This is a genomic window from Vreelandella sedimenti (assembly GCF_013416325.1).
Lineage (GTDB): Bacteria > Pseudomonadota > Gammaproteobacteria > Pseudomonadales > Halomonadaceae > Vreelandella > Vreelandella sedimenti.
The window spans coordinates 1-56,511 of the sequence record NZ_JACCGK010000004.1 but is presented as its reverse complement, the minus strand read 5'-3'; the positions used below and the strand labels follow the sequence as shown (position 1 = coordinate 56,511).

General features: G+C 53.4%; 53 protein-coding genes and 1 other RNA gene (1 of these 54 only partly in view). 25 read left to right on the top strand and 29 right to left on the bottom strand.

The window, feature by feature from the left end:
* The 4 genes in view from HZU72_RS05170 to HZU72_RS05155 are tightly spaced (at most 51 nt apart) and all read right to left on the bottom strand, a layout consistent with a single transcriptional unit that may run on beyond the window.
* Positions 1 to 221, bottom strand: partial view of a CsgG/HfaB family protein gene (locus HZU72_RS05170; protein WP_180090851.1) — the 5' end (the start) only. The gene continues 610 nt to the left of window position 1, outside the view; 221 of the gene's 831 nt are visible here — the first part of the coding sequence; it begins with the start codon at positions 219 to 221; its stop codon lies off the left edge, out of view.
* Positions 222 to 272: 51 nt separating this feature from the next.
* Entirely contained in the window at positions 273 to 689 is a 417-nt protein-coding gene (locus HZU72_RS05165; protein WP_180090850.1) for a curli assembly protein CsgF, read from the bottom strand.
* A complete protein-coding gene (locus HZU72_RS05160) occupies positions 689 to 1,201 on the bottom strand; it encodes a CsgE family curli-type amyloid fiber assembly protein (protein ID WP_180090849.1) in 513 nt (170 codons plus the stop codon). Before HZU72_RS05160 ends, HZU72_RS05165 begins: the two co-directional genes overlap by 1 nt.
* A gap of 25 nt (positions 1,202 to 1,226) precedes the next feature.
* Complete coding sequence (locus tag HZU72_RS05155) at positions 1,227 to 1,919, bottom strand: response regulator transcription factor (RefSeq protein WP_180090848.1); 693 nt, start codon at positions 1,917 to 1,919, stop codon at positions 1,227 to 1,229.
* Positions 1,920 to 2,202: 283 nt separating this feature from the next.
* Here HZU72_RS05155 and rdgB point away from each other — a divergent pair, with 283 nt between their 5' ends.
* From rdgB to HZU72_RS05135, 4 genes are all read left to right on the top strand, one after another.
* Positions 2,203 to 2,811 (top strand): RdgB/HAM1 family non-canonical purine NTP pyrophosphatase, encoded by a 609-nt coding sequence (rdgB, locus tag HZU72_RS05150; RefSeq protein WP_180090847.1) that lies wholly within the window; start codon positions 2,203 to 2,205, stop codon positions 2,809 to 2,811.
* A complete protein-coding gene (gene hemW / locus HZU72_RS05145; RefSeq protein WP_180090846.1) occupies positions 2,804 to 3,988 on the top strand; it encodes a radical SAM family heme chaperone HemW in 1,185 nt (394 codons plus the stop codon). Before rdgB ends, hemW begins: the two co-directional genes overlap by 8 nt.
* A gap of 78 nt (positions 3,989 to 4,066) precedes the next feature.
* Positions 4,067 to 4,741, top strand: coding sequence for a YiaD family glycine zipper/OmpA-like lipoprotein (locus tag HZU72_RS05140; RefSeq protein WP_180090845.1), 675 nt, complete (start codon positions 4,067 to 4,069; stop codon positions 4,739 to 4,741).
* Between the two features lie 94 nt (positions 4,742 to 4,835).
* On the top strand, positions 4,836 to 5,681 hold the full coding sequence (locus HZU72_RS05135; protein ID WP_180090844.1) for a 23S rRNA (adenine(2030)-N(6))-methyltransferase RlmJ: 846 nt from the start codon (positions 4,836 to 4,838) through the stop codon (positions 5,679 to 5,681).
* Between the two features lie 15 nt (positions 5,682 to 5,696).
* Here HZU72_RS05135 and mnmE read toward each other — a convergent pair whose 3' ends face one another.
* The 4 genes from mnmE to rpmH all read right to left on the bottom strand — a co-directional run bounded on the left by mnmE (position 5,697) and on the right by rpmH (position 9,538).
* Positions 5,697 to 7,067, bottom strand: coding sequence for a tRNA uridine-5-carboxymethylaminomethyl(34) synthesis GTPase MnmE (gene mnmE / locus HZU72_RS05130; protein WP_180090843.1), 1,371 nt, complete (start codon positions 7,065 to 7,067; stop codon positions 5,697 to 5,699).
* A 120-nt stretch (positions 7,068 to 7,187) separates the two neighbouring features.
* Positions 7,188 to 8,876 (bottom strand): membrane protein insertase YidC, encoded by a 1,689-nt coding sequence (yidC, locus tag HZU72_RS05125; protein WP_180090842.1) that lies wholly within the window; start codon positions 8,874 to 8,876, stop codon positions 7,188 to 7,190.
* A gap of 121 nt (positions 8,877 to 8,997) precedes the next feature.
* A complete protein-coding gene (gene rnpA, locus HZU72_RS05120; RefSeq protein ID WP_180090841.1) occupies positions 8,998 to 9,396 on the bottom strand; it encodes a ribonuclease P protein component in 399 nt (132 codons plus the stop codon).
* A gap of 7 nt (positions 9,397 to 9,403) precedes the next feature.
* Positions 9,404 to 9,538 (bottom strand): 50S ribosomal protein L34, encoded by a 135-nt coding sequence (gene rpmH / locus HZU72_RS05115; RefSeq protein ID WP_008959105.1) that lies wholly within the window; start codon positions 9,536 to 9,538, stop codon positions 9,404 to 9,406.
* A gap of 533 nt (positions 9,539 to 10,071) precedes the next feature.
* On the opposite strand from rpmH, the gene dnaA reads away from it, so the two are divergent.
* From dnaA to gyrB, 4 genes are all read left to right on the top strand, one after another.
* Positions 10,072 to 11,538 carry a chromosomal replication initiator protein DnaA gene (gene dnaA / locus HZU72_RS05110; RefSeq protein WP_035582418.1) on the top strand — a complete coding sequence of 489 codons (1,467 nt, stop codon included), beginning with the start codon at positions 10,072 to 10,074 and terminating at the stop codon, positions 11,536 to 11,538.
* Between the two features lie 60 nt (positions 11,539 to 11,598).
* The gene (dnaN, locus tag HZU72_RS05105; RefSeq protein ID WP_180090840.1) at positions 11,599 to 12,702 is read left to right on the top strand and encodes a DNA polymerase III subunit beta; all 1,104 of its coding nucleotides are present in this window, start codon (positions 11,599 to 11,601) and stop codon (positions 12,700 to 12,702) included.
* Positions 12,703 to 12,827: 125 nt separating this feature from the next.
* Positions 12,828 to 13,931, top strand: a complete 1,104-nt coding sequence (recF, locus tag HZU72_RS05100; protein ID WP_180090839.1) for a DNA replication/repair protein RecF — start codon at positions 12,828 to 12,830, stop codon at positions 13,929 to 13,931.
* Positions 13,932 to 13,988: 57 nt separating this feature from the next.
* On the top strand, positions 13,989 to 16,409 hold the full coding sequence (gene gyrB, locus HZU72_RS05095; RefSeq protein WP_180090838.1) for a DNA topoisomerase (ATP-hydrolyzing) subunit B: 2,421 nt from the start codon (positions 13,989 to 13,991) through the stop codon (positions 16,407 to 16,409).
* A 225-nt stretch (positions 16,410 to 16,634) separates the two neighbouring features.
* Here gyrB and gmhB read toward each other — a convergent pair whose 3' ends face one another.
* The 3 genes from gmhB to glyQ form a co-directional block, all read right to left on the bottom strand.
* On the bottom strand, positions 16,635 to 17,183 hold the full coding sequence (gene gmhB, locus HZU72_RS05090; protein WP_180090837.1) for a D-glycero-beta-D-manno-heptose 1,7-bisphosphate 7-phosphatase: 549 nt from the start codon (positions 17,181 to 17,183) through the stop codon (positions 16,635 to 16,637).
* Between the two features lie 164 nt (positions 17,184 to 17,347).
* Complete coding sequence (gene glyS, locus HZU72_RS05085; RefSeq protein WP_180090836.1) at positions 17,348 to 19,414, bottom strand: glycine--tRNA ligase subunit beta; 2,067 nt, start codon at positions 19,412 to 19,414, stop codon at positions 17,348 to 17,350.
* Entirely contained in the window at positions 19,414 to 20,373 is a 960-nt protein-coding gene (gene glyQ, locus HZU72_RS05080; RefSeq protein ID WP_161463635.1) for a glycine--tRNA ligase subunit alpha, read from the bottom strand. Before glyQ ends, glyS begins: the two co-directional genes overlap by 1 nt.
* A 109-nt stretch (positions 20,374 to 20,482) precedes the next feature.
* On the opposite strand from glyQ, the gene rfaD reads away from it, so the two are divergent.
* Both rfaD and waaF read left to right on the top strand, forming a co-directional pair.
* Positions 20,483 to 21,439, top strand: coding sequence for an ADP-glyceromanno-heptose 6-epimerase (gene rfaD, locus HZU72_RS05075; RefSeq protein ID WP_180090835.1), 957 nt, complete (start codon positions 20,483 to 20,485; stop codon positions 21,437 to 21,439).
* A complete protein-coding gene (waaF, locus tag HZU72_RS05070; protein WP_180090834.1) occupies positions 21,432 to 22,475 on the top strand; it encodes a lipopolysaccharide heptosyltransferase II in 1,044 nt (347 codons plus the stop codon). Before rfaD ends, waaF begins: the two co-directional genes overlap by 8 nt.
* On the opposite strand, the gene HZU72_RS05065 is transcribed toward waaF, so the two are convergent.
* The 8 genes from HZU72_RS05065 to HZU72_RS05030 all read right to left on the bottom strand — a co-directional run bounded on the left by HZU72_RS05065 (position 22,465) and on the right by HZU72_RS05030 (position 31,311).
* Entirely contained in the window at positions 22,465 to 24,045 is a 1,581-nt protein-coding gene (locus HZU72_RS05065) for a sulfatase-like hydrolase/transferase (protein ID WP_235975993.1), read from the bottom strand. The genes waaF and HZU72_RS05065 overlap by 11 nt on opposite strands.
* Positions 24,046 to 24,211: 166 nt before the next feature.
* A complete protein-coding gene (locus HZU72_RS05060) occupies positions 24,212 to 25,192 on the bottom strand; it encodes a glycosyl transferase family 90 (RefSeq protein ID WP_180090832.1) in 981 nt (326 codons plus the stop codon).
* Complete coding sequence (locus HZU72_RS05055) at positions 25,192 to 26,244, bottom strand: glycosyltransferase family 4 protein (RefSeq protein WP_180090831.1); 1,053 nt, start codon at positions 26,242 to 26,244, stop codon at positions 25,192 to 25,194. The genes HZU72_RS05060 and HZU72_RS05055 overlap by 1 nt, the downstream gene beginning before the upstream one ends.
* Positions 26,245 to 26,247: 3 nt before the next feature.
* Positions 26,248 to 27,030 (bottom strand): glycosyltransferase family 2 protein, encoded by a 783-nt coding sequence (locus HZU72_RS05050; protein WP_180090830.1) that lies wholly within the window; start codon positions 27,028 to 27,030, stop codon positions 26,248 to 26,250.
* Positions 27,027 to 28,181, bottom strand: coding sequence for a glycosyltransferase (locus tag HZU72_RS05045; protein ID WP_180090829.1), 1,155 nt, complete (start codon positions 28,179 to 28,181; stop codon positions 27,027 to 27,029). The genes HZU72_RS05050 and HZU72_RS05045 overlap by 4 nt, the downstream gene beginning before the upstream one ends.
* Positions 28,178 to 29,122: a glycosyltransferase family 8 protein gene (locus HZU72_RS05040; protein ID WP_180090828.1), complete on the bottom strand. Its 945-nt coding sequence runs from the start codon at positions 29,120 to 29,122 to the stop codon at positions 28,178 to 28,180. The genes HZU72_RS05045 and HZU72_RS05040 overlap by 4 nt, the downstream gene beginning before the upstream one ends.
* Positions 29,119 to 30,492: an O-antigen ligase family protein gene (locus HZU72_RS05035; RefSeq protein ID WP_180090827.1), complete on the bottom strand. Its 1,374-nt coding sequence runs from the start codon at positions 30,490 to 30,492 to the stop codon at positions 29,119 to 29,121. Before HZU72_RS05035 ends, HZU72_RS05040 begins: the two co-directional genes overlap by 4 nt.
* A 99-nt stretch (positions 30,493 to 30,591) precedes the next feature.
* Positions 30,592 to 31,311 (bottom strand): 3-deoxy-D-manno-octulosonic acid kinase, encoded by a 720-nt coding sequence (locus HZU72_RS05030; RefSeq protein WP_180090826.1) that lies wholly within the window; start codon positions 31,309 to 31,311, stop codon positions 30,592 to 30,594.
* On the opposite strand from HZU72_RS05030, the gene HZU72_RS05025 reads away from it, so the two are divergent.
* The 3 genes from HZU72_RS05025 to waaA are packed head-to-tail and all read left to right on the top strand — an operon-like array spanning position 31,310 to position 35,119.
* A complete protein-coding gene (locus HZU72_RS05025) occupies positions 31,310 to 32,407 on the top strand; it encodes a glycosyltransferase family 9 protein (RefSeq protein WP_180090825.1) in 1,098 nt (365 codons plus the stop codon). The two genes, HZU72_RS05030 and HZU72_RS05025, sit on opposite strands and share 2 nt — an antisense overlap.
* Positions 32,397 to 33,827 carry a bifunctional D-glycero-beta-D-manno-heptose-7-phosphate kinase/D-glycero-beta-D-manno-heptose 1-phosphate adenylyltransferase HldE gene (gene hldE, locus HZU72_RS05020; protein WP_180090824.1) on the top strand — a complete coding sequence of 477 codons (1,431 nt, stop codon included), beginning with the start codon at positions 32,397 to 32,399 and terminating at the stop codon, positions 33,825 to 33,827. The genes HZU72_RS05025 and hldE overlap by 11 nt, the downstream gene beginning before the upstream one ends.
* Positions 33,827 to 35,119, top strand: coding sequence for a lipid IV(A) 3-deoxy-D-manno-octulosonic acid transferase (waaA, locus tag HZU72_RS05015; RefSeq protein WP_180090823.1), 1,293 nt, complete (start codon positions 33,827 to 33,829; stop codon positions 35,117 to 35,119). The genes hldE and waaA overlap by 1 nt, the downstream gene beginning before the upstream one ends.
* A 23-nt stretch (positions 35,120 to 35,142) precedes the next feature.
* On the opposite strand, the gene rpiA is transcribed toward waaA, so the two are convergent.
* Positions 35,143 to 35,817: a ribose-5-phosphate isomerase RpiA gene (gene rpiA, locus HZU72_RS05010; RefSeq protein WP_180090822.1), complete on the bottom strand. Its 675-nt coding sequence runs from the start codon at positions 35,815 to 35,817 to the stop codon at positions 35,143 to 35,145.
* Positions 35,818 to 35,992: 175 nt separating this feature from the next.
* On the opposite strand from rpiA, the gene ilvA reads away from it, so the two are divergent.
* Positions 35,993 to 37,507: a threonine ammonia-lyase, biosynthetic gene (gene ilvA / locus HZU72_RS05005; protein ID WP_180090821.1), complete on the top strand. Its 1,515-nt coding sequence runs from the start codon at positions 35,993 to 35,995 to the stop codon at positions 37,505 to 37,507.
* A gap of 429 nt (positions 37,508 to 37,936) precedes the next feature.
* Here ilvA and HZU72_RS05000 read toward each other — a convergent pair whose 3' ends face one another.
* From HZU72_RS05000 to HZU72_RS04990, 3 genes are all read right to left on the bottom strand, one after another.
* Positions 37,937 to 38,551, bottom strand: coding sequence for a 5-formyltetrahydrofolate cyclo-ligase (locus HZU72_RS05000; protein WP_180090820.1), 615 nt, complete (start codon positions 38,549 to 38,551; stop codon positions 37,937 to 37,939).
* A gap of 47 nt (positions 38,552 to 38,598) precedes the next feature.
* Positions 38,599 to 38,781, bottom strand: a non-coding RNA gene (gene ssrS / locus HZU72_RS04995) — 6S RNA.
* A 92-nt stretch (positions 38,782 to 38,873) separates the two neighbouring features.
* Entirely contained in the window at positions 38,874 to 39,173 is a 300-nt protein-coding gene (locus HZU72_RS04990; RefSeq protein ID WP_180090819.1) for a cell division protein ZapA, read from the bottom strand.
* 181 nt (positions 39,174 to 39,354) lie between these two features.
* On the opposite strand from HZU72_RS04990, the gene HZU72_RS04985 reads away from it, so the two are divergent.
* The 4 genes from HZU72_RS04985 (at position 39,355) to HZU72_RS04970 (ending at position 43,954) form a co-directional block, all read left to right on the top strand.
* Positions 39,355 to 39,933 carry a UPF0149 family protein gene (locus HZU72_RS04985; RefSeq protein ID WP_180090818.1) on the top strand — a complete coding sequence of 193 codons (579 nt, stop codon included), beginning with the start codon at positions 39,355 to 39,357 and terminating at the stop codon, positions 39,931 to 39,933.
* Between the two features lie 40 nt (positions 39,934 to 39,973).
* Entirely contained in the window at positions 39,974 to 41,314 is a 1,341-nt protein-coding gene (gene pepP, locus HZU72_RS04980) for a Xaa-Pro aminopeptidase (protein ID WP_180091024.1), read from the top strand.
* Positions 41,315 to 41,408: 94 nt separating this feature from the next.
* Positions 41,409 to 42,638, top strand: a complete 1,230-nt coding sequence (gene ubiH, locus HZU72_RS04975; RefSeq protein ID WP_180090817.1) for a 2-octaprenyl-6-methoxyphenyl hydroxylase — start codon at positions 41,409 to 41,411, stop codon at positions 42,636 to 42,638.
* A 35-nt stretch (positions 42,639 to 42,673) separates the two neighbouring features.
* Positions 42,674 to 43,954 carry a UbiH/UbiF/VisC/COQ6 family ubiquinone biosynthesis hydroxylase gene (locus HZU72_RS04970; protein ID WP_180090816.1) on the top strand — a complete coding sequence of 427 codons (1,281 nt, stop codon included), beginning with the start codon at positions 42,674 to 42,676 and terminating at the stop codon, positions 43,952 to 43,954.
* A gap of 12 nt (positions 43,955 to 43,966) precedes the next feature.
* On the opposite strand, the gene HZU72_RS04965 is transcribed toward HZU72_RS04970, so the two are convergent.
* The 3 genes from HZU72_RS04965 to gpmI all read right to left on the bottom strand — a co-directional run bounded on the left by HZU72_RS04965 (position 43,967) and on the right by gpmI (position 48,110).
* Complete coding sequence (locus tag HZU72_RS04965; protein ID WP_180090815.1) at positions 43,967 to 45,283, bottom strand: S41 family peptidase; 1,317 nt, start codon at positions 45,281 to 45,283, stop codon at positions 43,967 to 43,969.
* 107 nt (positions 45,284 to 45,390) lie between these two features.
* On the bottom strand, positions 45,391 to 46,509 hold the full coding sequence (locus HZU72_RS04960) for a murein hydrolase activator EnvC family protein (protein ID WP_235975992.1): 1,119 nt from the start codon (positions 46,507 to 46,509) through the stop codon (positions 45,391 to 45,393).
* A 23-nt stretch (positions 46,510 to 46,532) separates the two neighbouring features.
* Positions 46,533 to 48,110 (bottom strand): 2,3-bisphosphoglycerate-independent phosphoglycerate mutase, encoded by a 1,578-nt coding sequence (gpmI, locus tag HZU72_RS04955; RefSeq protein ID WP_180090813.1) that lies wholly within the window; start codon positions 48,108 to 48,110, stop codon positions 46,533 to 46,535.
* Between the two features lie 280 nt (positions 48,111 to 48,390).
* On the opposite strand from gpmI, the gene HZU72_RS04950 reads away from it, so the two are divergent.
* The 3 genes from HZU72_RS04950 to HZU72_RS04940 are packed head-to-tail and all read left to right on the top strand — an operon-like array spanning position 48,391 to position 50,135.
* Positions 48,391 to 48,813, top strand: a complete 423-nt coding sequence (locus HZU72_RS04950; RefSeq protein ID WP_180090812.1) for a rhodanese-like domain-containing protein — start codon at positions 48,391 to 48,393, stop codon at positions 48,811 to 48,813.
* Between the two features lie 41 nt (positions 48,814 to 48,854).
* Entirely contained in the window at positions 48,855 to 49,355 is a 501-nt protein-coding gene (gene secB, locus HZU72_RS04945) for a protein-export chaperone SecB (protein ID WP_027958471.1), read from the top strand.
* Positions 49,356 to 49,370: 15 nt separating this feature from the next.
* A complete protein-coding gene (locus tag HZU72_RS04940) occupies positions 49,371 to 50,135 on the top strand; it encodes a 16S rRNA (uracil(1498)-N(3))-methyltransferase (RefSeq protein WP_371829535.1) in 765 nt (254 codons plus the stop codon).
* Between the two features lie 25 nt (positions 50,136 to 50,160).
* Here the strand turns inward: HZU72_RS04940 and HZU72_RS04935 are convergent, their stop codons facing one another.
* Both HZU72_RS04935 and HZU72_RS04930 read right to left on the bottom strand, forming a co-directional pair.
* The gene (locus tag HZU72_RS04935) at positions 50,161 to 50,709 is read right to left on the bottom strand and encodes a hypothetical protein (RefSeq protein WP_180090810.1); all 549 of its coding nucleotides are present in this window, start codon (positions 50,707 to 50,709) and stop codon (positions 50,161 to 50,163) included.
* Entirely contained in the window at positions 50,702 to 52,330 is a 1,629-nt protein-coding gene (locus HZU72_RS04930) for a sodium:solute symporter family protein (protein WP_180090809.1), read from the bottom strand. Before HZU72_RS04930 ends, HZU72_RS04935 begins: the two co-directional genes overlap by 8 nt.
* A gap of 171 nt (positions 52,331 to 52,501) precedes the next feature.
* Between HZU72_RS04930 and HZU72_RS04925 the strand changes: the two genes are divergently transcribed.
* The 4 genes from HZU72_RS04925 to ruvX all read left to right on the top strand — a co-directional run bounded on the left by HZU72_RS04925 (position 52,502) and on the right by ruvX (position 55,312).
* A complete protein-coding gene (locus tag HZU72_RS04925; protein ID WP_180090808.1) occupies positions 52,502 to 53,194 on the top strand; it encodes a CvfB family protein in 693 nt (230 codons plus the stop codon).
* Between the two features lie 77 nt (positions 53,195 to 53,271).
* Complete coding sequence (gene gshB, locus HZU72_RS04920; protein ID WP_180090807.1) at positions 53,272 to 54,228, top strand: glutathione synthase; 957 nt, start codon at positions 53,272 to 53,274, stop codon at positions 54,226 to 54,228.
* 71 nt (positions 54,229 to 54,299) lie between these two features.
* Entirely contained in the window at positions 54,300 to 54,857 is a 558-nt protein-coding gene (locus HZU72_RS04915; protein ID WP_180090806.1) for a YqgE/AlgH family protein, read from the top strand.
* Complete coding sequence (gene ruvX, locus HZU72_RS04910; protein ID WP_180090805.1) at positions 54,857 to 55,312, top strand: Holliday junction resolvase RuvX; 456 nt, start codon at positions 54,857 to 54,859, stop codon at positions 55,310 to 55,312. Before HZU72_RS04915 ends, ruvX begins: the two co-directional genes overlap by 1 nt.
* A gap of 38 nt (positions 55,313 to 55,350) precedes the next feature.
* Here the strand turns inward: ruvX and pyrB are convergent, their stop codons facing one another.
* On the bottom strand, positions 55,351 to 56,376 hold the full coding sequence (gene pyrB / locus HZU72_RS04905) for an aspartate carbamoyltransferase (RefSeq protein ID WP_180090804.1): 1,026 nt from the start codon (positions 56,374 to 56,376) through the stop codon (positions 55,351 to 55,353).
* Between the last annotated feature and the right edge of the window lie 135 nt (positions 56,377 to 56,511).

Sequence of the window (56,511 nt, the reverse complement as noted above, 5' to 3'; positions counted from 1 at the left end):
GTACTGGCAGGTGCTGGTCGATATTGGCCTGTTTGGTCGCGAAAGTCATAGACAGACACAAATATTTGCCCGGCGGTGGGAGGGAGCGAAATTAAATCTTGGTAGGTTGCCCCGCGGGGAGTTAGCGTTGCGTTTGCACCTTCTAAATTTTCCGATGTGGCGACCATACCGGCACAACCACTCAGTAAACTGGCGACAATTAGTGTTGCGATAATTTTCATGGTGTTCCCCTGAGATGACGAATAATTTTTTGTGGTGAGTTATTTTTTGTTTTAAGGATTGAACAGCCCACCCACGCTTATTTCGGTCACGTCACCCGTCACTTTATCGACTACTCTTACAACTAATTGGCCGCCATTGTCGCTAACTACCACACCGAACTCATCGCTATCGAAACTTCCTTCGCCAACATCCCCCGAACTGACATCTGCTATTAATTGAGAAATGAGTCGGCTCTCTAAACTTTGCAGTAATCTTTCGGTAGCGGAAGTGGGTGTCGCTCTACTAGCACTGGAATCGGTATTAGTATCCTGCGCTTGGGCTTTGCCTAATAGATAGCTACCTACGAAGGGATCACCACCAAAAGATGGGTTAAGTGGCTTGTAAATCAAATCCCCAGCCTGAGCTGTGGCGGATAGTACTAAGGCCAAACCCATTCCGGTTAAGCCATATCTTTTTATGGTCTTCATTAGAAAATCTCCTCTTTACCCAGGTCTTTGTCGGACGATAATGCTGCGGATACTTGTCGTTCTATTAGAGCTCTTTCGACGGTTTCAACAGCTTCCCCAGCGGCACGATCGGCTTCATTTATCCTGGGGGAGAGCTGTGTACGGAAATACATACGGTTGCCCTCCATCACCCATATTTGGCTGCCCCAGCGGGCATCGGGGCGCTCTTTAATGGTGATGGTTGTATTGCCGATAATCAGGTTATCCATCGCCCGCTGACTAAAGGCACGATAAAAGGTTTTACCTGCCATGGTGATTGTGCGGTCTACCATGACACCGGTTAGCTCACTTCCTCCGTTAGTGCTGCCTTTCACTTCAGGTCCATCAGGGCTTGAGAGCTGATTAATAGCGTCAATCGCTTCTTGTTCATTAGCGGGTAACGCATCGGTGGGTTCGTTGGCCCATACTGAAGATGACAAGACAGACATCGCCACGGCTAAAGCGCCGATGGTTAAACGGTTTATTAATGACATGCCAATCACCCTTGCACTTGAAGCGTTACCTATGCCGCTGAAGGCTGCGTGCGGTCTCAATATTGGGCAGAATCGGGCCCAGGTTCTGATGAATCCAGTTGAGCGCTTGAATGCGGTTGTGAACGTTAATTTTGCGAAAAATGTTGTAAAGGTGTGATTTAACGGTGTGTTCGCTAACAAACAGCTTTTCGGCAATTTGTTGATTGGAAGAGCCACCGCTAAGTAGCGAAATAATTTCCATTTCCCGGTTAGTGAGTCCGCAGGCTGGGCGGAAGGCATTACTCTGGTATTTGCGATAGAACAAAATCAAACGCGCCATCAAATCCCGCGACATCCACAGCTCTCCTTCAAGTAGCGCGTGTATGCCTTTACAGATGACCTCAAGACTTTCATTACGATAAAACACGCCTTTTAGCTGTGCGCATGAGAGCGCTTCAAGGGCGTGATCCATATCATGAATGTTGAAGGCGGCTAGAGGTGTTTTAGTGAGCGCATCGGGTAGTTTGTCTTGCCACTCAGGCATTGCATCTATGCCGATATGATCACTATCGATAAGTATCAACATGTTGCCCAATGCAGAAGTTGGTAACGCTGCGTGGGGGGAGTGGATACTAATTTGACAACCGGTGTGTTTATTCAAGTACTCAGCGAACAGCTGGACTTGGGGACTTTTTTCGGTAACGACATACACCGTTCCGGTAGACTTTTCCTGCGACATTTGGGTAGCCCTCGTGGAGAGAAAGAGTGAGCAGGTCACATATTTAGTGTTGTCTATAAGATACGTTATGTAAAGTTTTGTTATTAATAAAGTGGTAAAAGTAATGCACACAACCTGATGAATTTTTCATTAGAATTTTTTAACTCTTTAAAAACAATGAGTAATGGTTTAATTAGAAATAGGTTTAATAGAATTTATTTATATACGTTTAGTAACATTTTGCTGGCTTTTGATACGTTCCATGAGCGCGTAAACTGACGCTCTACTGTTAGGAGTACATGCCATGGTCGTCGTCAATACCCTTGTACTTGCCAGTGGCAATGCAGGAAAATTAAGAGAATTCAATCAGTTAATTTCGCCTTTGGGATTCGATGTTCGCCCCCAGGCGGATTTTGGTGTCACGGATGTTGAAGAGACGGGGCTAACCTTCGTCGAAAATGCACTGTTAAAAGCGCGTGAAGCGAGCCTCATCAGTGGATTACCTGCATTAGCTGACGATTCTGGGCTTGAAGTAGATGCACTCAATGGGGCGCCCGGTATCTATTCCGCTCGGTATGGCGGTGAACCGAGAAGCGATGAGAAAAATAACCAAACGTTGTTAGCCGCATTAAGTGACTGTGCGGAAGGACAGAGAAGTGGACGTTACTGGTGTGTGCTGGTTTATTTGCGCCATCCGAAGGATCCGGTGCCGGTCATAGTGCAGCGGAGTTGGGAAGGCGAGATTCTTGCTCATCCCAGAGGGAAGGAGGGATTTGGCTATGATCCGCTTTTCTGGTTACCCGATCAGGGTATGAGCGTTGCCGAGCTGCCTAGTGAAAGCAAAAATCGCCTTAGCCATCGTGGTCGCGCGTTGCAGGGGTTAGTGGAGCTACTGAAGGTGGCGCATGGCTGATACATTGCCGCCACTCTCTCTCTATATCCACACGCCCTGGTGTGTACGTAAATGTCCATACTGTGATTTCAATTCTCATGAGCCGGGTACTCACGGTTTTACACCGCGGGATTTACCTGAAGCCGCCTATCTAGATGCGCTTTTACAAGATCTGGATAGTGATCTTGGTCTGGCGGCTGGTCGGGAAATTAAAACCATCTTTATTGGCGGTGGGACTCCCAGCCTGCTGTCGCCCGCGTTTTATGAACGGTTACTAAAAGAGGTTCAGATCCGTTTACCCTTCTCTAAAGAGATAGAAATTACCTTAGAGGCAAATCCAGGTACCACGGAGCAAGAACGTTTCATTGGTTACCGGAAAGCAGGCATTAACCGTCTTTCGCTGGGTATTCAAAGCTTTCAGCCTGATCAGTTGCATGCACTGGGGCGAATCCATAGCGGTGACGAAGCGATTGCTGCGGTGACGCAGGCGCGCGAAGCCGGCTTTGCCAATATTAATATTGACCTTATGCACGGTTTGCCCAATCAAACGCCTCAATTGGCGATGGATGATATTGCCCAAGCGCTGGCATTAGCACCTGAACATCTCTCTTGGTACCAGTTGACCCTTGAGCCGAATACCGCCTTTCACTCCCACCCCCCGGTACTGCCAGAGGAAGAGGCGCTTTGGGATATTCAGGATAAAGGGCATCAGCTCCTGGAGCAGGCGGGCTTCAAGCGCTACGAGATCTCGGCTTACGCTAGTGCTGGTCACCAGAGTCGCCATAACCTTAATTACTGGCAGTTTGGTGACTACCTTGGGATTGGCGCTGGTGCCCATGGCAAGCTTAGTCGTATTGACTCAAATGGGGAGTGGCACATTGAACGGCGCTGGAAAACCCGCCAGCCGGACGCTTATTTAAAGCGCGTAGAGGATCTACGTGGCTTTATAGCAGGTAAACAGCTTATAAAAACGGATGGGCTACCGTTGGAGTTTGCCATGAACGCTTTACGGCTCACTGACGGGGTGTCGCTTGAGACATGGAGAGCCAACACTGGGCAAGCGTCTGCAATGTTACTCACGCGTTTACAATCTGCCGAGAAAAAAGGACTTTTGATGCAAATGCCTGAAAAACTGCGTGCATCGCCTCAAGGTCTATTATTCTTGAATGAGTTGCTAGCTTTGATCAGCGATGATTGACCAGCAATCTACAGAATTCTTTTTTTCTGAAATAACAGACTTGAATCATCAAGCTTGACGACTTACAAGGAGTGAGTGATGCGTATTTCTCGACTACTGACACCGTTGGCGGCTGCTATTCTACTGGCCGGTTGCGCTACATCGGATCCTTACGGTGGCCAAACGCAGCGCTCTAGCACCGCTATGGGCACCGGGATTGGTGCCGCCGTGGGGGCCGCTGCAGGCGCTCTGTCTGGCGATGGCAGCACCAGCCGTCGTGACCGCGCACTAATTGGTGCTGCCGTGGGCGCAGCAGCGGGCGCTGGTATTGGTGTCTATATGGATCGCCAAGAGCAGCAGCTACGTGAAAACCTACAGGGGTCACGCATTGAAATCGATCGCCGTGGCGACGATATCGTGCTCAATATGCCTAGCGGCGTTACCTTTGGCTTTGACTCTGCTGATCTTACCAGCGAGGCGCGCGGCTCTCTTAATGAAGTCGCTAATGTTCTCACTCAGTACCAAGACACCCGTGTTAGTATCGCCGGCCACACCGATAGCACCGGCGATGCTAGCTACAATCAGCGTCTCTCCGAGCGCCGCGCTCAAGCCGTATCGAGCTACCTTACTCAGAACGGCGTTTCGTCTACGCGTCTTAATACCTCGGGCTATGGTGCTACCCAGCCAGTTGCCAGTAATGACAATGAACAGGGTCGTGCTCAAAACCGGCGGGTAGAAATTACTTTAACTCCCACGGGCGATGGTCAAGGTTAAGTCTCACGCTTGATGAACTAATCTGGCTATTGCCGCCCCAAGCCCGCTATGCTCACATAGCGGGCTTTTTTCATTCACTTGCCGATGAGCTTCCATGCTGTCTTATCAACATGCCTATCATGCCGGTAATTTTGCGGACGTACATAAACATCTAACGCTTTATGCGGTGATTGATTATTTATTACGTAAAAAATCTTCCATTACATATATCGATACTCATGCGGGGCGAGGACTCTATCCCCTCAATGCTCAAGAGACGCAACGCTTGCAAGAGTATCGAGAGGGGATATGGCCAGTGTGGCAAGCTCGCGCTGAGCTTAGCAATGAGCTGGTAAGCGCATGGCGAGCAGCGCTAGTAAGCGCTCAACCCATGCCAGAGGCATTTACTCACTACCCAGGCTCACCCTGGTGGCTGAGCCATTCATTGCGTGAGCAGGATCAACTGCGGCTGTTTGAGCTACACCCTGGCGAGCATGAGCAGCTTAATGCCCAGGAATTATCGCCCCATGCACAGCGAGTGTTTGGCGATGGGTTGGCAGGGCTGTCAGCCATGCTGCCGGCGGTAACGCCACGGCTATGCGTTGTGATTGATCCGAGTTATGAGATTAAAGCCGAGTATCAGGACGTCGCCGAGACGGTGGTTTATACCTTAGAGAAAGCGCGCCATGGCGTGGTATTGATTTGGTACCCGCTGCTGCCAGCAGGCCATCATCGCACGCTATTAAGCAGCCTCAAGGAGAGCGGAATACGCAAGATATGGCGCAGCGAGCTGCTGCTGCGCAAACCTGGCGAGCAGGATCACGGTATGTTCGGTAGCGGTATGCTGGTGATTAATCCGCCCTGGGGGTTGGATAAACGCCTATCAGCAGCGATGGCAGAAATTACCCCGCTGCTCGGTGCTGATAGCCACTACCAGGCGGATTGGTGGGTGGGAGAGTAGTTGTTGAAAACAGCTCTATTTGCCGATACAAAAACTGCCAAAAATTTCGCCCAACAAATCATCGGCGCTGAATTCTCCGGTGATCTCGCCTAAGGCCTGTTGGGCTTCACGCAAATCTTCCGCCAGCAGTTCCCCTGCGCCATAGCCATCCAACTGAGCACGGCCGGTATCAAGGGCTGCCATGGCGCGATCTAGGGCGTCCAAGTGCCGTCGGCGGGCGGAGAAGCGACCCTCGGTGGTGGCGGCAAACCCCATCACATCCTTCAGATGCGTTTTCAAGTTATCCACACCCGTACCGGTTTTCGCCGATAGGCGCACAATGGGCGTGGTTGTGGATAAATCAATGCCCGCCGGTTCGGCACTGGTATCGATTTTATTACGCACCAGGGTTAAGCGGCTCTGGTCGGGCAGGCGAGCGACAAACTCGGGCCAGATGGCCATGGGGTCGGTTGAAGTAGTGGTGCTGGCATCGACAAGTAGTAGCACTCGGTCGGCTTTCTCTATTTCGGCCCAGGCACGTGCGACACCAATTTTCTCCACCGCATCAGGCGTATCGCGCAATCCAGCGGTGTCGATGATATGTAGGGGCATACCATCGATATGGATATGCTCACGGAGCACGTCCCGGGTCGTGCCCGCGATATCCGTTACAATGGCGGTATCTTGTTCGGTCAGCGCATTTAGCAGGCTCGACTTACCCGCATTGGGTCGCCCGGCAATGACCACGCTCATCCCTTCGCGCAGCAGTGCGCCTTGGCCTGCCGCTTGGCGTACGTCGCTCAGCGCTTGCTGGACGCTGCTTAAGTGCTGGGCAACGTGACCGTCGGCAAGAAAGTCGATCTCTTCTTCGGGGAAGTCGATCGCCGCTTCAACGTAAACGCGCAGTTCGATCAAGCGTTCCACCAGCGCAGAAACGCGCTTCGAGAACTCACCCTGGAGCGAGCGTACGGCGTTCTCTGCCGCCGAGCGTGAGGTGGCATCGATGAGATCGGCAATCGCTTCCGCCTGGGCCAGGTCGAGCTTGTCGTTTAAAAACGCCCGCTCTGAAAACTCTCCTGGCCGCGCCAAACGAGCACCCAAGGCGACACAACGCTCCAGCAGCATATCCATAATAATTGGGCCGCCGTGTCCCTGGAGTTCCAGTACGTCTTCACCGGTAAACGAATGGGGGCCGTTGAAGAACACAGCGATGCCTTCATCAATACTGCCTTCTGCGCCTTGGAAGGGGCCGTAGTGAGCGTATCGTGGGGCAGGGCAATGTCCAACCATGGCCTGAGCGATTTCGCGGCAGGCAGGCCCTGAGACACGGATAATACCCACGCCGCCACGTCCAGGAGGTGTTGCCAGTGCCGCAATGGTGTCAGGCGTGTAGAGGCGTTCGGCCATGGTGAATCTCTTAGTCAATTGGCAGAAATAGCATTTGATCGGTCTAGTCTGGATTTGTCGACCTTAAAACGCCAGACCCCCGCTCGAGGCGGGGGTCTGAAGGGCGATGACAAAGGCAGTCTATTTGGTTTTCATGCCTTTGCCGATACTCGGATCATTTTCGATTTTGCGCGTAATGTAGTACTGCTGCGCCACCGAAATGATGTTGTTGACTACCCAGTAGATAACCAGACCGGCCGGGAACCACAGGAAGAAGAAAGTAAAGATGATGGGTAGCATCTTCATGATCTTCGCTTGCATAGGATCTGGAGGTGTCGGGTTCAACATCTGCTGAACGAACATCGAAATGCCCATCAGAATCGGCAGAATGAAGTACGGATCCTTCACCGATAGATCCTGAATCCAGAAGATAAACGGCGCATGTCGTAATTCAACCGACTCAAGCAACATCCAGTAGAGAGCGATGAAGACAGGCATCTGAATCACAATAGGTAGACAGCCCCCCAGCGGATTGATCTTCTCCTTCTGGTAGAACTTCATCATCTCTTGCGACATTTTCTGTCGGTCGTCGCCATACATCTCTTTCAGGCGCTGCATTTCCGGGCCCAGTTTACGCATCCGGCCCATGGATTTGTAAGCTTTTGCGGAAAGCGGGAACAGCACCGTTTTAACCAGCACTGTTAACAGGACAATCGACCAACCCCAGTTGCCGACCACATCGTGGATCTTGTCCAGCAGCCAAAAGAGAGGGTTAGCAATAAACCATAACCATCCATAATCCACGGTTAATTGCAGGTTGGGCGCGACTTGTTCCAGATAGTCCTGCACTTTTGGCCCGACGTACAGAGTGGCGCCTAGAGTGGTTTCACTATCGGCGGCCACAGTGCTGGTGGGGCCAGCAAAGGCTACGACGTTACGATTACTGGAGTCGGTGGTGACATAGAAAAGGTTTTGCTGATCCTGCTGAGGCGCCCATGCCGACACAAAGTAGTGCTGAATAATGGCTATCCAGCCGCCCTGTGCTTCACGGTTTTCAAAGTTATGGCTTTGAATATCCTCAAAGTCGATCTTCTCGTAGCGCGCATCAGGTGTTGAGTAAGCCGCCCCCAAATAGGAGTTCATACCCATAGAGACACCGCTTGACGGGTCAGGGCTATTGTCGCGCGCCAACTGACCAATAAAGCGCGCACTAACCGGTGCATCGGTGTTATTGGCCAGGTAGTAATTGACGTTGACCGCATAGCTGCCGCGCTCAAAGGTAAGCCGCTTAATGACCTCAACGCCGTTAACATCAGCGGTTAGATCAACGCTTAGCTCGTCATCGTTATCGCCTAAACGATACTCAGAGTTTTCAGGGGTGAACGCGATACGGCTGGCTTGGCCATCGAGCTGAAGACCTGAGCGAGCCACGTAGCTACGGTTGCTGTTATCGGATAACAGCACATAGTTACGGTCTGAATCCAGAGAGAGTTTGTGCTGCGGTAACGCGGCATAAACAATATCGCCACCGTGTGGATCAATACGCACATCAAGAACATCTGTGGTCACGGCAATGAAGTCGCGGCTTGATGTCTCTCTTTCGGTATCAGGAATACCTTCACCTACCGTACTTTGCTGTGAAGACGCGCTCGGCACCGATAAGCCGCTTTCTCCATCTTCAGCATTGCTAGGAGACGTGGAATTGCTGCGTTGCGTCGTTTCAGGCACTGAATCGTAATTCGGCTGCCCGTAATCCTGATTCCACTGGACGACTAGCAAGTAAGCGAGTACGGCTAGTGGAATCAGTAATAAAAGTCGTTTTACGTCCATGAGGGTTCTGCCCGCTGGGTGGTGAACATGCTAATGGCGCAGTGTCATTTACTCGACTCTTGACACACGAAAGCCTGCCAGTTGGCAGGCCGAGGTCGAGCGGCGAGGGGTGCACCAAAGGTCACGTGTCACGCTTAGGCGTTGGTGCTGCGATCACCGCCTGTGCGTCACGCTGTAGTCGTTTCCACATGCCGTGTAACTGGCGATGCAAGGTGTCGTTATCGATATCCTGAACGCCACGTCGCGCAAGTACCACTATATCCACAGAGGGTAGGTAATCTTGACGAAGACGAACGGATTCTCGAACCAGACGCTTGAAACGGTTGCGATCTACGGCGCGTTTAACATTTTTTTTGCTGACCACCAGTCCAAGGCGGGGGTGTCCCCGAGTACTTAAGCGAACTAACGCCATCATACCTTTGCCATGCACTTTTAGGTCGGCTTGCTCAAACACGTGACTAAAGTCCCCAGCATTTAGTAACCGTAATTGCCGGGGAAAGCCTTGCTGCGGTACACGCAATCTGAGATCAGGCGCTCAGACGCTTGCGGCCCTTGGCACGGCGACGTGCGAGGACGGCGCGACCGTTTTTGGTTGCCATACGAGCACGGAAGCCATGCGCGCGCTTGCGCTTGAGAACGCTAGGTTGAAAAGTGCGTTTCATAACTCGTTATTCCCACGTGGTTTAGGACGGAAAGTGAATTCCAAAAAGCCCGGTCCAGTGAGGAACTAGCCGGGGAGATTCAATTCAAGACCGGAAATTGTAGAGACTTCCTCTGCTGGGTGCAATTTTTCCTTGCATAAAAGCGTTATCACAGCTCAACCAGCGTGCTTGATACGGTAAGAGTAGCCATTGATAAAGTCACTATTATTACTAATAGGTAGTTCTAAACCTGTTGTTATTAATAGTGGGGATACTATTTGTGGATAAGTAGTTTTAAGCTATGTTTTTCAATTGCCTATAACAATAAAAAATCTGTGTGTAAGTCCCGTATAAGCCGTCTACAAGGTGTTGGCGAGATGTGATTAACCCGTGTGTAAGACGCATATTTAACAATTATCCCCGTCCCTCCACAAGGTTTTCCCATGGGCTCATCGTTAGTTGTCCACAGGGCAATATTGAGGCCTAAACCCGTGTGGATAACCGAGGCTTTGGGCGCTACAATGGTCGGCCGTTTTCAACCGATGGTGAGATGAGTGTCACTGACGCTTTGGCAACAGTGCCTGGACAACCTGCAGGATGAGCTGAATTCACAACAGTTCAATACCTGGATACGCCCGCTGCAGGCAGAAGAAGGAGAGTCCAACGAGCTGCGCTTATTGGCGCCGAATCGTTTTGTGCGCGATTGGGTGAGCGATAAGTATGCCAAGCGGATTAGTGAGCTGATGCGTGAACTCGCACCGGCCAAACCGCCAAAGGTCAGCCTGACGGTGGGTAGTCGCCGTTTGGCAACCCAGGCCCCTCAGCATCGTGATTTAGGTAATCCTGTATCGGCTTCGCCGTCGCGGCCAGCGTCGCCAGCGGTACATACGCCGCCACGCGGCGATATTGCTGATGAGCGCGAGATCGATAGGCTACGCGATGAAGCGCCGAGTCGGCGTAATAATGAACGTCAGGTACAGGTAGAAGGCAGTCTGAAACATGGCAGCGGGCTCAATCCGAATTTTACTTTCGATACGTTCGTGGAAGGTAAGTCTAACCAGTTGGCTCGTGCTGCCTCCCGCCAGGTGTCTGAAAACCCCGGTGGCGCTTATAACCCTTTGTTTTTATACGGCGGCGTAGGCTTGGGTAAAACCCACTTAATGCATGCAGTGGGGAACGCATTGGCAACCCGGCGTGAAAACGCCCGGGTGGTATACCTGCACTCAGAGCGGTTCGTCGCCGATATGGTTAAAGCGCTCCAGCTTAATGCGATTAATGATTTTAAGCGTTTTTATCGCAGTGTTGATGCGTTACTTATTGATGACATTCAGTTTTTTGCTGGAAAAGAACGCTCTCAAGAAGAGTTTTTTCATACCTTCAATGCGTTATTAGAAGGTGGTCAGCAAATGATCCTGACCTCTGACCGCTATCCTAAAGAGATCAGTGGTGTAGAGGAACGCCTTAAATCACGCTTTGGTTGGGGGCTTACGGTCGCGATAGAGCCGCCAGAGCTTGAAACCCGTGTGGCCATCTTGATGAAAAAGGCCGACCAAGCTAAGGTCGATTTGCCTCACGATGCGGCTTTCTTCATTGCGCAAAAAATTCGTTCCAACGTGCGCGAATTGGAAGGTGCGTTGAAAAAAGTCATTGCTGATTCGCACTTTATGGGTAAAACGATTACCCAAGATTTTATTCGTGAGTCTCTGAAAGATCTGTTAGCGCTTCAGGATAAGCAGGTAGGGGTAGATAATATTCAGCGTACGGTCGCCGAATATTACAAGATTAAGGTGGCGGATCTGCTTTCGAAGCGCCGTTCACGCTCAGTTGCCCGCCCTCGTCAGGTGGCGATGGCGCTTGCTAAAGAGCTCACCAATCACAGCTTACCTGAGATTGGCGATGCCTTTGGCGGGCGTGACCACACAACGGTGTTGCACGCTTGCCGAAAAGTGAAATCATTGCAGGAAGAGAGCGCGGATATTCGCGAGGATTACAAGAATTTACTGCGCCTGTTGACCAGTTAATCATTCCATGGGATGGGCCTGTTATACGCAGGTCTTTCAGGATATAGAACCGGAGTATTGATGAAATTTTCGATTTCCCGAGAGGCGCTGCTACGTCCGCTGACTCTGGTCGCTGGTGTTGTTGAGCGCCGTCAAACGCTGCCAGTACTGTCTAATGTGTTGATTCAGGTAGAGGGTGACCAGGTGTCGCTCACCGGTACTGACTTAGAAGTCGAGCTCGTGGGCCGCACGGTGGCAAGCCAGGTTGATCAGGCGGGTTCCGCGACAGTGCCAGCGCGTAAGCTGATGGATATCTGTAAATCATTGCCCGATCAGTCCGACATTCAGCTCGCCGTTGAAGAGGGCCGTGCGGTACTACGCAGTGGTCGTTCACGGTTTACGTTGTCGACGCTCCCGGTCGCTGAATTTCCCAATATCGAAGATGCGGACGGTAGCCAGGAGATTAGCGTCCCTCGCGGTACCCTAAAGCACCTGATAGAAGCGACCTCGTTTGCCATGGCGCAGCAGGATGTGCGTTATTACCTAAACGGTATGCTGCTGGAAATTCAAAGCAATTTACTTCGCACGGTCGCTACTGACGGACACCGTTTGGCAATGTGCTCGCGGCCAATCGAAGTCACTGTTAGCCAGTCTCAAAAGTTGATTGTACCCCGGAAGGGGATTTTAGAGCTGTCGCGTTTGCTAGACGATAGCGATGAGCCCGTCAGCTTGACGCTTGGCTCTAGCCATGTGCGTGCTCATACTGGCGACTTTACCTTCACCTCCAAGTTAATCGACGGTAAATTTCCTGACTACGAGCGTGTCGTGCCCCGCAATGGCGATAAAGTATTGATTGCCGAGCGTGCGGAGCTTCGCCAAGTACTTTCGCGTACTGCTATCCTCTCTAATGAGAAGTACCGTGGTGTGCGCCTTTATCTTGAGGAGAACAACCTTAAAGTAATGGCCAACAACCCCGAGCAGGAAGAGGCGGAGGAGAATATCGCCGTTGAGTATAATGGCGGGGCAATGGAAGTTGGTTTTAACGTCGGCTATTTAGTTGATGTGCTGACAGTGTTAAATGAAGATCGCGTGCAGATTACCCTGGCCGACCCCAACAGTAGCGCGCTGTTGGAAGAGCCCGGCGGCGGTGATGCGCTTTATGTCGTTATGCCGATGCGCCTGTAAACGCTTTGGGCGCGTAACAGCAATACGTAAGCAAGCTACGTTAGCGGCGCTTCTGGTAGCAGAAGCGCCGCTAACGCGTTCGAATACTCCCTTTTTCCGAGGATCTTTTAAGTGGTGATAATAGGATGAGCCTGACACTGCTTAATTTCCACGCCTTGCGCAATCTCAAACCGGTTGAGATGACGCCCTCTTCGCATATCAACGTTATTAGCGGTGCTAATGGCAGCGGCAAAACAAGTCTGTTGGAGGGGGTGCATATTCTTGGTATGGGGCGCTCTTTTCGTACTCGCCAATTAAAAAACGCGATCCAAACAGATGAGCCTTATATGACGCTGTACGGACGTTTAAGTGGTGAGCCTGAGGTTACCCTTGGCGTGCGTCGTTTAAGAGCTCAGCGGGAGCTGGAGCTTCGTTTAAAGGGAGATAAGAACGCTCGGTTGGCGGAATTGGTAGAGGCTATGCCGCTTCAATTAATTAACCCAGATGCTTTCCGATTGCTTGAAGGTTCACCAGCCGGACGTCGTGAGTTTCTCGACTGGGGTGTGTTTCACGTGAAACATGACTTTTTAGCAATCTGGAAGCGCACCCGGCGTGCGTTGAAACATCGGAATGCACTGCTCAGGCGTGGTAGAATACTAACTCAAGAAATGGCGGTGTGGGAGCATGAGCTAGCCCTTTGGGGTGAACAGATGGACTCGTTACGACGTGCTTGGTTTAGTGACTTTTTGCCCGTCTTTGAAGAGACGCTTAAGGTGTTGCTTCCCTTGCCGGGATTGTCGCTTCACTACGCCAGAGGTTGGGATAAAGAGCGAACTCTTGCGGCTGTGTTACACGATAGTCGGCCAACTGATCAGCAGATGGGGTTTACACAGCAAGGCCCGCAGCGCGCTGACTTACGTATTAGGATAAACAAGCAGCCTGCTGTAGAAGTGCTTTCCAGAGGCCAGCAAAAGTTAGTGGTGAGTGCATTAAAACTTGCCCAAGGGCGGTTTCTGGAAAGAACAGCACAGCGGCACTGTATTTATCTTATCGATGATTTGCCCGCAGAGCTTGACGAGCAAAATCGATATCAGTTTTGTGGTTTACTCGAAGATATGCAGTGCCAAGCATTTATTACCAGTGTCGAACCTTCCGCATTGAAGAATGCCTGGCGAACTGATACCCCCGTAAATATGTTTCACGTGAAACATAGCAAGGAGGGGGGGAGTGGTTTAGAGAGAGTCAGCTAGCGCAGGAAGAAGGGTAGGACGATACAGGATGAGACAGACTTCACAACGGAGTGGTCAATGAGCGAGCAGGCTTACGATTCATCAAGCATCAAGGTGCTCAAGGGGCTGGACGCGGTACGTAAGCGGCCAGGTATGTATATTGGTGACACCGACGACGGTACTGGGCTCCACCACATGGTCTTCGAATTGGTGGATAACTCCATCGACGAGGCGTTGGCTGGGCATTGCAGTGAAATTCGCGTTGTCATCCACCCGGATGAGTCGGTCACCGTGAGTGATAACGGCCGTGGCGTACCTACTGAGCTTCATGAAGGGGAAGGTGTTTCCGCTGCAGAAGTTATTATGACGGTTCTGCACGCAGGCGGTAAATTCGATGATAACTCCTACAAGGTTTCCGGTGGTTTGCACGGTGTCGGTGTTTCTGTTGTCAATGCGCTTTCCGCTGAGCTGCGCTTAACGATTTGGCGTCAGGGTGAAGTGTTCGAACAAATGTACCGTCACGGTGTTCCTCAAGCGCCTTTGGGCGTTGTAGGCAAAACCGAAAAAAGCGGTACCCGGGTTCACTTCCGCCCATCGCCAGAAACCTTTGGCAATATCGAGTTCCATTTTGATATTTTAGCCAAACGACTTCGCGAACTATCCTTCTTGAACTCTGGTGTGGCTATCCGTTTATTGGATGAGCGCAGCGGTAAAGAGGAGCTGTTCCACTACGAAGGTGGCTTGAAAGCCTTTGTTGATCACCTCAATACCAATAAGAGTGTGATTAATCCGGTATTCCATTTTAACGCTATTCGTGATGATGGCGTTGAAGTAGAGGTAGCCATGCAGTGGAGCGAAGCCTTCACTGAAAATATTTTCTGCTACACCAATAATATTCCGCAGCGAGACGGCGGGGCGCACTTAGCGGGGTTCCGGGCAGGTCTTACCCGTACACTCAATAACTATATTGAAGCTGAAAACCTGCTGAGAAAAGCCAAGGTGAATACCACGGGCGATGATGCTCGTGAGGGGCTAACGGCTATTATTTCAGTTAAAGTCCCGGATCCTAAGTTTTCGTCTCAAACAAAAGATAAGTTGGTCTCCAGCGAAGTGAAGACAGCGGTTGAGCAGGAAATGAGCCGTCTCTTTTCCGAGTATCTTGTTGAAAAGCCTAACGAAGCTAAGGCGATCGTCAATAAGATGCTGGATGCCGCGCGTGCACGTGAAGCGGCACGCAAAGCGCGGGATATGACCCGCCGCAAAGGCGCGTTGGATATTGCCGGTTTACCGGGCAAGTTGGCGGATTGCCAAGAAAAAGACCCCAGTCAGTCAGAGCTTTACTTGGTGGAGGGTGACTCGGCAGGTGGAAGTGCCAAACAGGGCCGCGACCGCCGCACCCAGGCTATTTTGCCGCTCAAAGGTAAAATCCTGAACGTGGAAAAAGCACGTTTCGATAAAATGCTCTCCTCTGCAGAAGTGGGTACGCTTATCACTGCCCTGGGTTGTGGCATTGGCCGTGAAGAGTTTAACCCCGATAAGTTGCGTTACCACTCGGTTATTATCATGACCGATGCTGATGTCGATGGATCACACATTCGTACGCTGCTGTTGACGTTCTTCTTCCGTCAGATGCCAGAATTGATTGAGCGTGGCCATATCTTCATTGCTCAACCACCGCTGTATAAAATTAAGCGTGGCAAGCAAGAGCTTTACCTGAAAGATGAGCAGGCGATGGTGGATTATTTAACCACCACGGCCTTGGACGGTGCAGGCCTGCATGTTAACGCTAATGCACCGGGTATTTCCGGTTCGCAGCTTGAAGCGCTAGTGAACCAGTACCGCAACGTGATGAAGCGGATTGATCGCTTGTCACGGGTTTATCCCAATGAAGTGCTTAAGCAAATCGTTCACGCTTCGGCACTGAAAGGTGAAGAGAGCTTGAAAGACCGTGTGACCATGCAGAACTGGATTGATGAACTCCAGAAGATAATGGATGACATGGTTGCCTATGAAGGCGGGCCTCGTTACCACTTCCATCTTCAAGAAGATTCTGAGCGCGGGCTTTTCCTACCCACAGTATCGCTGGTTGCTCACGGTGTGACGACTGAGTATAGGTGGGGGCTCGACTTCTTTGAAAGCGCCGACTATCGCGGTATCGCTGAGCTAGGCGAAACCCTGGATGGCTTTCTGGAAGAGGGCGCCTTTATTGCCCGTGGTGAGCGTCAGAAGCCTGTATCGCACTTTTCAGAAGTGCTGGCATGGCTAATGCAAGAGGGTCAGCGTGGGCTGTCTGTGCAGCGTTATAAGGGCTTGGGTGAAATGAACCCGGATCAGCTCTGGGATACCACCATGGATCCCGATAGCCGCCGCATGCTGCGGGTGACGATCGAAGATGCCGTGGGTGCGGATATGATGTTCAACACCCTGATGGGTGATGACGTTGAACCGCGCCGTGACTTTATTGAGACTAACGCACTGGTGGCAAATTTAGACGTGTAAGATATGAATGTGCTCGCAAGTGTTTCACGTGAAACACTACGTTAACGAGCCTCGCCTTAACATGATTTAATGTCACTAGGAAAAGCGCCGCTATGTTATTCATAGCGGCGCTTTTATTGGTAGATAAATGGGCAGGATGCGTTTAGCAGGTGAGGGTATTCGTTTCAGTCAAAGTTTCGCAGGCAACGCAAAGCGGTTATGACTCTCCAACTCGGTGTCGCTTAGCTATTTAATGAGCCACTCAACAAATTGCGCTAAATCATCGAAGATACTGGCCTTTTCAAGGCCAGTGCCTGCTTGCTCAGTTTTGCTTCCCTTTCCAGTTCTGACCAGCACTGTTTCGCAACCTACGGCTTCGCCCGCCTGAAGATCGCGAAGGCTATCACCGACCATCCAGCTTCCTGTTAAACTTTCTAGCCCCAGGATCTGCTGGATCTGTATTAGCATTCCTGGCAATGGTTTACGGCATTGGCAATTATCATTTGGCCCATGGGGGCAGTAAACAATATGAGCAATATGCCCGCCTTCCGCTTCTACTAACGAAATTAAGTGTTCATGCATCGCATGGAGGATTGTTTCATCATAATAGCCTCGGGCAACCCCGGATTGATTCGTTGCGACGGCAACGGTGTATCCCGCGCGTGTGAGGCGGGCAATGGCAGTGATTGAAGAGGGGTAGGGCACCCACTCGTCGAGAGATTTGATGTAGTTATCAGAGTCATGGTTGATGACGCCGTCTCGATCCAGGATGACAAGTTTATCGGTACTTAGCATAGTGATCCTATTGATACGGTTGCCGCGATACTTTCTGCCCGCGAGAATTAAGACTATTTTACCCCGATCTAACAAAGTTGTTTCACGTGAAACACGTACTCCCAAACAATAAAAAAACCCAGCCGTTAGGGCTGGGCTTGGATTTGCGATCCATTAGTCGACGACTACTGAGGGAGCAGCGAAATATCGGCGACTTCTAAAAACAGCGCTTGAAGGCTTGCAAGAAGCGCTAACCGATTACGCTGAATAGCCGGGTCGTCCGCCATCACCATTACTTGGTCAAAGAAGGCATCTACTGGCTCTCGCAGTGTGGCAAGTGCGTCGAGTGCACGCTGGTAGTCACCCATAGCAAATAGCGGTGCCACCTGCGCCTGGCTACCTGTCACCGCGTCGAACAGTGCCCGCTCGGCATCTTCCTGCAGCAAGTGTTGATCGACCTGTGTGCTGCCGTCATGCTCCTGCTTGCTTAGAATATTCGAAACACGCTTGTTAGCCGCCGCCAGCGCTGTGGCTTCGTCACGCTGGGCAAAGGCCTTCACCGCGCGCAGGCGGCGAGCGAAGTCGAGAGGGTTTGTGACAGGGCGTGCACGAACGGCAAGGTACATTTCTGGGCTGATGCCTTCATCCTGGCCCCAGGCGCGGAAGCGATCCAACATGTACGTCAGCACGTCCTCAACCAGCCCATCAGCTTTGGGGAGGCCCTGGTGCTGCTCAGAGGCAACCGTAAGCAGCTCGCGCAGATCCAGATCCAGATCGCCTTTGACCAGAATGTTAATCACGCCAATCGAAGCACGACGTAGCGCGAAAGGATCTTTCGCACCGGTTGGGCGTTGGCCAATCCCAAAGATGCCTACTAGGGTATCGAGGCGATCCGCCAGGGCTAATGCCTTGCCCGTAGCACTTTGGGGAATCGCATCAGTAGCAAAGCGCGGCAAGTATTGCTCTTCCAGGGCTTGGGCAACCTCCGTGGGTTCGCCATCTTGCTGAGCATAGTAGCGCCCCATAATGCCCTGAAGTTCGGGGAATTCGAGCACCATCTCCGTCACAAGGTCGCACTTCGCGAGTGCCACGGCACGCTGGGCGTGAGCCACATCGCCATTGATACGTTCGGCAATAAATGTCGCAATAACCGAACTGCGGCGAGCTTTATCCGCCAGGGTGCCTAGCTGCTGCTGGAATACCACGCTTTCTAACTGTGGGATGCGCGACGCTAATGTGTACTTGCGATCGGTGTCGTAGAAAAACGCTGCATCGGCTAAGCGAGGACGAATGACTTTCTCGTTACCGGCAATGACCTGATCGGGGTCAGCGCTGTCGATATTGGCAATGGTGATAAATAGCGGTTTCAGCTTGCCAGCGTCGTCCAACAGGTGAAAATATTTCTGGTTAGCCTTCATCGAGGAGATCAAACACTCGGCGGGCACTTCCAGAAAGCGCTCATCAAAGCTACCGGTAAGGGCGACTGGCCATTCCACCAAGCCGCTTACTTCTACCAAGAGCTCTTCGTCGATAACCGCATTGGCCTCCTGCACTTCGGCCTCTGCTAATACCTGTTCGCGGATACGCTCGCGGCGTTGCTCACGATCCACCAGTACATAGGCATTTTCCAGCGTAGCCACATACTCATCGGCGTGTGGCAGCTGAATAGCGTCAGGAGCATGAAAGCGGTGACCGTAGGTCGTGCAGCTAGCCTCTAGGCCAAGTGCCTCGGCGGCCACTACGTCATTACCGTAAATGGCTACCAGCCAATGCACGGGACGGGAAAACTCAACCCGTGAAGCTCCCCAGCGCATGTTTTTAGGCACGGGGAGGGTGCTAATTGATTTGCGGATAATCTCAGGCAACAGCGCTTGAATAGATTCTCCCGGTTGCTGCTCACGAAAACCTAACCAAGTACCTTTATCGGTTTCTAAATGAATCAGCTCGTCGACGCTTACACCGCAAGAGCGGGCAAAGCCTTCCGCGGCTTTAGTGGCAACGCCATCCTTAAAGGCAGCCGCCAGTGCAGGGCCACGGCGCTCAACGTCACGATCAGGCTGTTTGTCGGCCAGTTCATGCACCTGTACCGCTAAACGCCGTGGCGTTGCAAAAGCGGTAACGCTGGCGAAGGGAACATCGGCTTCTTGTAGACCTTTCTCGATGCTCGCGGCGAACGCATCGGAAAGAGCATCCAGAGCCATGGGCGGCAGCTCTTCTGCACCGAGTTCTAGTAAAAGCGTATTTACAGCCATTAGTCCTCTCCCTGATCGGCGAGTAGTTCGCGGCGAAGTATTTCTGGCGCCATGGGGAAACCTTCGGCCTTACGCGACTCAAAGTAAGCAGTGGCGACATCCCGGGCCATAGTGCGAACGCGCAGGATAAAGCGCTGACGCTCAGTGACCGAGATAGCGTGACGGGCATCTAATAGGTTGAACGTGTGTGATGCCTTCAGGACCTGTTCGTAGGCCGGCAGCGGCAGGCTGGCGGCGAGCAGCTTGCTGCACTCTTTTTCCTGATGGTCAAAGTTAGCAAATAGCTGATCGACATCGGCATGTTCGAAATTGTAGGCGGACTGTTCGCGTTCGTTTTGCAGATAGACATCGCCATAAGTCACTTTGCTGCCATCGGGGGCAATGGCCCAAACGAGGTCATACACACTGTCGACGTCCTGCAAGTACATGGCGATGCGCTCAAGCCCATAGGTCAGTTCGCCGGTGACCGGGTAGCATTCGATGCCACCGGCCTGCTGAAAGTAGGTAAACTGGGTGACTTCCATGCCGTTTAACCAGATTTCCCAGCCCAGGCCCCAGGCGCCCAAAGTAGGGGATTCCCAGTTATCTTCGACAAAGCGCACATCGTGCACCAGCGGATCAAGACCAAGGCGTTTGAGTGAACCCAGATAGAGATCCTGCAAGTTGCTTGGCGATGGCTTCATCACCACCTGGAATTGGTAGTAGTGCTGAAGGCGGTTAGGGTTCTCGCCATAGCGGCCGTCAGTAGGTCGGCGGGAAGGCTGTACATAGGCAGCATTCCAGGTTTCGGGACCAATCGCCCGCAGGAAGGTAGCGGGGTGGAAGGTGCCCGCGCCGACTTCCATATCGAGCGGCTGAAGGATGACGCAACCCTGTTCTGCCCAGTACTGCTGCAGAGCAAGGATCAAGCCTTGAAAGGTCGACACATCGGGTGTCGATTGGTTTGTCGAGACACTCATCGCGGAAAGCACCGTTGGCCATGAATTCATAAGGCGTCAAGTATACAATCCTAGGCAGATGGGTTATAGGCACGTATGCCAACAAGCCGCTTTAGGTAAGGAGAACAGTATGATTGTGGTAACAGGCGGTGCCGGTTTTATCGGGGCCAACATAGTTAAAGCATTGAACGCCCGCGGTCGAAACGATGTGATGGTCGTTGACGATCTACGCGATGGCACAAAATTCGTCAATTTAGCCGACTGCACGCTGGCCGATTATCTCGATAAAGATGATTTCCTCGCCAGGGTAAAAGCTGCCCTGCGTGGTGAAAGCGTCGAGCTACCTAAGATCGATGCTATTTTCCATGAAGGCGCCTGCTCGGACACTACCGAATGGGATGGCCACTACATGATGGCGAATAACTTCGAGTACTCCAAAGTGCTGCTTAATTACTGCGAGCAGCAGAGTATTGCTTTTTTATACGCCTCGTCAGCCGCTACCTATGGCGGCAGCGAGGTATTTAAAGAGGTACCCGAGTGCGAAAAGCCGCTTAACGTTTACGGCTATTCCAAGCTGCTGTTTGATCAGCACGTGCGCTCGCGCTGGAGCGAGTTAACCACTCAAGTCGTGGGCTTTCGTTACTTTAATGTCTACGGCCCCCGTGAACAGCATAAGGGCAAAATGGCCAGTGTGGCCTATCACAACCACTTGCAAATTCGTAATGGTGAAACGCTCAAGCTGTTTGGCGGCTATGACGGCTACGAGGCAGGCATGCAGAGTCGTGACTTTGTTTATGTGGGCGATGTGGTCGATGTGAATCTTTGGTTTTTGGATCATCCTGACAAGTCAGGAATCTTTAATCTTGGCACTGGTCGGGCTGAACCTTTTAAAGCCATTGGCGAGGCGGTTATCGACTTTTACGGTAAAGGTGAGATTGACTACATTGCCTTCCCCGAAGAACTCAAAGGACGCTATCAGAGCTATACCCGAGCTGACATTGGTCAGCTACGTGAGAGCGGCTGCGATGTTGAGTTTAAAACCGTTGCTCAAGGGGTGAAGGCCTACTTGGGGTGGTTAAATGGCTAATTCAGCTCAGCGCTTACTGGTGATTGGCCCTTCGTGGGTCGGTGACATGGTCATGGCACAAAGCCTGTTTATGACCTTAAAAGCCCGCCAGCCAGGCGCGACGATAGGGGTGGTTGCACCAAAGTGGTCACAGCCTATTTTAGAGCGTATGCCCGAAGTGGATGAAGTGCTGCCGCTGACAGTGGGGCACGGTGAATTTGGCTTGGCCAGTCGCCGTGAACTCGCCAACCGCCTGCGTGGACGTTTTGATCGTGCCATTGTACTACCACGCTCGTGGAAGGCAGCTTTGGTACCCTTCATGGCACGCATTCCTGAGCGTATAGGTTTTTTAGGCGAACATCGCTATGGGCTTCTCAAAGAGCGCCGTAAACTCGACAAGCAGGTGCTGGATCAAACGGTAAAGCGCTTTGTTTCCTTGGGGCTACCCCTGGAAGAAGCCGCTAGCGGTGATTTCGTGCTACCCAAGCCACGCCTGCAGATTGACCGCGATAATCTGGTCAATTTACGCCTGAACCACTCGCTTTCTTCCCGCACGGCGATTGGCATGATGCCGGGCGCTGAGTACGGCCCCGCCAAGCAGTGGCCGGTCAGCTACTTCCACAAGTTAGCCAAACGGCTGGTGGAAGAGGGGTTTGAAGTCCGCGTACTCGGGGGGGCAAAGGATCACCTGGCGGGCGAGGAGATCACACAGGGGCTTTCCCATGCCCATAATCTGTGTGGTAAGACGCAGCTGGCTGATGCGGTTGATCTGTTGGCGGATTGTCGGCAGGTAGTCACCAACGACTCGGGGTTAATGCATGTGGCTGCAGCGGTAGGTGTTCGTGTCCATGCGCTGTACGGCTCCTCATCGCCCGCCTACACGCCGCCGCTGACGGATAACGCCGTCATTCACTACCTAGCGCTCTCCTGCTCTCCATGCTTTCAGCGTACCTGCCCATTGGGGCATACCAATTGCCTGAATCTGCTTAGCGTTGAGCAAGTCTATCAACAGATTCATGCGGCTCATCAGTGGGAGAGTGTGATCGTTAATGGATGAGCTCCACTTCATCTGCCTCGTCAGCAGGCGTCTCTAGGGTCTGCTCTTGAGTGACTGCTTGAGAAGGCTCGTCGGACTCGCGCCGCTGAGGGGAAATACCCTCCCAAAGGCGGTGCTGAAGCGCCGTCTCTTCCCGTAAACGCTCATTAAGCACTTCGATACCGTGGGCTTCTACCAGCGTGCGATTATTGCTGAAAAGCGAAGTGCCCAATCCAGCGCGGTCGCGCTCCAAATTAAAGCCCAGCGCATCGAGTATCGTGGGAAAAACATCCAACATGGTAGCGTCTCGCCGAATCCGCTGTGGCTCGATATCGTTGCCCAGCATTATCAGCGTGTTGTCGCGGTCTAGCGCGGTCAATTGATCCCACACAGAAACGCGCATCGTCAGATGATCGCTAAGTATGACCACCAAGGTATTATCGAGAAGCCCCTCCGATTCCAAACGTTCAATCAAATTCCGAGCAAGCCACGTCGCGCATTCCACTGAATAAAGAATATCCTGGCCGTCAAACTCTCCTTGACGTTCCACGCACGACTGGGAGGGATAACCATTGGGCGCATGGCCTGCCAGATTGAGGCTAACTACGCCCCAGGGACCGCTATTCTGGCTATCTAAACGCCTGATCTCATCGGCGGTGATGTCATACAGCGTGTCGTCATACAGGCCCCAGCTATTCACATACTCAGGATTCTCTAGCAGGGGCTCTAAATCTTCACGCCCTTTCACCGTATTGAATTGGTGGCCGCGATAGAACAGTCCTTTACCCGCGAATTGTGTGCTAGCACCGCCTAGATAGCTTAGTTGGTAGCCCTGTGCAGCAAGGATGTCGCCGAGACAATCGACCCCGGGAACAACCTTGGAAAGAGGCTCGAACTGGCTGTCGTGAAGGAGTCCAGCAGGCATCAATGGCACGCCGCACTGGCTGGCAATCATGCCGGCCATTGTCCAGCCCGTATTATCCATCTGGCGCACGCCCTCAAAAACGGCACCTCGTTCCCCTAGGGCGTTGAGACTGGCGTAGGCATCCCCAAATATGTCATTGGAGTAGGTGCGCTCTATGCTTTCCAAATACAGAATGAGTAAGTTAGGGGCGTCCCTAAGTTCCTCGGTGGGGGGCGGCTTGTAGCGTCGATCCAGCCAGGCACCGTCATCAGTGACAATGGCCGCGCTGCGTTGACCTAGGCCATAAAGTAGCGGGTTGCTAGCCAATAATATAATAGCGAAAAAGCGCTCGGCTAACCGCCAGCGCTGGTCGTGGCGTGATAGCCACGTCACGGCTGCCAGTACGCCAATCATTATTAACGTATAGAGCACCGCGGAAATCATTTTGCCTGCGCCACCATGCTCGGCCATGCCTGCCTGGAGGTGAAAAAACACCGCACCCAAATCGACAATGCCAAAGCTGTCCGCCAAGTAAACGTAAACACCCCAAAGACTTAACGGAACAAGCGACCAGGGCCACATTTTACGATAGCGGGCATTGGCAGGCTGGCCCCAGCGCAGCTTAAGCCCCACACCAATCCATGCGGCCGCTACAAAAAATAGCGTCCACCAGGGCAGTCGGGTCATTACCGTGACCGTGTAACCCAGGCTGAGGCCAATTAGCGTCAATGCAATGGTGGCTAGCCTAGCGGTTCCCCATGCAATGAAAGAGCGATAACGTATGATGACATTTACCTAATATAAACAGTGAAAAAGGGACACTACAGAAAGTTGATAACTCTGATAATAACGGCTAATACGGGAGAAGTTGATGGGTGCGCTCGAAATATTTCTGCATAACCAAAAGACCTATCAAGCGTTCTTTATCAGTATTCATAAATTGAGCGAAGTAGCGGTTAGCATTACCGATAATTTTTTTTGCCGCCGCGGGGTTTTCAAGGTAATAGGTGACTTTCTCCTCAAGGTCGGAGTAATCATCTTTGAGCTGCACATAGTGATAGTCAGGTAACAAAGTGCCTTCCATAAACCATGTTTCAAAGCGCGGCTGTCGCATAAAACAGAGTGAATTAGAGGCCATTATCCATTTGAGATTCGTTGCCACATCTTTGCCTTCTATACTGAGTACGAACTTATATTTCAGTTGCTCCAGTACCGACATAAATTGGCTATGCCAGGGCTGACCTTGCGCATTTTTGTGAATATCACCCACATTACATAGCGGGTGATCATAAAAGTCTCGAATGAATTGACGCCGATGTTCTTGATGACAAGAACCACGCCATACTACAAGGTCAAGCTTGTCATCATAGCGGTGAGGATCTTTCACCGTGTAGTAATGACGAACACGGTTTAACTTAAGTAAAACTGAGTTTTGATTGTGGTCATTAATGGGCCGGCTTTTCACTAAGGTAGGCGCGTCTGGCACGGTGGTTACATCACCAAAGCGATGGCAGAAGCGTAGTTCAGGCGGAAAATAGCGCAACACACTGAGCAAATCCAAGTAATAAGTGCCGCTTTTCTCGCGTTTGAAACTAGATAAGCTTATAGCCTCCTCAGGCAGTTCAACGTTTTTCTCCAGTTGATTACAGTAATTAACTCGGAGAAGTAGCTGCTGCTGCTCCTCTTTTGACAATCGCTTTAATGAGCGAAGTAAAGTTAATCTTTGCCGTTGCAGAAACGTACTGGGAATTAGGCGGTGAACGGTATGTTGCGCATAAAAGCCTAGCTTATGAAGGTTTTTATGCGCTTTTGCAGAAGCCGCAAGCATAATCATTAACTCACTATTGTTTGATAGAGGTGCCAGTACGCTGCAGTCATTGACTGAGGGCTATAATGATCTAAACGTTCAGTGGCTCCTTGGGCCAATCGTTGTCGAAGAGCGGCGTCCTGTCTTAATCGCATAATGTCGTTAGCCAGCGCACCGGCATCACCGGGCGGTATCAGTAACCCCGTTTGTTCGTGCTTGACGATATCGGGTATGCCGCCAACCTTGGTAGCAATGACAGGAACGCCTAGCTGCATGACATCCAGCAGCACGGAGCCCAAGCCTTCATTGCGTGAAGGAAATGCAAACACATCCAGGCCAGCTAGATAGTCGGCAATATTGCTTTTAAATCCCAGCCAGGAAACATTGCTAAGTGACGACGATTCTGCTTTTAGCGTTTCTGCATCTTCGCCGTCGCCTAGAAAAATAAACTGTATATCAGGCGCTTGATGCTCAAGCTTCTGCGCAGCCTGCAATAGCACTCGCTGACCTTTATGACGGTCAACCATGGCGCCTGCATGGCCGACCAAAAATTTATCGGCAAAATCATTGCGAAAACTTTTGGTCGCCTCAGGCGAGGGCGTTAAGCGCGCATAGGCACTGGGTATCAAGGTAACGTCGCCACACTGATTGTCTTCCAGAAGACGCTTTATGTCGTGGGAGAGAGCAACCCTGGCGGATGCTTGAGAGTAACACTGCTGGTTAAACCACTTACGTTTAACGGGGGAATCGACACGGCGTGTAATTAAATAGGGCGTGCCTTTTAAACGGTAGTGTAAGTAAGCCCAATGAACGCCTTTTGCATCGTGGGCATGTACCAGCTGTGTCTTGCCGAGCGATGTCCCGCCGAGATCAAAATGCCCCGCTAACTGGTGATTGGCTGCCTGAAAGTTGAGTCGGGCTACACCCTGGAGGTGTTGGCGCATTGGCGAGTCTCGACGGCAAACCAGCGTTTGTGCAATATCGTTTGGTGCATGCTCTGCTAACGTTTTAATTAATAACTCAGTTTGACGCTCGCCACCGCGAAAACCACGCGCCAAATTTACATGAGTAATATGCATCAATCACCAAACCTTATTAAAGTCTTCCGCTTCAAGCACTTTGGGATCGCGTTGATATTCGAGCAGCTTGGCATACTTTAAGTAGCTATTGAGCCCTGCGCTGATCGCAACAGTCATACCATCTACTCCACCCATGAAGCCTCGCTGAAATATATATTTGCGTACGAAGGCATTCAGGCCATGTGCAAACGGTGAAAAAGCGTTTGCCCGCTTCCCCTTTTGAAACATGATCTTGGCCGCACGACCGCTGAAGTTTCGCCCTGGCTTGGCAAATAACTGACCTAAGTTAGCAAAGGAGTAATGTACTATATCTGCATTAAGTCGCTTGGGGTTGGCAGCCCCTATGCTGGCATGCTGTTTTACATCAGCAAAGCGAGCATGGTGTCGGTTGTAGAGTCGAATACAGTAATCGGGATACCACCCACAGACTCTAATCCAGCGTGAGCCAATCATATTGCGGCGACGAAAGGCAAAGGCGTCATGCTCGGTTGCAGCTAGGTCTAGCTGTCCAATCGCTCCGACCATCTCTGGCGTTAGGCGTTCATCGGCGTCTAAGCTGAGCACCCAGTCGTACTTTACGTGCGCGAGTGCGATATTTTTTTGAACTCCATCACCTAAATAGGCTTGTTGAACCACCTTGGCACCTAACTCACGCGCGATAGCGGTGGTGCGATCTTGGCTGCCTGAATCCACCACAACGATGTCGTCACATACTTGGCGAGCGGAAGCAATACAGTCCGCAATATTGGCTTCTTCGTTAAAGGTAATAATATTAGCCGATATCATGAAACAGGCATCTCTTGCAAAAAGGCAGTAGTAATGTGCGCTGGAGAAAAACGTTCCAGCCAACGTTCATCAATAGCATAGCCGTCAGCATCAAGAATGGCATCGACACGGGCTGCTAACGCCTCCGGCGTCATTTCACACAGGTAAGCTTCCAGCTCACCAGTCATAATATCACGTACCCCGCCTGGGCAATCGACCGAGACTATCGGCGTTTGGCAGGCCAGTGCTTCAAGTAATACGATACCAAGACCTTCGTGTGCAGAGCTCAAGATGAATAGGCGTGCATGATGCATCCAAGGGTAAGGGTTTAGTTGGCGACCGGTAAAAGTAACCCGTGCCGCAATACCCAGCTCAACGGCTAGTGCTTCCAGCTCTTTGCGCAGTGGCCCCTCGCCGACAATCACCAGTGGAAGCGTTGTGCGCATCTTGGCATACGCTCGCAGTAGAAGGTGATGGTTTTTCTGCGGTACCAAGCGGGCTACATTGAGTAAATATGGAGAATTGGGCCGCTCCGGGAAGTCCTCGCACATAGCCTTTCGAATAGCCCCTAAAGGGCATGGATTGGTGATGGTTCTCAGCGAGGACGGCTTGACTTGTAGCGTCTGCATGGCAGTGGCGATTTGCTGTTCGACGCCGTGTGATACTGTTACTAAGTGTTTGTTATAAAACAGACAGCGTGCTTTTAGTCGCTCTAGCCAAGGGGCATGACCTGAGGTAGTTTTGACGATATTTTCCAGAACATAACAGGCGCGGGGGTCTTGGAAGGACCATACCGTTTCAAAGGTACCAATGCCGCGGAAAATAATCCGATCAAAAGCGCCATATTGGCGCTCAAGGCGACGTACTTCGCGACGAAAAAGTTTTCCACCCCACCAGCCTGACAATAAAAAATAGCTTTTCCTCAACACGCTATTGAGCAGGCGTGCTGCCACCTCAATAATGCCGCCTACACCCGATCTCCACATCGCCTGAGACAGTGCGAAATGGTGCACTTTAACTTTTTCATTGCTCGGCTCTAGCTGGGGAGGGCGCGGTTTAAAGTACATCAAATGACTTTCATGGCCGTGTTCCGCAAAGGCGTCCGCAAGGTTCACCGCTACCCGTTCCATGCCACCAATTTTTAACGTACGCACAACAATTAATACCTTCATGTGGGCGAGTCCTTTTGGTGTGGCGGAAGTTGTATCACAGGGTTGCACTGCAATCGCTGGCGACGGCGTCGGTTCTTAAGCCACGATAGTGCATGCTTCAAATGCTGTTGGAGAGAGGGGGGGGGAGCTCCTACAGACTCTCCCCAGGGCGTTAATGAATGGTAGTGTCGATACAAATAGGAAAGTGGGTGCCGGCTGTCGGCGTGCCAGGGTTTCCGCGCACCGATAAAATGTATGATCGCCGGTTCACGAATAGCGTGTTCAAGTTCCTTCTGCCAATCAGCATAGTGAGCTACTTTTTTTTCTACGGCTGTGTAAGCGTATGGCTGCATATTCCAGCGCATGGGTAGTCGATACCAGTCTTGGAAAATGAGATTTAATGCGTCCTGATCGGGATAACTTAAGGTGTAATCGTGCTGCTTTAATATTTGCTCTACTTGATCTAGCACATTGCGAGCTTTCCATCCTTCTAGATCCACCAGAAGGACGCCGGAATTAAAATAGTGTTGATAACCAAGGCCCATTCTACTCTGCTCGGTTCCTTGTAGATTAGCCACACTAGCTATGGGAGCGCCCTGTATGTCGAATACCAACAAATTGGCGATATCGTCTAGCACTACAAGGTCACAGTCTAAATAAATAACTTTCTGGCAGCTTGGTGGCAGCCAATTGTGCATGCCTAGGCGCAGCATGGCGGCGGGCCCAAAACGACCCAGTGTTAACTGTGGCCAGCGACTATTCTCAGCTTCAATGATCGTTAGCTCAGCAGGCAGTGTCGTAAACCAGTTGTGCAGCTTTTGATGAGTACTTGCAGATAGTTTGTATCCTAATATATAGAAATGCAGCGCTTCTGGTATCTCGCTGTGACAAACGGTTGACGCTATCACGGCAGCGGCTTTATCTACATAAGCCTCATCGGAGCACAGGACAATATTAATCATTTGCGATTCTTTTCCGGTATAACAAAGGGCGTTGAGCTGTTAGTGCGTAATGTGGGTTTCCATATATGGGTAAGGCCGCCCGCCATAACAACATTAAAAAGAAACACACCTGTCCAAAATATCAAATATGATTCAAAAAGATTAATCACACTCCAAAAGCATAAAAAAGCATAGAAAAATAGCAGTACATCACCCGGCATGTCGCCACGCTTCCAAGCAAGCCGTGCGTTTGCTATAAACCACCCTAGTAGATAAAAGTAAGCAGCTAGACCTAACAAGCCATACTGTAGTGTGATTTCAAGATAGAGGTTATGTAGATGACCAAAATTTAAAGCTTGATAGTGTGCTTGATTATATTGGATGTTATCAAATAGATAATCAATGCCTTGCTCACCCCAGCCTAGCAAGGGGCGCTGGACAATCATATCGATCGCGGCGCGCCAACTATACAGTCGCTCTCCTACACTAGAACGTACTTCACTGGTTGATAGGGGAACAGAACTCCAATCACCTCTGAGTAGTGCCTGAATGGTATCCAATTCTGCAGTAGCTCTTTCAACGACTAAAGAGCTATTGGTAATAATCAGAATCGCTAAGCATGCTGATAAAATAAAAAATATGAGTAGGTGTTTTTTTGAAAAACTCTTTCGATGCTCAATAAAAATTAAGAAAAGTGTCGTTAGTAAGCCTGCTATCATACCTAGCCAAGTGGCGCGAGTTTGTGAAATGATAACGCCAGCTATAATGATAATAAAAGCGAGCATCCATAAACCTAGTTTGCCATAGTGTTGTAGAGGGGCCCTTAACAGCCGTGGTAAAAAAATAAGCAATCCAAGCAGTACCGTGCCGAAAAACATTGCTGAATGCTGAACGTTACGAATACCAAATCCAATGCGTTCGCCGAGAAAACCACGCTGAAAATCAGCGAGGCCATCGCCAGCGATCCATGGCGCCAAAACGACAGCTGCGCTAGCAATACTCCAGAAAAGTAGCGTGTTCTGTGTGCTGCCAGCAAGCCACCATGCAAATATAATAAATACAAACAGTCGGGCAATATGATCCAGTTTAGGGTAGTCACCTGCCAGATCAGGAAGTACCAATGTTAAAAAAAACCAATGACATACTGCTAATATTAAGGCCCACCAAAACATATGAAACACAGAGTGTTTCCAGACTGGTGCGGCATAAATTTTAATGCTAATTAAACCAGAGAGAGATAGTGCTAATTTATTGAAGTCACTAAAAACATCAAAGTGAGGCTTTGAAAAAACGTAAAACAACGTAGTTAATACGCCTATCGCTATCAAGGGTAGGGGGGTTTTTCCAAAATAATGTGTTTCCCATAAGCTTGAAGAGATCTTTCTTTGCATATACTCAGTTTCTCAGTTGTTTGCTGCATCTATGACAAATTAACGTTCATTGGTGGACTGACAGCTTTTTAAACTTTTTGAATGAGTCGCATTAAACATTTAGCTACAGTAGCCTTGCCGAATGCTGCCCATTAATGCTGAGCTGTGTGAGGTTGCAGAAAACTTTCCTAGCGAGCGCTCTAAGCGAGCTAAATTCTTTTCCTGCCACTTTCCCGCCGCACGGAGGCGGCAGCGATCAAGGTCAATCAACCAAGGTGCGCCACTGGGGTCGATCAAAATATTACGCGCATTCAGGTCAACATGATCAAGCCCCGCTTGATGAAAGCGGTAAATCATAGCACCTACACGCTTTAACAACGCTTCATCCGCCAGATCGTTGGCGAGTAGCTCAGCGAATACTTTGGCGCCGGCAATGCGCACGGTAATCAACGCGGCTTCATACGTAAGCCCATAGCGGGTAACACAGCTTGCTACGGGGCGAGGTACCGGCAGCCCTTGCTCAAAAAGCTTGGCGGTTAAACGCAGTTCACTAAATGCCCGGGTGCGCTCAGCGCCAGTCCATAGGTAGCGCTTTTCACTGAGTTTGGCCGCCATGCCCCCCCGGCGATAGGGCCTTAATACCCACTGCTCGGTCGGCGTTGACTGTAAAAACAGACTACTGCCCCGGCCTGGTGCTTCGCCCACAATTAATCCGCGCTCACGCCAATAATCGCGCGTGAATAAGTCTGGTTCAATTTGGTGTGTTCCCGGCGCGTCACATAAACTGTCTACATCATGTAAAATCAGCCAATTTCTCTGCCGGAGTGCCGCTAAGCGCATGAAGCCCTCTCTGCCTGTTCAGCCTAACCACATTGCCATTTTGCGCCTCTCCGCCCTAGGAGATGTGTGCAATCTTGTGCCCACGGTGCGGGCGTTACAGCGCCAGTGGCCCGATGCGCGCATTACCTGGATTATCGGTAAGGGGGAGCACAGTCTACTGGCGGGGCTTTCCGGGGTCGAGTTCGTTGTTTACGACAAGTCGACCGGCATTGCCGGTATGCGTGCGTTATGGCGGCAGCTTGCCGATACGCGCTTCGATGTGCTGCTGCATATGCAGCAGGCCATTCGTGCCAGCGTGCTGTCGCTTGGTCTGAAGGCCGACGTACGCGTGGGCTATGACAAGGCGCGTGCCAAAGATGCTCAGCACTGGTTCACCCAGCATCAGCTTGCACCGCACCCTAATGCCCATGTGCTGGAGTCTTTTATGGATTTCGCACGGGTACTCGGAGTAAAGGACGACCATCTAGAGTGGGATTTACCTGTGCCCGATATGGCACGAAATGAAGCACGGGTGATCAGAGGTGAGTCGCCCTACCTTGTCATTAACCCGTGCAGCAACGTGCGCCTGCGTAATTTTCGTAATTGGTCGGTAGAGGGGTACGCGAGCGTGATTGAGCACGCTTGGGTGCAGCACGGTCTAAAAAGCGTATTGACCGGTGGCGGTAGTGCCCTGGAGCGTGAAATAGGCGAGCAAATTGAAGCGCTCTGCCAGCCAGCCAGTGTCATTAACGCCATTGGCGGCACCTCACTGAAAGGGGTTTTAGCGCTGATCGATCAAGCCCAAGCGGTGATAGCGCCGGATACCGGCCCGATCCATATGGCCAATGCCATGGGAACGCCGGCACTGGGTCTTTATGCATCGACCAACCCCCAGCGCGCCGCGCCCTATTTGTGGCGTGATTTTGCGGTCAACGCTTACCCTGACGCGGTACGTACTTATCTGCATAAGTCGGTAGACGAGGTGGGCTGGGGCCAACGGGTGCGTCACCCAAGCGCCATGATGCTAATTAAAGCAGACGACGTTATCGCTAAACTGGATACTCTGCTGGCGCATACTGCTTTGAATGCCAGCGCAGGGAGCACCGATGAAGATTGATTTAACCGCCTTAGAACATGCCCGTGTACTGGTGGTCGGCGATGTCATGCTTGACCGCTATTGGCATGGAGGTACCTCGCGGATTTCCCCCGAAGCGCCTGTGCCAGTAGTTCGGGTAGAAGATGTTGAAGACCGCCCAGGCGGAGCGGCCAATGTGGCGCTGAACATTACCTCCCTGGGCGGCCACGCGGTGCTGGCGGGCGTGATTGGAGACGATGACAACGCGCAGATACTACAAGCTAGTTTGACTGCCTCAGGTGTGAGTACTTACTTTCAGCGTAGCGCCGAGATACCCACGATTACCAAGCTGCGTGTGATGAGTCGTAACCAGCAGTTGCTGCGCCTTGATTTCGAGCAGCGTTTGGACAGTGTCGATACCAATATGCTGGTGACTCAGGTAGAAAAGGCGCTCCCCGGCTGCGACGTAGTGATCCTTTCCGACTATGGCAAAGGCACGTTGAACCAAGTAGAGAACCTGATAGCCAACGCAAGAGCCCAGGGCAAGCGGGTACTAATCGATCCGAAAGGGCAAGATTTCAGCAAATACCGTGGGGCGAGTTTAATCACCCCCAATCTGACTGAATTTGAAGCCGTGGTCGGCCCTTGCGCGACGGATGCGGAGCTATCTAACCGGGGCGAAGCGCTACGTGCTGAGTTGGAGCTGGAAGCGTTGCTGATTACTCGCAGCGAAAAAGGCATGACGCTGATTCGTGAAGGGCATGCGCCGCTACACCTACCCACCCGCGCTCAGGAAGTTTTCGATGTAACAGGGGCAGGCGATACCGTTATTGGCTTAATGGGGCTAGCGCTAGCGGCAGGCCACGCCTTTCCCGAAGCAATGATGCTGGCTAATTTGGGGGCAGGGCTGGTAGTGGCCAAACCGGGCACGGCCACGCTCTCGATCGCCGAGCTCTACACTGCCTTACACGGCGATAAGCTGGCTGAGTTTGGGGTGATTGAACCGAATGTATTGATCGAGGCGGTGCGTGCTGCCCAGCTACGCGGTGAACGGGTGGTCATGACCAACGGCTGCTTTGATATTTTGCATGCGGGCCACGTGGCTTACCTGGAGCAGGCCAAGCGCCTGGGTGACCGCTTAATCGTCGCGGTTAACGACGACGCCTCCATTGGTCGTCTGAAAGGGCCTAAGCGGCCTATTAATCCGCTTAACCGGCGTATGCAGGTGTTGGCGGGGTTAGGGGCTGTCGATTGGGTTGTGCCGTTCAGCGACGATACTCCTCAGGCACTGATCGAAGCGGTACTACCCGATATATTGGTCAAAGGCGGCGACTATCGTCCAGAAGATATCGCCGGGGGCGCGGCGGTTATGGCCAATGGTGGCGAGGTTAAAGTACTGGGCTTTGAAGATGGCGTTTCGACCTCGGCGATGATTAGCTCCATTCTAGATCGCGAGCGCTAATGGCTTTACCCACTTGGCCTCGGCTTGCCTACTCAGCGGCACTGTATGCGCTCTCACCGCTGATTGGCTGGCGCATCTGGCGTGAGCAAGTGCCCACTTACTCTCGCCTTCAACGGCTAGGGTTTCGCTTTCAGCCGCTTCCTCCAGCGCCACGTATTTGGCTGCACTGTGCCTCGGTGGGAGAAGTACGCGCTGCTCGACCACTGGTTGAGGGGATATTAGCGCGTTATCCAGCGCATAGCCTGCTGCTCACTACCATGACCGCGACGGGTGCTCAGCAGTCCCAAGCGCTTATTAGCGAGCAAACCCCAAGCGATCAAGCAAGGCTTACCCATCGCTTCCTGCCGTTGGATTTTCCCGGTGCTGCCAGACGCTTTGTACGCAGCGTTCAGCCCGAACTCGCGATCCTGTTTGAAACCGAGCTGTGGCCCAACCTGATCCACGCCTGCCGCCAGCAGGGTGTGCCGGTGGCAGTGGTGAATGGTCGCCTATCGCCCCGCGCCTTTAAGCGCTACCAACGCCTGCGCCCGCTAATGACCAGCACGCTCGCCGAGATTAGCTGGCTAGCGGCAAAATCACCGGCGGATGCCGAACGCTTTAATGCCCTTGGCTGCGGCACGGATATTACTCGTATCATTGGTTCGCTGAAATTTGAAATAGCTTGCCAAGATAAGGTGCTTAAAGAAAGTGAGTACTTACTTAAAGAATGGGAAGGGCGTCAGGTTTGGGTAGCGGGATCCACCCGAGACGGCGAAGAAGCGCTTCTGCTTAAAGCCCATCGTCAGCTACTTAAGCGCTATCCGAGCGCGTTGCTGGTGCTGGTGCCCCGGCACCCTCAGCGCTTTGAAGAGGTCGCTAAGCTTTGCCAAACAGAAAGCTGGACACTCAGCCGCCGCAGCCTACAGCAGCCTGCCACAAAGCAAACTCAGGTTTACCTGGGGGATACGCTCGGTGAACTGGCCATGCTGTATGCAGTAGGCTGTGTGGCCTTTGTGGGGGGCAGCCTAGTACCGTTGGGCGGGCACAATGTACTTGAACCGGCGGCGCTCGGCAGGCCGGTGCTTAGCGGCCCCTCAATTGAGAACTTCGCCGATGTGGCTGAACCGCTTCAAGCGGCAGGAGCGCTAACGCTAGTGGATAGCTCGGATGCCCTGGCAGGTGCCTTGGCGGACTACTTTGCTAACCCTGTGCGCGCCCAACAGGCTGGGCGCGCTGGCCGCGCGGTGATTGAGACGCAAAAAGGCGCACTTGATCGCACCCTGACAGGATTGGCGTCGTTACTGTCTCGTTAGCCAGTGCCTGTCTCGAAGAATCTTTATTTCAGCGCAATGCGCTCTACGCCATCTTCTTTGCCTAGCAGCAGCACATCAGCGCCGCGGGCGGCAAAAAGACCATTGGTCACAACACCGACGATAGCGTTGATGCGCGCCTCCATGGCTACCGGGTCTTCGATCATAAATCCAAAGCAGTCGATAATTTGATTACCATTGTCGGTGACTACTCCCTGGCGATAAACCGGCTCTGCACCAAGCGCTACCAGCTCGCGGGCGACATAGGAGCGGGCCATGGGGATGACTTCTACCGGTAGCGGAAAATGACCTAACTGAGGCACGTACTTTGAGCCATCAGCAATGCAGATAAAGCGTTCGGCACAGGCAGCCACGATTTTCTCGCGAGTAAGCGCAGCACCGCCGCCTTTAATCATATGTAAGTTAGCATTTACTTCGTCTGCGCCGTCGATGTAAAAAGGAACTGTACCAACGCTATTGAGCTCAAAAACTTCAATGCCCAGTTTCTCAAGGCGCTCGGCGCTCGCCTTGGAGCTCGCCACCGCGCCTTTAAAGTGATGGCGCAGAGGCCCCAGACGATCAATAAACAGGTTAGCCGTTGAGCCGGTGCCAATGCCTAAGATGGTATCCTTTTCCAACTGAGATTGAATTTCTGCAATGGCGGCGTCCGCCACAGCGGCCTTTAATTCATCCTGGTTCATAGCTTGGTTCATAAAAAGCCTTGTGGGTCAGAGGAGAGTTAGAGAAAAGAGGTAGTGGCGTTAGTATAACGACCTAAACGTTGCCTGCCGATGGAAACGCGGCTAGACGCCGCTATATGTAATCTGCTACCAATAAAAGCTTTGTCCGTTCACGTTCTTCCCTTGGGATACCCGCATGCTCGAAGCAACCGTCAAAAAGATCCTCCAAGCCCGCGTTTATGAAGCCGCTTGTGAGACCCCGATTTCCCCTGCACCCTTTTTGTCGCGTCGTTTCAACAACCAGATTTTGATTAAGCGCGAAGATCTACAGCCGGTGTTTTCGTTCAAAATCCGTGGCGCTTATAACAAAATGGCGCAGCTCACCCAGGATCAAAAAGATAAAGGCGTGATTGCCGCCTCCGCCGGTAACCATGCGCAAGGGCTGGCCATGGCCGCGAAGCTGATGGGTGTCAAAGCTGTCATTGTGATGCCGCGTATTACCCCCGATATCAAAGTGCAGGCGGTGCGCGCCCGAGGCGCCAAGGTCATCCTCAAAGGGGATGCCTTCGCCGCCGCAGCCGAGCATGCTCAAGAGCTGATCAAAGAGCACGGTTACACCTATATTCCGCCGTTTGATGATATTGATGTGGTGGCCGGACAAGGCACCATCGGCGTGGAAATTCTACGCCAACACGCTGGGCGCTTAGACGCCATCTTTGTGCCGGTTGGTGGCGGTGGTTTGATCGCCGGTGTCGCGGCCTATGTGAAGTACCTGCGCCCGGATATCAAAGTAATCGGTGTCGAAGCCGAAGACAGCGCCTGCCTCAAAGCCGCCTTAGAGGCGGGGGAGCGTGTGGTGCTCGAGCAAGTGGGCGTATTCGCCGAAGGCGTCGCGGTCGCACAAATTGGCGAGGTGCCGTTTTCGCTAGTCAAGGATCTGATTGATGGCGTTATCACCGTCAATACCGATGAAATGTGTGCGGCGGTGAAAGATATTTTTGAAGATACCCGTGCAGTGGCGGAAACCTCTGGTGCGCTCTCGCTGGCAGGGCTAAAAAAATACGTGCAGCAGACCGGTGCCGAAGGCGAGACGCTGCTGTGCATTAACTCAGGCGCCAATACCAATTTTGATCGCCTACAGCACATTGCCGAGCGCACGGAGCTAGGCGAGCAGCGTGAAGCGATCCTGGCGGTGACCATTGCCGAGAAACCCGGCAGCTTTAAGAAGTTTTGCCGCACGCTAGGCAAGCGCATGGTGACCGAGTTTAGCTATCGCTACGCTGACAGCAGTGAAGCGCATATCTATGTAGGCGTGCAGGTTAAGCCTGGTGGTGAAGATCGACAGGCAGTGATCGACAAGCTGCGTGAGAGTGGCTATCAAGTCGAAGACTTGACCGACAACGAGCTGGCGAAACTGCATATTCGTCACCTAAGTGGTGGACGCCCCAGCGAACGTTTCGAAGAAGAAGTATACCGTTTTGAGTTCCCCGAGCGCCCCGGTGCGCTGATGAACTTTTTGACGCAGTTGCCACATGACTGGAACATCTCGCTGTTTCACTATCGCAACCATGGTGCTGCCTACGGCCGCGTGTTGGTGGGAATGCAAGTCCCAAACGGTGATCGTACCCATGTAGCGGAGTACTTAGACGCCATCGGCTACCGTTATTGGCGTGAAAGCGATAATCCGGCCTTCCGACTATTTATGGCTTAGCGCTGCCCTGCGAAAGCATAAGGTGTGAGTAAATAGTTGTGTGTAAGTGGTTGCTTACCTTTAACGTCAGAGCTGCTAGTAACGTAACGTAACTTAATCCTCAGAAATGAGGCTAAAAAAGGTCGCTAAACTAGTTGTCAACGGAGGCCTAATAGCCCTATAGTCGTGAGCGAAATTAAGCAAATCGGCCACCCTTTTAAAACACTAAAGTGTGGTGGATTTAGCACATTCGGCAACGGTAAAGGTGTTGGAGAAGCGGCATGCGGCGGAAGAAGCCTGATATGGTAATGGCGTTGATGGTGGTATTTGCATTAGGAGTGCTGGCTACCGGCTATGCGCAGGCGTTGTCGGGAAGTTAATCCCCGCAAGGTAACAAATAGCAGACGAAAGAGGCTGATCCTTTATTGGGTCGGCCTTTTTTGCGGCGATTTATTGGCGGCGTACGCAGCCTTGGTTACTGACGACTACCTGTAAAGGCACATCCCATGGTTCCACAGGCAGAGAAGCCACCTGTTGGCAGGCATGGGCGACACCAATCAAGGTCGGCGATGGGCCGGGCCGATGCATGAACGCTAAGCTGCGGTCGTAAAATCCGCCCCCCATGCCCATGCGGTTTGCATTAGCATCAAATCCGACTAGCGGCACAATCAACGTATCTAGCGCCCAAGTGGGCAGCCGATTACGCCGTTGGGCGCTGAATCTCACGTCAGGCTCCCAAATACCAAAACGGTTTTTTATCATTGGGGTGTCAGGACGGTAGGCAACAAACCACAGGCGGTTAGCGCTAAACGGACGTAAAACCGGGAGATAAATATTGACGTTACGCTGACGTAGCCAGGGAATAAGCGGGGTAGGATCGATTTCGCCGTTGACAGGCAGATAAAGACTTAAGCGCCGTGCGCGGCGTATTTCAGGCAGGGTTTTCAATCGTTGGCACAAGCGCTGTGCCGCAAGGCGTTGCTCATGCTCAGAAAGGGCTCGGCGTTGGTGACGTAAAGAGCGGCGGAGCGCGCGCTTATCGTCGTCCAGATAGAGGCTTTCCATGCAGATATTCTCTTATCCCCTATATTTTCGCATAGCCTATATTTTGGGTGTTCTCCAGAGTGCCGCTGTCATTCTGGCCCTGAACCTACTGGTTCAGGTGGGTGGCCGCAGCCAGACCGTCAGGCTTTCCGACGCACGGACATGCACACGGGCCTGGCTAGCATTTGGCCCCCTGGGTATTACGCATAGGCTCGAGGGACTATAACGACTGGCGTACACCCCAGAGAACCCCGCCATCCTAACAGAGCGACGGCTAATGCCAAAGGTCTGGGTTAAACGTTCGCCGAGTCTTTAGATCGTTGACAGTGCTTTTAGGTAAAGCCTAAGACTGGCGCGTTTTGGCTAATGCCCGCTCAAGGCGCTCATTTAAACGGTTCAGGCTCTCTTCACCGGCACGGTGCTCATCCATGGCTTCAAGAAGCTCGTGGGTGATATTGAGGGCCGCCATGATCGCCACACGCTCACTCCCCAGCACGCTGCTTTGGGCATTGATACCCTGCATGGCGCGGTCTAAGTAGCGCGCGGCGCGATCAAGTTTGGCTTCTTCGCCCGTGTCGCAGGCAATGATATAGCCGCGCCCTAATAGGGTTATTTCTTTGGTTGGCCGCTTGGCGTTGCTCATCAAAGACTCCAGCACGGGCCAGCAAGGGGCCCAATGCGTTAACATCACAGCATAGGAAGATAGGTGCCACTCACTATAAGAGAGGCGCTTGTGCGCGGTCAACGCGCGGGCGAGTGCTTCTCGCACCATTGCCGCCGCCCTATCCCCCACACGCCCAGTAAATACGAGGTTATTAAATACTATGTCATTGATTGATGAGCGTCAGGACTTCTCTGATGTCGCAGATGTGTTTCTTCTCCATGGCAGTATGCAGTCACCGGCTTTCTTGGATGGCCGCTTATGTGCGCTGCTGGCGTTACGCGATGTGAATGCAGAGGCTTGGTTGGACGAAGTCTGCCAGAGCCTTGGCGTTGAGCAGCCCCGGGATCAGGCAAGTGCCGAGCGGCTATTAGGCTGGCGGCGGCAAACCGTGGAGGCGCTGAGCGCCAGCGACCTGGACTATACCCCACTGCTACCCGACGAGCTGTTCTCCCTGGGCGAGCAGGCGCAGGGTCTTAAAGAGTGGACGCTGGGCTTTATTGAGGTGATCGATGAAGTGGCCGACAACGAGCTGCGCGAGCGTTGGTCTCAGGCGCTCCGTGAGGCGATTGATGACTTGGAGGCGCTGGGTCGGATAGATACCGATATCGACGATAGCCCCGAAAACGAAAACGATCTGTTTGCGCTTACCGAGCATGCCCGCATGGCCGCTATGCTGCTGTATACCGAGCAGCACCCAGGTATGCCGCAAGTCGAGCAAACTGACGCACCCGTTCACTAATCCCGTTGCCTAGATAGGAGCCGCTATGCTGTCCGACCCTGTGTTGCCTACGTTGTTACCTCGACCCCCTGCGATCAGCATGGGCGAGTACCGCCACCGCCGTGACGCCTTAATGGCCCAACTGCCGGATAACGCAGCGGTGGTGCTCCCCGGTGCCGGACTGATGACCCGCTCCCGGGACAGCGAATTTGCCTTCCGCCAGAACAGCGATTTTTACTACCTGACAGGCATACGTGAACCGGATGCGCTGCTGTTGCTGCTACCAGGGCGCGCTGAAGGTAAAAGCGTGGTGTTCTGTCAGGATCGCGACCCTACGATGGAAGCCTGGACAGGGCGCCGTTTGGGTGCCGAAGGCGTGGTCGCTGAATACGGCATCGATCAGGCGTTTGAAAACGCAGTACGCGATGAACGGCTGCCTGAATTGTTGGCAGGTCGTGAGCTACTTTATCTGCCGCTAGACAATGCTGAAGCTGTCAGCATGGCTGAAGATGCTTTACATGAAGCCCAGGCCGGGCTTAGACGTGGTCGGCCGCCGCTAAAAGGGTGGCTGGATATCAGCCCGTTGATTCACGCGATGCGGCTAATCAAAAGTGACGCTGAAATTGCCCTGCTCAGACATGCGGCACTGATATCTGCCCATGCTCACCGGCGCGCCATGCAGGTGGCGCGCCCCGGGCTGAGCGAGTTTCAGCTCCAGGCAGAGTTAGAGCATGAGTTTGTCTGGCATGGGGCCAGTGGTCCTGCCTACAGTACGATTGTGGGTAGCGGTGCCAACGCCTGCGTACTGCACTATATTGAAAACTGCGCACCGCTATGTGAAGACGGCTTGGTGCTGATCGATGCAGGTGCCGAGTTTGAGTTATATGCTGGTGATATCACCCGCACATTCCCGGTGTCCGGGCGGTTCAATGATGCCCAGCGGTCGCTCTACCAAGTGGTGCTCAACGCCCAGCAGCGCGCTGTGAGTGCCGTCCAGCCGGGTGCCACCCTTGCTGATATCCACCAGGGCGTGGTGCATGACTTAACTGCCGGGCTGATTGAGCTTGGCCTGCTGGAAGGCGATGTTCAGGCGCGCATCGACGACGAGAGTTATCGACGTTTTTACCTGCACTCAACGTCACATTGGTTGGGGCTGGATGTGCACGATGTTGGCACTTACCGGTTGGATGAGCAAACACCTCGGCCACTGGTTGCAGGTATGGTGCTCACCGTGGAGCCTGGCCTGTATATTCCTAGTGAAGACGATATTCCTGACGCCTATCAGGGTATTGGTATTCGTATTGAGGACAATGTGGTCGTCACTAACGAAGGTCATGAAGTACTGACCGCAGACGTGCCTAAACAGGTCGTTGAAATCGAAGCATTGATGGCTAAAAAGTAACCAGTCATCAATGCCTACAACAGTCTTTATGTAAATTACGTTACGAAATTATTGTTACCTCTTTATGAGTCGGCGTCGTGGTCGGGAGAAGCCAATGCAGCAGTCTAATCAGGCGGTTAAGGGAGCGCTGACGCATGACATTGTGATTGTGGGCGGGGGGCTGGTAGGCGCCAGTTTAGGGTGCGCCCTGGCGCCGCTGATTGAACGCTATGGCTGGCGTGTGGCGATCATTGAGTCGGCGCCTATGGTTGTTCAGCCACAGGAAACGACCTGGCAGCCCAGTTTTGATGCCCGGGCAAGTGCGATTGCAGAAGGTTCAGCCCAGCGCTTCCAGCAGTTGGGGGTGTGGGAAGCGATGCGTGATGAGGCCACGCCTATCAAGCGCATTCACATCAGTGAGCGCGGCCGCTTAGGAGCGACACGGCTGAGCGCTGACGAGCTGGGCGTCGCCGCGCTGGGCCATGTAATCCCCAATGCGTGGATGGGACGTGTGCTGCACCAACGGCTTGCCCAACTGCCGCTGGAGTGGCACTGCCCGGCGAAGGTTGAGCAACTGACTCCCGTGGCTAATGGGCATGACCTGCATCTCTCAGACGGTAGTCAGTTGAAGGCAGGACTGACGGTATTGGCAGATGGGGGACGCTCTGGTCTTAAAGAGCAGTTAGGTATTTGCAGCCGCCATGAATCTTACCAGCAGACGGCGCTGATCGCCCACGTGGGGGTAAGCCAGCCCCATCTTGGCGTCGCTTATGAGCGCTTTACCTCCCAAGGCCCAATGGCGCTGTTGCCGCTCCCCGGCCAGGCCATGGAGCTAATCTGGACGCACCCCAGTGGTAGCGAACAAGCGCGTATGGCGCTCCCCGAGCGTGAATTTCTGCTGCAACTTCAGCGTGCGTTTGGCGACCGAGTGGGTCGCTTTACCCGGGTAGGCACCCGACACACCTATCCGCTTTCACTGGTCACCGCTGAAGAACCGGTGCGTCCAGGACTGGCGGTATTGGGTAACGCTGCTCATGCCTTGCACCCGGTCGCGGGGCAGGGGTTCAACTTAGCCCTGCGTGGGGTAATGGATCTTGTCGAGGCGCTGGAGCAGGGTGAGCAGGCAAAGCGGCCGTTGGGCGATATGATCACGCTGCAAGCCTTTGAAAAGCAGCGCTCCCGAGACCGCGCCAATGTGATTCGCTTTAGCGACGGTCTGGTGCGGCTGTTTGGGCTCTCCTTCCCGCTGTTGCCCCATGCCCGCGCAGCGGGGTTAATTGGCCTGAATCTGGTTGGGCCGCTGCGGCGAGGGCTGGCTCGCCGCGCCATGGGCTTAGAACGTTAAGCTTATACATCCTAGGCTATGAACAAGGGAACGCTATGCATACGGACTCATCCATTGCGAAGCCGTCGGTGGAAAGCTTTGAGGCGATTATTGTTGGCGGAGGTATGGTCGGCACCGCGCTCTGCGCGCTGTTAGCCCAGGCGGGCATGCAGGTAGCGCTTGTTGAGGCAAAGCCCGCGCCGTTAAGCCTAGAGAATGCCAACAGCAAGTTGCCAGCCCCGCGGGTTAGCGCATTAACGCCGGTCTCTCAGCGTTTGCTAACCCAGTTGGGCGCTTGGCCCGCGATGCAGAAAACCCGGGTAACGCCCTACCAAGGCATGCAGGTATGGGATGCCGAAGGGAGTGGCGAAATTGCCTTCTCCGCCGACGAGGCGGGTGTCGCGGTGCTGGGCCATATTGTTGAGAACACCGTCACGCTGGCAGCGCTCAATAGTCAGGTCGTTGACCATTCCAATGTCACCACATTTTTTGGAGCTCGCTTACAGGCGCTGCAGCGCGCAAGCTCATATCCTTCAAAGCAAGCCTCAAGTGGCGACTGGCTGATACTTGACAATGGGCGACAGCTACACTCGCCATTAATCATAGCCGCAGATGGTGCCCACTCGGTGCTGCGCGAAATGGCCGGTATTGAGGTGGCCAGCGACGATATGCAGCAGGAGGCCATGGTAACCACCGTTACGTGCGCCAAGCCCCATGGTGGCGCGGCGCGACAAGCGTTTATTGATGGCCATCCGCTGGCATTTTTGCCGTTAACCGTGGAAGGGAATGACCATTACTGCTCAATCGTATGGTCGACCACGCCGGAGCACGCCGCTGAGCTTAGTGAGTTGCCCCGCGAAGCACTTGGGGAGGCGCTGGGGAGAGCATTTGGCCATCGCCTAGGTGAGGTAACGGTCTGCGATAAGGCCCACCGCTTTCCGTTAGTGCAGCGCCATGCCCGTCACTATGTGCAGCCGCATTTCGCACTGGTGGGGGACGCTGCCCACAGCATTCATCCGCTGGCGGGCCAAGGCGTCAATTTAGGCCTTATGGATGCGGCGGTCTTGGCAGAAGAGGTGGTGCATGCCTGGCAGCGCGGTGCGCCCTGGGGAGAGTTAAGCACCTTGAGTCGCTATGAGCGCCGGCGGCGCTTTGATAACAGCGCCATGCTGGGGCTCATGAAGGGGTTTAAAGTACTGTTCGGAAGCCACGACCCGGCGTTGACGCTGGCGCGTAACCTGGGAATGAGCGGCATGAACCAGTTGGTGCCATTAAAGCGGGTATTGATGCGACAGGCGACTGGGGAACGCGGCCGCCTGCCGCTGACTTGCCGTTAAATCAGATTGCCGTTAACGCCGCTGACGGTCAACTACGTTGAGTGCTTTAAGCAGATTAAGCGCCTCGCTGAGTTGGTAATCATCGAGTAGCCGCTCGGCCATCTCCTGGCGATCCCGAGGCGCCTGCTGAGCGCTTAGGTGGCCCTCGAGGTCGGCTTCGCGAATCTCCCGGCGGCTCTCGGCAACTTCCAAGCGACCACGCACGACGTCTACATCGGGCTCAATACCTTGGGCCTGAATAGAGCGTCCGTTGGGGGTGTAGTAAAGCGCCGTGGTGAGTTTGAGCCCTTCACCATTGCCGAGTGGCATAATCTGCTGCACTGATCCCTTACCAAAACTATCGGTGCCCATAATCACGCCGCGCCGCTGATCCTGCAGCGCACCGGCGACGATTTCCGCCGCTGACGCACTGCCGCCATTGATCAATACGACCAGCGGCACATCGCCAGCGGGAGTGTTAGGTGAGGCGGAGAACGACATCTCGGTATCCGAGAGGCGCCCCTCGGTATACACGATCAAGCCTTCATCCAGGAACAGGTCGGCGATGCCGACGGCGGCCTGTAGCACCCCACCGGGGTTATTACGTAAATCGAGTACCAAGCCTTCTAAAGGTTGTTCGCGATCCATAAGCTCAAGCGCTTCACGCGCCTGTTCCGGTGTGCGTGACTGGAACTGACTAACGCGCAGGTAGCCATAACCTGGCTCGAGCAGTTCATGTTTAACGCTTTCGCTGCGAATAACCTCGCGGGTCAGAATAAATTCCCGCGGCGAATCTTCGCCTGAACGCAGCACGCTAATGCGTAGATCGGTGCCCGGCTCGCCGCGCATCAGGGTAACGGCCTCTTGCAGCGACATGCTGTCGGTGGGTGTACCATCAATGGCGACGATGATATCGCGAGAAAGGAGCCCCGCGCGGGAAGCGGGGGTGTCGTCGATAGGCGTAATCACCATGAGTTGGCCATTCTCGGTGCCCACCTCGATACCGATGCCACCAAATTCGCCCTGAGTCGACTCGCGCAGGCTCTGATACTCCTCCTCATCCAAGTAGGCGGAGTGGGGGTCTAGCTCGCTCAGCATGCCGCGCATAGCGTTGCGTAGCAGCGTACTGTCATCGACCTCCTCAACGTAGGCACGCTTAATGCGTTCAAACACCTCGGCGAAGGTCTGAATATCTTCCAGGGGTAGTTGGTCGTAGGATGGCTCATCTACCGCACCACTACCGGCTGGTTGGGCGAGCAGCGGTAGCGGGGCCGACAGTAAAGCAATCGGGAGCAGGGTAGCCAAGAAGCGCTTGGCGGGGGCTGATACCCCGGTAACTGATAGCGTCATGCAGACTCCGCAGGGCGATAGGTGGCGCCATAGCGCGCCACCTTGTCATTGAAAATGTTTAGTAGAAAGTGAACATTAAGATATCAATAGTTATGCAGCTTATCCCGTCAGCGACGCGCAATCCAACGCTGCGGATTAATTGGTTCCCCCCCGCGGCGAACTTCGAAGTAGAGCGCCGCGCGGGTTTGGCCACCGCTATCACCTACGCGACCAATTTCATCACCGCGACTGACCTGCTGGCCAGGCCTGACGCTGAACTGCTGCAGGTGGGCATGCAGCGTCATGATCTGGTCACCGTGGTCGATAATCAATAAGTTCCCAAACCCCCGCATCCAGTCAGCGAATACCACCCGGCCAGTGTGTACGGCAGTGACCGGGGTGCCCGCGCTGGCCTGAATCACAATACCGTTATAGTGCACGCCGTCGCGATAGTGAAAATTGCTACTGATTGAACCCTGTACCGGCCAAGGCAAGTCACCTTGGGTGCTTACAATATTCGTAGTGGGCGTGGGTTCAGCAAGTTTTGCCATCTCCGCTTGGATATTGCGCAGTACCCTCTCGGCTTCTTCGCGGCTCTGATTGAGGTCGGCCAGCCGCTCCTCTTCGCTGCCGTAGCGGTCATCCAGGTTGGACACAACGCCTCGCCGTTCGGTGGTGCGCTGGGCTAGCAGCGCGCTTTGCTCTTCTAACTCGTCGGCCAGCGTATCGAGGCGGGCCTGCCGCTCGCTTAGCTCCTTCTGAGTATCGGCGAGCGCCGTATCGAGGCGGGCGATAGCATTTAAGCGGCGATTGCGTGCTTCGGTCAGCCGATTCATATACGCCTGCATACGATCAAGCTCGGACGGGTCGCCCTGGTTAAGCAGCAGCTTGAGCTGCGGCGTTGGACCAAGGCGGTAAAGTGCTGAGAGCTGCTGGCCCAAGGCTGCATATTGATCGGCACGCTCGCTCTCCAGTCGGTCACGATGTTGACGGAGCTGGGTAGTTTCATCATTCAGCTGGCGGCGCTCAGCTTGTAGAGTGTCTAAGCGCTGATGAGTCTCGGCAAGCTTGGTTTCGACTTCCTTGAGCTCGCGTTCGGCGCTATCGCGGGCCTCGCCAGTGGCGCTGAGGCGTTGGGCAACGGACTCGATCTCTTGGCCAATCGCATCCAACTGCCGGCGCGCCGCACTTTCATCCTGCTGGGCGAAGCCTGCTGGCGCATAACTTATCGCCAGCAGGAGGGTCATTGCCAAATAGCGCCAAATAAACATTACTTGAAATGAATCAGTGCGTTACCCGTCATCGCCTCGGGCTGTTTCTGATCCATCATGGTCAACAGCGTGGGGGCCAGGTCGCATAGTTTGCCCTCCTCAAGCGAGGCTGGGCGCTTGCCAACGTAAATAAGCGGTACCACAAAGGTGGTGTGAGCGGTTTGTGGTGCACCCGTTTCGGGATGAACCATCTGTTCGGCATTACCGTGGTCGGCGGTAATTAAGCAGGCGCCGCCTGCACGCTCGATGGCTTCAACGACACGACCCACGCAGGTATCGACGGTTTCAATGGCTTTTACTGCCGCATTAAAGTCGCCGGTGTGGCCGACCATATCGCCGTTGGCGTAGTTACAAACGATCAGGTCGAAGCTGCCGCCGTCAATGGCTTCGACAAGCTTATCGGTAATCTCAAAGGCGCTCATTTCAGGCTTTTCGTCGTAGGTGCGCACATCACGGGGAGAGGGCACCAGGATGCGCTCTTCGCCTTCGTACTCGGCTTCGTTACCGCCTGAAAAGAAGAACGTCACGTGGGGATACTTTTCGGTTTCGGCAATACGCAGTTGTTTCAAGCCACGCTTGGCGACGACCTCCCCCAGAGTGTCATTAAGATCCGATGGCGGGAAGGCGGCAGGCGCAGTAATGTCAGCGGCGTACTGGGTCATCATTACCAACCCTTTACCTGCAAGCTTAGGGCATGCCCGCCGCTCGAAGCCGTTGAAATCCGGCTCGGCAAAGGCGCGAGTTAACTCACGGGCGCGGTCGGAGCGGAAGTTAAGGAAAATCGCTGCATCACCATCCTGCAAAGTAACTGCATTTTCTTTGGGACCGTCTTTGAGCGGTATGCTGCTAGCCGATACGAATTCGTCGGTTTCACCGCGCTGGTAGGCGTCACGCAGAGCGGTTTCAGCGCTGGTGGCGTAGTACTCCGCTTGGCCATCGGTAAGCAGACGGTAGGCCTGCTCGACACGCTCCCAGCGGTTGTCGCGATCCATGGCGTAGAAACGGCCAATAATCGAGGCTACAAAGCCATTATCAGCGCCCACCAGCTCGGCCAGACGAGCATTGGCGCGCTCTATCGAGGCCAACGCACTTTGCGGTGGCATGTCGCGTCCATCTAGAAAGGCATGAATAAAGATACGCTGAGCCCCACGGCGTGCCGCAAGTTCGGCCATGGCAATAAAGTGGTCTTCATGGCTGTGGACGCCGCCGGGGGAGAGCAGGCCAATCAAGTGTACCGGCCGGCCATTGGCGACAGCCTCGTCAATCGGCTGGGTGAGGTTGTCATTAACATCCAGGTCGCCGTCTTCAATCGCCTTGCTGATACGGGTAAAGTCCTGATAAACGATACGTCCGGCACCAATATTCATATGGCCGACTTCAGAGTTGCCCATCTGACCTTCGGGGAGCCCCACGTTAAGGCCATCGGTGTGAACGAAGGCGTGAGGGCGGCTTTCCCACAGCTTATCCATCGTCGGCGTATGGGCAGCGGCCACCGCATTATGGTCGCTCTCAGGGTTGTGGCCGTAGCCGTCAAGAATAATCAGCGCCACGGGGCGCGGGGTGCGAGAAGTATCCATAAAAAAACCTCGTTAAGATTGGCAAGCCGAACGACTCGAAAATTCGGGGTCGCGACAGGCGCACGCTTGGGGCATCATAACGCAGGCAACTGCCAGGCGTCATGATGTAGGAGCCTGCCCGGCTTAGCACTGATCTACTGCGAATTGTACTTCTCGCGACGATCGGCCAAGCCGGGCAGCCTTCGGGCCTGCGCGGGAAGCTATCTGACGTGTATACTTGTCGCGTTTTGGCAGCGGTTAGGCCGCTTTTTTCTGCATAGACCAAGAGATTGTGTTCGCGATGATCGATCAGGTGTTCGAATTCGTACAGAACCACCCCCTGCTCGTTGGGGCATTTTTGCTGGTGCTACTAGCGTGGATTATTTATGAAACGCGCAGTGCCTCCACGAATGCACTGACTGCCTCGCAGGCCACTCAGCTTATCAACCGCGAAGACGCGGTGGTGCTGGATATCCGTGAAAACAAAGACTTCAAAGCCGGGCATATCGCGGGGGCGCGCAACATTCCGCAGAGCAGCCTCGATAGCCGCATGAGCGAACTGGATAAAGTAAAAGCCCAGCCGATCATCGTGGTATGCAAGCACGGTCAGAGTTCTGGCGCCGCACAGGCCAAGCTCACCAAAGCCGGCTTTGAGCGTGCTTACAAGTTGAGAGGCGGTATGGCGCAGTGGCAAGGCGATGGCCTTCCGGTGGTTAAAAAGTAAGCAACGCTACCTTTATTTAATGAACAATCAGGAGTTTTCTCATGGCGGAAGATAACAACACCCCGCAGGCTGGTGCCGCGGCGGACGAAAAACCGCAGCTCAAATTCTCGCTGCAGCGTATTTATGTAAAAGATATTTCGTTTGAAGCGCCCAATTCACCTTCGGTGTTTAAGCAGGCGTTCAAACCTAAGGTGAACCTGGATCTTAATACCACCAGCACTAAAATTGCTGATGACCAGTATGAAGTGGTGGTCAAAGTCACTGCCCAGGTGAACGACAACGAAACCGGTACCACCTCTTTCCTAGCGGAAGTGGAGCAAGCGGGCCTTTTCCGTATTGCCGGTATTGAAGGTGCGCAGTTGGATCAAACCTTAGGTGCCTTCTGCCCTAACCTGCTGTTCCCCTACGCCCGCGAGTGCGTGGATAACCTGGTCAACCGTGGTGGTTTCCCGCCACTGATGCTGGCACCGGTTAACTTCGAGGCGATGTACGCCCAGCGTAAGCAGCGCGAAGCTAAGCAAGCCGCCGAAAACACTCACTAAGCGATGCCAAAAGCCATGTCAGAAACGCACGCCGCTGATTGGTACGCCCTGCATGGCAAAATGCCACGTCTCTATGTGCCTGCTGCTTTCGTAGCAGGCAGAGAACTTGCATTGCCTGATGGCCCGGCGCGCCACATCACCCGCGTGTTGCGCATGGGCGAAGGTGCACCGTTGGTGCTATTTGACGGCCAAGGTCTTGAGGCAGGGGTGCGCTTGGCGGACGTTAGCCGCAAGCAGACACTCGCGCGAGTCGAAGCGGTATGGTCGGGCAGTGGTGAATCGCCGCTGCCCGTCCATTTAGGCCAGGCCATCTCTAAAGGCGACCGAATGGATTATGCCATTCAGAAGGCCGTCGAGTTGGGCGTTGCGGCGATTACTCCGCTGTATACCGAGCGCGGTGACGTCCGCTTAAAGGGCGACCGTGAAGATAAAAAGCTAGCCCACTGGCAGGCAGTGGCGGCCAGCGCCTGCGAGCAGAGTGGCCGTGCGGTGGTGCCCCAAGTGCATTCACCGATGCCGTTATCAGCATGGCTTGAAGAGCGCCAGGAGCCGCTGCGCTTGATGCTGCATCTAGCGACTGGCAATGCGTTTGATCGCCAAGACCGTCCAGCTGCGGTAGCGCTGCTTATCGGCCCTGAAGGCGGTTTGAGCGAGAGTGATATAGCCGCTGCCCAAACCGCTGACTTTACGCCACTGACTCTCGGCCCACGGGTTTTGCGTACAGAGACGGCACCGGTGGTGGCACTTTCACTGCTGCAGCACTACTTTGGTGATTTGTAAGTGCTTACTATCAATCAAGGCCTTATCAAACTGCTTTTTCCCTTCGTTCGCTTGCCCCTGAACTCTTTGTCTCTGATTCCGGCCCATTTCGATATGCCTGCTGAAGACCCTTAAGTACGATGGGTTTAAGCATCGGCATTGGTTCACCCGATAGACCACTGATCACCAGCAAGCGGTGTTGTCGGCCGCGCGCATAGCCCAGCCAGCAGGGCAGCCATATCGGCGTCGGGGTGCTATCCAGCACTTGAATTCGCCAATGGCGCGGTGTCCCTATGCGTTCCCATAGCCACAGCCGGTTTAGTGCTTCTGGCGTTGGCGGTAAACCATTATCAATGTTAAGTGCAGAGCTGGGTTCTTCGACTTGGGTGGGTAGTTCGGTACCCACTAATAGCAGTGCACGACGCATTTCCTTAGTACACAGTAGCCAAGCCCCCGGCGTGCCATTAGGCAGCCCAAGTGCGGCCGCCCAGAGGCTGACCCAAGCAGGCTCGCATGCCGCCGCACCCAGGCGCTGTAAGCGCCGTTTAGCAGTATCTTCTTCAATCTGCCGCGCAAGTGTTAAGCGTTCAGCCATTCGCCCAGCCCTGCAGCAGCGCTAGCATGCCCAGCATGAGACAAAACCACGCGAATAGGCCAATACAGCGACGGCGCGTCAACCGTGCCTCTTGACCAATCACTTGCGCGTTATCGGCTCTAGCGGCCAATACGGCCTGCATATCCGGCGCAGCTTCGGCCATCATCACATCGCTTAGCTGATCCTGGCTGGGGGCGGGCGCTGTTAGGCTAACGAGATAGCCAACGCTCATCGAAACCGCTACCCCCACCGTGTTGTTATACAGCCATGAGATATCAAGGAGCGCAGAGACTGCCCACACGGAGAACATGCCGGTAATCAGCCCAGCCATCGCTCCTCGTGCATTGGAGCGGTGGCTGAAAATTGCTAGTAAGAAGGTACCCAGTAGCGCCCCGTAAAACCATGAGCCGATTTGGTTGACCGCCTCGATAACAGGGCCAAGATTACCCGCGAAGAAAGCAAACAGGGTGGCATAAAGCCCCCAGAAAATGGTGGCCATGCGTGATGCTTTCAGATAATGAGCATCGCTGGCATTAGGTTTGATATAGCGACTATAAAAATCCCGCACGGTTACCGCCGAAAGCGAGTTGAGCGCCGAGTCGAGGCTCGACATCGCCGCGGCAAACACCCCGGCAATGACTAGTCCCGCCATGCCTGAGGGAAAGGCACTGACGACATAGCGGGGCAGCAGCTCATTGAGATCCTCGGGGGGCGTTAGTCCATGCTGCTGGTAATAGGTTGCCAAAATGACGCCAATAAATAGAAACAGCAGCATCTGCGGAATCAGCAGGTAGCCGCCGATCAGCAGTGAGCGCTGAGCATCGAGTACTGATGGGCTGGAGAGCACTCGCTGGATTTGGCTCTGGTCGGTGCCGAAGTAGGCCACATGGAGGAAAAAACCGCCGAGTAAGCCCGCCCATAGCGAGTAAGTCACGCTGGGGTCGAAGGACAAATCGATGGCGTTGAACATGCCGCTGGCCGCGCCGAAGTCGAAGACATCGCCCCAACCGCCAGGCAGGCTGGTCACTAAAAAGAAGATGCTTAACAGGGCGCCAAGCCAGAGCACGAACATTTGCACCACATCGGTCCAAATTACCGCGCTGATACCGCCCATCACGGTATAACTGATAGCCAGTACCGCCATAATGATAATGGTGAGGTTCACGCTCCAGCCGGTCACCACCGCAAGCACTAGTGCTGGCGCATAGAGCACCACGCCAGTGGCTAGGCCGCGGGCAATTAGAAACAGCAGGGCGGTAAGGGTTCGCGTCGCTGGGCCGAAACGGCGCTCCAGGAGTTCGTAGATACTGTAGATGCCCGCACGGTGGAAAATAGGTACCAGCACCAAAATCAATACGATCATAGCCAAGGGCACATTGATAAACGTCACCAAGCGTTCAAGGCCGCCCTCGAAGCCCCAGCCAGGTGCTCCGATAAAAGTGATGGCACTGGCTTGGGTCGCCATGACCGAAAGACCAATGGCCCAGCCGGGAATTTTGCGACCGCCTAGAAAATAATCCTCGGGGTTATGCTGATCTTTACTAAATCGTGAACCAATCCAGGCGATTAAGCTGATGTAACCAATCAAAACTACCGTATCAAAAAGCGTGAACCCTTCCATGTTCGCTCCCCTACGCCTAATTTTGTCTAGTCTTTTGATAGTAGCAGGTTGTGGAGTGTTTGCTTTTTCAGACGGCAGGCATGCTTGCAACCACTAAAAAATGCTATCTCGCTTTGCCCTGTGTGTGTCAGGCACCATAATGTTGGTCTATTTTCTTGAAGGACGACACCCATGGTGCGTGAGTCACACTCATCCCCCCGATCCGCCAGCGATGCAGCCGCCCAGTTGGGAGAAGTAGCGTACCTAACGGTCACGGCCGTCAATAACATCGGCGCGTTTTTGCAATGGGGGCAGCCGAAAGATGTGTTGCTACCGTTTAGCGAGCAGCACTTTCGCCCTGACCCCGGCAAACGTGTACTGGTCATGCTGTATAGCGACGACCAGGGGCGGCCAGTGGCGTCGATGAAACTGGATCGTTTTTTGACCGACGACGCCTGGGCCTTGGAAAAGGGCGACGAAGTCGCCGTCGTAGTGGCGGAGCGTACTGATCTGGGTATGAAGGTGGTGGTGAATCATCGCTACTGGGGGCTTATTTTTCAGGACGACGTTACTCAGCCATTGCGCCGTGGCCAATCAGTCAAGGGCTATGTAAAACAGCGCCGTGAAGATGGCCGCCTAAATATCTCGCTGCTACCGCCAGGTGCCGCTCGTTTGGATGTGGTGGGCGATAAGATACTGCAGGCATTGCGTGAAAGCGGCGGCTATTTGGCGCTGGGGGATAAAAGCCCTGCCCATGAAGTTAAAGCACGCTTAGGGGTAAGTAAAAGCGCCTATAAACAGGCCATTGGGCGACTTTATAAGCAGCAGTTGATCACCCTGGAGCCTGACGCTATTCGTTTAGTGCCTGGCGCGCTCAGCGAGTAGTTAGCTGGGGCAGTTGGAGCCTAGCGAGCAGTACGGCATACTGAGCGTCAATTGTTCATGTTTGGATAGTGCCCCCGATGAGCCAATCAAATCTGCATCTCGGCGTTGTGATGGATCCCATCAGTGACATCGCTTACAAGAAAGACACCACCATGGCCATGCTATGGGCTGCCCAGGAGCGCGGCTATACCCTGCATTATATGGAGCAGGAAGACCTTTTCTTGAATGCAGGGCAAGCCTACGCACGTATGCGGCCGTTAACGGTGCATCGTGATCCGAGCCACTGGTACGACCTGGGCGAACCCTCTGCGCGTCCAATGGTTGAGCTGGATGTGGTGCTGATGCGTAAAGACCCGCCCGTCGATGCCGATTTCACTAACGCCGTGCATTTATTAGGTTTTGCTGAGCGCGAGGGGGTACTGGTGGTTAACCCCACGGCAGCGCTGTTGCAGTGTAATGAAAAGCTGTTTGCGCAACAGTTCCCACAGTGCTGCGCGCCGACGCTTGTGGCCAGCCGCGATGATGTACTGCGCGCCTTTCATGCGGAGCACGGCGATGTAATCTTCAAGCCTCTGGATGGCATGGGCGGTACCGGTATTTTTCATATTGGCCCGGAAGGCCGTAATATCGGCGCGGTCATTGAGCAACTTACCTTGCGCGGGCAGCGGCAAATTATGGCCCAGCGCTACCTGCCAGAAATTAAGGATGGCGATACACGTATTCTGTTAGTCGATGGTGAACCCGTTCCCTTTGGGCTGGCGCGGATACCCTCGGCGGGCGAGACTCGTGGCAATCTAGCTGCCGGTGGACGGGGTGTGAGCCGCGAGCTCACTGATCGCGATCGCTGGCTAATTCAGCAGGTGCAGCCCATGATTCGTGATAAGGGCTTAATGTTTGTCGGCCTCGATGTCATCGGTGACTATATTACTGAAATCAACGTCACCAGCCCCACCTGTGTGCGTGAAATTGATGATCAGCGGGGCACCAATATTGCCGGTTTACTGCTGGATGCCGTCGAGCGCCGCTTAGCCTAGCCACGGCTTCACTCTTATAATGACACTTATACGCTATGCCTGCTGAGATGCCAGCAGGCAGTGGGAGACGCATGCAAAGTTTGAAACATTACTTTCTAATGGCTATGCCGCATTTAGAAGATCCTAATTTTGCCGGTAGTCTGATTTATCTTTGCGATCACGATAACAACGGCTGCATGGGGGTGATTACTAACCGACCGTTAGAGATCACGCTTGAGGCGCTGTTTGATCAGCTGGAATTAGGCGGTGAAACAAGTCCACACCGTAATGCGCCGGTTTATTATGGCGGGCCGATGCATAAAGACCGTGGCTTCATTCTGCATGTTGGCGATAGTCAGCAGTGGGACTCGAGTATACAGGTGGAGGATGGCATTGCGCTGACCACCTCGTTGGATATTCTTCAGGCCTTTGCTGCTGGTGAGGGGCCCGAGCACTTTTTAGTCTGCTTAGGTTGCGCGGGCTGGGAAGTTGGGCAACTGGAAGAGGAACTGAAGGAGAACAGCTGGCTAACGGTTGAAGCCGAGAGTAGCGTGCTCTTCAACACTCCACCCGTTGAACGTTTAACTGCGGCGGCGGGTTTACTCGGTATCGATCTTAACCTAATGACACGAGACGCGGGGCACGCCTGATGGCCGAAGCGGGGCAGCGCTTAATCCTGGCCTTTGACTACGGCACTCGGCGTATCGGTGTGGCGGTGGGCAATGAGCTGCTGCACAGCGCTCGGGAGCTCACACCGCTGACGGCAAGGGATGGAATCCCCGATTGGAATGTCGTGTCACGGCTACTTAACGAGTGGCAACCGGATCTGTTAGTGGTGGGATTACCGCTGAATATGGACGGTAGCGAGTCAGATATGAGCATTCGCGCTCGCAAGTTCGGTAATCGTTTGCATGGCCGTTTTGGTAAACCGTGTGAAATGGTCGACGAGCGTGGCACTACGCGAGAAGCCAAGCTAATCGCTCGCGAGGCGGGCCATAAAGGCAACTATCGCCAAGATAGTGTCGATGGCATTGCGGCTATTCTTATTCTTGAGGGCTGGTTCGCCCACCAGGAAGGCTTGCCTGGCGGGCGTCTTTCTCTATAAGTCCTACCTTTAAATTCCTACCCTTAAACGTTTGCGCTTTAACGATCCAACGTGCCCGTTTGGGTTGGTACGTACCAGCGCACGGGGTGTAGCTCTTTTTCGATTAGTGCATCGACATTCAGCAGTGTCGCGAAAATCGCCATTCGCATGGGGATACCGTTATCGGTTTGGCGGAAAATCGCCAGACGTGGGTCGCCGTTAAGGTCTACGTTTAAATCATTCGCGCCGGGGCGGCTATCCCTGGGAAGCGGGTGCATCACAATGGTGCTTTGGCTGCAGCGGTGATCGAGAAAGTCGCGGTTAACCATAAAGTCGTCAGAGAGCCCCTGGAAACTCTCATTCATCTCGTCGGTAAAGCGCTCCTTCTGAATCCGCGTGGTGTACACCACATCTAAATCTGCAAAATCACTAGCGAGTGAATCGCGCTGCTCAATGTGGTGGCCGCGAGAGGCTACTAAGTCAATCAGCTTGGAAGGCATCTCAAGGCCCGGCGGTGACACCAGGGTAATGCGCAGGGGGCCATAGAGTGATAAAAGCTTAATCAGTGAATGTACGGTACGGCCGTACTTCAAGTCGCCGGTGAGTAATATGTGCGCACCTGTCAGCGATTTACCCAGGCGCTGAAACTCTTTATCAATTGTATAAAGGTCAAGTAGTGCTTGGCTAGGGTGCTCCCCGGGGCCGTCGCCGCCATTAATCACCGGTACATTCGTCGCCGCGGCAAACTCAGCCACCGAGCCCTGGTCGGGGTGGCGCATTACAATGGCGTCGCAGTAGCCACTCATTACACGGCTGGTGTCATATAGTGACTCTCCTTTCGCCATAGAGGAGAAAGTGAAGCCCGTGGTGTCACACACACTGCCACCCAAACGGCAAAAGGCAGCATTAAAGCTTACCCGCGTACGCGTGCTGGCTTCAAAAAACAGGTTGCCGAGTACCGCCCCTTCCAACACTCGTGTCACTTGGCGCCGTTGAGCAATCGGCTCCATGCGAGCAGCCACACGCAGTAAATGATCAACGCTTTCACGGTTTAATGAGTCGACTGTTAGCAGATGGTGGCTCATGGCGGACCTCAGCAAGGTGGTAGATGAGCCTAGTGTAACCGCCAATGAGGGTACCGCCGAAGGGGTTTTATCCACTCAATATGACGAATTTGTAATTTTTCTACAAAAGCCCTTGCCAACCCGGCAGCGAACCCG

Bases quoted from the DNA above. Each gene is read 5' to 3' on its own strand.
- HZU72_RS05165 (WP_180090850.1), bottom strand. From the start codon at position 689: ATGAAGACCATAAAAAGATATGGCTTAACCGGAATGGGTTTGGCCTTA.
- HZU72_RS05160 (WP_180090849.1), bottom strand. From the start codon at position 1,201: ATGTCATTAATAAACCGTTTAACCATCGGCGCTTTAGCCGTGGCGATG.
- HZU72_RS05155 (WP_180090848.1), bottom strand. From the start codon at position 1,919: ATGTCGCAGGAAAAGTCTACCGGAACGGTGTATGTCGTTACCGAAAAA.
- rdgB (WP_180090847.1), top strand. From the start codon at position 2,203: ATGGTCGTCGTCAATACCCTTGTACTTGCCAGTGGCAATGCAGGAAAA.
- hemW (WP_180090846.1), top strand. From the start codon at position 2,804: ATGGCTGATACATTGCCGCCACTCTCTCTCTATATCCACACGCCCTGG.
- HZU72_RS05140 (WP_180090845.1), top strand. From the start codon at position 4,067: ATGCGTATTTCTCGACTACTGACACCGTTGGCGGCTGCTATTCTACTG.
- HZU72_RS05135 (WP_180090844.1), top strand. From the start codon at position 4,836: ATGCTGTCTTATCAACATGCCTATCATGCCGGTAATTTTGCGGACGTA.
- mnmE (WP_180090843.1), bottom strand. From the start codon at position 7,067: ATGGCCGAACGCCTCTACACGCCTGACACCATTGCGGCACTGGCAACA.
- yidC (WP_180090842.1), bottom strand. From the start codon at position 8,876: ATGGACGTAAAACGACTTTTATTACTGATTCCACTAGCCGTACTCGCT.
- rpmH (WP_008959105.1), bottom strand. From the start codon at position 9,538: ATGAAACGCACTTTTCAACCTAGCGTTCTCAAGCGCAAGCGCGCGCAT.
- dnaN (WP_180090840.1), top strand. From the start codon at position 11,599: ATGAAATTTTCGATTTCCCGAGAGGCGCTGCTACGTCCGCTGACTCTG.
- recF (WP_180090839.1), top strand. From the start codon at position 12,828: ATGAGCCTGACACTGCTTAATTTCCACGCCTTGCGCAATCTCAAACCG.
- gyrB (WP_180090838.1), top strand. From the start codon at position 13,989: ATGAGCGAGCAGGCTTACGATTCATCAAGCATCAAGGTGCTCAAGGGG.
- gmhB (WP_180090837.1), bottom strand. From the start codon at position 17,183: ATGCTAAGTACCGATAAACTTGTCATCCTGGATCGAGACGGCGTCATC.
- glyS (WP_180090836.1), bottom strand. From the start codon at position 19,414: ATGGCTGTAAATACGCTTTTACTAGAACTCGGTGCAGAAGAGCTGCCG.
- glyQ (WP_161463635.1), bottom strand. From the start codon at position 20,373: ATGAGTGTCTCGACAAACCAATCGACACCCGATGTGTCGACCTTTCAA.
- rfaD (WP_180090835.1), top strand. From the start codon at position 20,483: ATGATTGTGGTAACAGGCGGTGCCGGTTTTATCGGGGCCAACATAGTT.
- waaF (WP_180090834.1), top strand. From the start codon at position 21,432: ATGGCTAATTCAGCTCAGCGCTTACTGGTGATTGGCCCTTCGTGGGTC.
- HZU72_RS05065 (WP_235975993.1), bottom strand. From the start codon at position 24,045: ATGACCCGACTGCCCTGGTGGACGCTATTTTTTGTAGCGGCCGCATGG.
- HZU72_RS05060 (WP_180090832.1), bottom strand. From the start codon at position 25,192: ATGATTATGCTTGCGGCTTCTGCAAAAGCGCATAAAAACCTTCATAAG.
- HZU72_RS05055 (WP_180090831.1), bottom strand. From the start codon at position 26,244: ATGCATATTACTCATGTAAATTTGGCGCGTGGTTTTCGCGGTGGCGAG.
- HZU72_RS05050 (WP_180090830.1), bottom strand. From the start codon at position 27,030: ATGATATCGGCTAATATTATTACCTTTAACGAAGAAGCCAATATTGCG.
- HZU72_RS05045 (WP_180090829.1), bottom strand. From the start codon at position 28,181: ATGAAGGTATTAATTGTTGTGCGTACGTTAAAAATTGGTGGCATGGAA.
- HZU72_RS05040 (WP_180090828.1), bottom strand. From the start codon at position 29,122: ATGATTAATATTGTCCTGTGCTCCGATGAGGCTTATGTAGATAAAGCC.
- HZU72_RS05035 (WP_180090827.1), bottom strand. From the start codon at position 30,492: ATGCAAAGAAAGATCTCTTCAAGCTTATGGGAAACACATTATTTTGGA.
- HZU72_RS05025 (WP_180090825.1), top strand. From the start codon at position 31,310: ATGAAGCCCTCTCTGCCTGTTCAGCCTAACCACATTGCCATTTTGCGC.
- HZU72_RS05030 (WP_180090826.1), bottom strand. From the start codon at position 31,311: ATGCGCTTAGCGGCACTCCGGCAGAGAAATTGGCTGATTTTACATGAT.
- hldE (WP_180090824.1), top strand. From the start codon at position 32,397: ATGAAGATTGATTTAACCGCCTTAGAACATGCCCGTGTACTGGTGGTC.
- waaA (WP_180090823.1), top strand. From the start codon at position 33,827: ATGGCTTTACCCACTTGGCCTCGGCTTGCCTACTCAGCGGCACTGTAT.
- rpiA (WP_180090822.1), bottom strand. From the start codon at position 35,817: ATGAACCAGGATGAATTAAAGGCCGCTGTGGCGGACGCCGCCATTGCA.
- ilvA (WP_180090821.1), top strand. From the start codon at position 35,993: ATGCTCGAAGCAACCGTCAAAAAGATCCTCCAAGCCCGCGTTTATGAA.
- HZU72_RS05000 (WP_180090820.1), bottom strand. From the start codon at position 38,551: ATGGAAAGCCTCTATCTGGACGACGATAAGCGCGCGCTCCGCCGCTCT.
- HZU72_RS04990 (WP_180090819.1), bottom strand. From the start codon at position 39,173: ATGAGCAACGCCAAGCGGCCAACCAAAGAAATAACCCTATTAGGGCGC.
- HZU72_RS04985 (WP_180090818.1), top strand. From the start codon at position 39,355: ATGTCATTGATTGATGAGCGTCAGGACTTCTCTGATGTCGCAGATGTG.
- ubiH (WP_180090817.1), top strand. From the start codon at position 41,409: ATGCAGCAGTCTAATCAGGCGGTTAAGGGAGCGCTGACGCATGACATT.
- HZU72_RS04970 (WP_180090816.1), top strand. From the start codon at position 42,674: ATGCATACGGACTCATCCATTGCGAAGCCGTCGGTGGAAAGCTTTGAG.
- HZU72_RS04965 (WP_180090815.1), bottom strand. From the start codon at position 45,283: ATGACGCTATCAGTTACCGGGGTATCAGCCCCCGCCAAGCGCTTCTTG.
- HZU72_RS04960 (WP_235975992.1), bottom strand. From the start codon at position 46,509: ATGACCCTCCTGCTGGCGATAAGTTATGCGCCAGCAGGCTTCGCCCAG.
- gpmI (WP_180090813.1), bottom strand. From the start codon at position 48,110: ATGGATACTTCTCGCACCCCGCGCCCCGTGGCGCTGATTATTCTTGAC.
- HZU72_RS04950 (WP_180090812.1), top strand. From the start codon at position 48,391: ATGATCGATCAGGTGTTCGAATTCGTACAGAACCACCCCCTGCTCGTT.
- secB (WP_027958471.1), top strand. From the start codon at position 48,855: ATGGCGGAAGATAACAACACCCCGCAGGCTGGTGCCGCGGCGGACGAA.
- HZU72_RS04940 (WP_371829535.1), top strand. From the start codon at position 49,371: ATGTCAGAAACGCACGCCGCTGATTGGTACGCCCTGCATGGCAAAATG.
- HZU72_RS04935 (WP_180090810.1), bottom strand. From the start codon at position 50,709: ATGGCTGAACGCTTAACACTTGCGCGGCAGATTGAAGAAGATACTGCT.
- HZU72_RS04930 (WP_180090809.1), bottom strand. From the start codon at position 52,330: ATGGAAGGGTTCACGCTTTTTGATACGGTAGTTTTGATTGGTTACATC.
- HZU72_RS04925 (WP_180090808.1), top strand. From the start codon at position 52,502: ATGGTGCGTGAGTCACACTCATCCCCCCGATCCGCCAGCGATGCAGCC.
- gshB (WP_180090807.1), top strand. From the start codon at position 53,272: ATGAGCCAATCAAATCTGCATCTCGGCGTTGTGATGGATCCCATCAGT.
- HZU72_RS04915 (WP_180090806.1), top strand. From the start codon at position 54,300: ATGCAAAGTTTGAAACATTACTTTCTAATGGCTATGCCGCATTTAGAA.
- ruvX (WP_180090805.1), top strand. From the start codon at position 54,857: ATGGCCGAAGCGGGGCAGCGCTTAATCCTGGCCTTTGACTACGGCACT.
- pyrB (WP_180090804.1), bottom strand. From the start codon at position 56,376: ATGAGCCACCATCTGCTAACAGTCGACTCATTAAACCGTGAAAGCGTT.